We start from the raw sequence: 53,984 nt of genomic DNA on the forward strand, positions 1-53,984 counted from the left end.
CCTCGCCGAACTCCCCGGCTGAGGTCGCCGCAACGAAGGACCGCCAGGCCTCGGCGGGGAAGACCAGCACGGGCCCCTCGGGGTCCTTCGAGTCGCGGACGGGCACAAGGCCAGGAGAACCCACGGCGACCTCGACGCAGTTACCGCCTTGCTGGCTATAGGTCGACTTCACCCAGGACGCACCGGCAAACACCGCTGCCTCGACGCAGTTTCCGCCATTGCCGCTGTAGCTGCTCTTCCGCCACTGGGCATCAGTCAGGTCAAGATCAGCCATCAGACTCCACCGAACTCGCCGGCCGTAGCCGCCGCGACGAACGACTGCCAAGCGTCGGCGGGGAAGGCCAACGCAGGCCCCTCGGGGTCCTTGGAGTCGCGGACGGGCACCACGCCGGGAAGTCCGCGAACGACCTCAACGCAACTGCCGCCATTGCTGCTATAGCTCGACTTCATCCAAGCCGAGCCCCTCAGATCAAGAGCCGCCATCAAATCCCTCCGAACTCGCCGATCGAGACCGCCGCGACGAACGACCGCCAGGCCCCGACCGCAAAGACCAACGCGGGCCCCTCGGGGTCCTTCGAGTCACGGACCGGGACAACGCTGGGGAAGTCCGGCGAGACCTCCACACAGGAACCGCCGTTGCCGGAGTGCGACGACTTGAACCAGGTGGCGCGGGACAGGTCTGGGCTGGCCATGGGTCAAAGTTCCTTTCGTGCCTAGCGGATCAGATCGAGGGACGCTGCTCTGCTCAGAGCGTCCACCTGCAACCGATCGTAGGCCCTTTCCCACGCTCTGACGGTCTTGTCCTCCCTCACGACGAAGCCGTGGTCCGCAGCTTCCGTGTAACCCACAACGGACCGGTCGGCAAACGTCAACAATGTGACGAGCGAAAGAAAAGGAACGTGCTCAGCCAGACTGAACGGCGCCACCTGGAAGATCACATGGGGCTTGGATGCCATCTCGGCCAGGTGATCGAGCTGTGCCCGCATGGTGTCGGCGCCGCCGACCGGGCGCCGAAGGGCACTCTCGTCTATCACCACGTGAATGACCGGAGGCTCGGGGCGCCTGAGTAGCCGCTGCCGCGCCATCAGGTACCGCACCCGCTCCTCAGCCTGGTCCGGAGTGCTGCTGCCACGCTGAACTGCTGCCGCTTCGATCGCAGAAGCGTATGCCGTGATCTGGAGAAGTCCGGGAATCAGGTTCGGTTCGTAGATCCTGATCAACGAAGCACGCGCCTCCTGCGCTGCATGCTCGGGGAAGCCTTCCAAGAATCCCCTCCGACGCATCCCGATCCACGTCAGCTCTAACGTCTGGCCCGTCCCGAGCGCCCTGTCGGCGGCCCTGACGAACTTTCGGCTGGTGGATTTGCGGCCCGTTTCCACCGCCGAGATGTAGCTGTCCGAGTACCCCATGGCGTCGCCCAGCTCCTGCTGGGTCCAGCCCAACGCCTCGCGTGAGCTGCGAAGCAGTGCGCCGAAGGACTCGCGCGGGGACGACGTTGGATCAAGTTCCTTACGGTTCAAGGAGCTCACCCGATTCCACTTGTGATGCAGGCAAGTTGAACGACTGCCGAGCTTAGCCCACAGTGAGCGCTGCCGGTAGTCATGCAACTACTCAGAGGAGCGATCCATGAGCACCCCCACTCCCCCGAAGCCGTTCCAGGCGGTGATCTACCTCACCAAGGGGGAACTCACCTTCCCCGAGCGCGAGTTGCGCATGTGCGAGTCCTACGCCCGCACCTTCAACTGGGACATCTCCCTCATCGTCGTCGACACCGACGCCGACAGCTCCGGCCCCGACCGCCGTCCCATGCTCCAGGCCGCACTCCAGCGCGTCCTCGACCACCGCGCCGACGCCATCCTCATCCCCTCGAAGGCCACGATCTCCCCCATCGAGGGCGAGTTCAACGAGTTCTCCCACCGCGTCGAGAAGGCCTCCGGCTTCATCCAGGTGGCGACCCGCCGATGATCCACTACACCGTCGTGCCCGTCCTCCCCCTCCTCTCGCGCGGCCCCCATGAGGTCTGGAACGTCCGCAACTCCCGTACCGGGCGCCTCGTCAAGGCCGCCCCTCCCACCACCGGCCTCCGCTACTTCCCCACCCACGCGAGCGCCCGCGCCTGGATCGCCAAGAACTCCCCCTCCACGGAGGGTCCGTGACCACCCCCACCTGCCCCTTCGAGGTCCGCCTGATCGACTCCCGCAGCCCGCACTTCGTCCTCCTGGAGTGCTGGGGCATCTGGGACCTCACCCACCACGAGTACCTCCGCGCCGCCGGCTCCCCCGAGCGCATCCGGCGCTTCTACACTCGCTCCGCCGCCGAGGCCCACCTCCGCGCGCTCCCCTCCTGACACCTCGGGCGGCCTGGGATCCCAGGCCGCCCGAGGCAATCCCCGTGTCACGGGCCGGTGTTGTAGCTCCCGGTCACCGTGATGGCCACGACGGTGCTGTGCGCCGGGTAGGCGTCGGCGGCCAGGCGCTCACGGCTGTACGGCTGCCAGTCCACGTAGTATTTCGTCTTGACCGTCGGGTACTTGAGATAGACGTCGTGCAGGTACGTTCCGCCGTCGAGGCTCGGGAGGCCTGGCCCCTGCACCACCTCGACCTCTCCGTTCGGAGCCCTGTTCGGGCCTCCCGGATCCTGCGATACGAAGTCGTCCCTGATCGGCACGCCGTACTGCACGCGCACCGGCCCCGGTTTCGCACGCGCCCCGTACACATAGTCCAACGCCGCTACCAGCCCGGGCTGTTGCCCCTTGTACATCGGATTGCCCGTCCACCCGGCACTCCACCCCGCAGCGGCCAGCGCCGCATCCAGCTGACCGAGGCGCTCCCGGAAATCGCCGTCGAACGCCTCGTACACCGTGGTCGTCCTGGTGCAGGTCACCGGGAGCCACCGCTCCCGCGTGAAGGAGAAGCCCCGCCGCACCGTGTCGGTGCTGCACACGTCCGCCACCGTGGTCCCCAGGTACGTCGCCCACGGCAGCCCGACCTTCACCTTCTCAACCTGGCCGTCCAGTCGGGCGGTCAGCACCCGGTCCGCCTCCCGCGCCGCAGCCGAGTGCGCCGCCTTCTCCACGTCGGGCTGCGGCTCCGGCCGCAGCTCCACGTAGAGCCACACCCCCAGCCCGACGACTACGGCGAGAACCGCCCACAGGACCACCGCGCACCCGAATCGCACACGCTCCGCCACTCCAACCCCCCGATCAGATCAGCCAGGAATGTTCTTGGTCACGGCCTCCATCAACGGCGCGAGCCGCTGCGACAACGCGTCCAGGTCCGCCTTGCGCCCGTCCGACCACTGCGCCTGGCACACCAGCATCGCGTACCCGCCCGCCGCGAAGCGCTGCACCCGGCTGTCGTCGACCGGCAGTTCGTTCAGGCCCGAGTCCTTGGGCGGGCGGTGGACGGCGACCTGGTACGACTCGGAGTGGGAGCTCAACTCGGTCATCACGTGGACGATGTCGCCCTTGTCCTTCATGGCGAAGAGCGCCAGGTTGTACTGGTTGCCCTCGGTGTCCTTGTACAGCACCAGGTCGACGCCCACGCAGCCGTGCCCCTGGGTGATCCACCCGGCGAGGGTCGGCCCCACGGTGTCCGGGCCCGTGCAGCTCGTCCTCACCACGGAGGCGAGCATCGAGTACCCCTGCACCTTCCCCGGGAAGACGGACAGCGGGATCGGTTCGGTCGGAACACCGGCACCGGCGGTGGCGCTCAACGGCGTTGCGTCGACAGGCGATGCCGTCGATGTCGGGGCGGCGGACACCGTCGGCGCGGGCGGAGCCGCAGCGGGCCGGGACGGCTCCGGCTGCACGAGCACGTACGCCGACACCCCCGCCGCCACCAGCAGAGCCGCGACCGCCGGAACCGCTATTCGGCGCCACGAGCGCCCCCGCCCCGGCTCCGTCCCCGACTCCGGCCCCGCCTCCCCACTCGCCGAACTCGGCTCCTGAACAACGCTGTTCTTCTCAAAATCCTTGACGAACTGTTCCCACTGTTCGCCACCGGACTCACTCTTGGTCACAGCCCCAGGACCTTAGCGACCACCACCGACACCGGAGCACCCGGGGGTCGTTCGGAACCGCACCGTCCGCCCGCAACCCCGCGCCTACACTCGTACGCTGACGACCTATCGGCCCAAGGAACGGAGCGTACGAGCATGGTAACCGTCATCGACAAGGTGGCCTGGATCCACACGGAGAACGGCAAGGTCCTGAGCACCCGCTCGCGCGGCAAGGACGCCTACTACCTCCCCGGCGGCAAGCGCGAACCCGGCGAGAGCGACCTCGACACCCTCGTCCGGGAGATCCGCGAGGAGCTGACGGTCGCCATCGCGCCCGCGTCCGCGACGCCACTGGGCGTGTTCGAGGCGCAGGCCCACGGCCACCCGGACGGCGTCCTCGTCCGGATGACCTGCTACACCGCCGCGTACGAGGGCAGCCTGCAGCCCAGCAGCGAGATCGACGAGGTCGTCTGGCTCACCTACGCGGACCGGCAGCGCATCTCCCCCGTCGACCGTCTCATCTTCGACCACCTCCACACGGCCGGCCTGCTGGCCTGACGGTCCCCGCCCGGCCCACAGCTCAGGGCCCACGGCTCAGGCCGACAGGAGCTGCTGCTCGCCCTCGCCCCCGTCGGCCTCGGCGCAGGCCGCGACGAGGTCGTCCAGCGACACCCCGAGCGCGTGCGCCAGGGCGGCCACCGTGAAGAAGGCCGGGGTCGGGGCCCGGCCCGTCTCGATCTTGCGGAGCGTCTCGGCGGACACCCCGGCGGCGGCCGCGACCTCCACCATGCTGCGGTCGCCGCGGGCCTCGCGGAGCAGCGCCCCGAAGCGCTCCCCGCGTTGCCGCTCCTCCGGACTCAACGGAACTCTCACCATACCCGTGATACTAATACCGGTATAGTTATTGGGTCACGCCGACCGCCGCACGCCGCACCGCACGCGGCATGCAGCACGCGGCACACAGATCGCAGGGAGTCACAACACATGGTGGAGATCAAGACCGACACGGCCCTGGAGGCCATGCGCGAAGCCGGACGGGTCGTGGCGAACGCCCTCGCGGCAGCCCGTGGGGCGGCCGCCGTCGGCGTCAGCCTGCGCGAGCTCGACGCCGCCGCCCACGCCGTCCTGAACGAAGCCGGCGCACGCTCGCCCTTCCTCGGCTACCGGCCCTCCTTCGCCCCCACCCCGTTCCCCGCCGTGATCTGCGCCTCGGTGAACGACGCCATCGTCCACGGCATCCCCGACGACTACCGCCTGCGCGACGGCGACCTCGTCAGCATCGACTGCGGCGCCCAACTCGACGGCTGGACGGGCGACGCCGCGATCAGCTTCACCGTCGGCACACCCCGCCCGGCGGACGTGGCGCTCATCGCCGCCACCCAGCAGGCCCTGGACGCCGGCATCGCCGCCGCCACCGTCGACCACCGCATGGGCGACATCTCCCACGCCATCAGCACCGTCGCCCGCAAGGCCAACTGCGGCATGCCCGCCGACTTCGGCGGCCACGGCATCGGCCGCCAAATGCACGAGGACCCCCACGTCCCCAACCACGGTCGCCCCGGCCGGGGTTACCCGCTGCGCCACGGCCTCACCCTCGCCATCGAGCCCATGCTGATGGCCGGCGGGCACAACTCCTACCGCACCGACCCCGACGGCTGGACCCTGCGCACCACGGACGGCAGCCGGGCCGCCCACATCGAGCACACCGTCGCGATCACCGAGGACGGACCCCGCATCCTGACCTTGCCCTGAACCCGGACGGGTCGATCACGGGCCCGTCTCCCACTCACCCACGTTCCACGGGATCTCCCGCAGAACGTCCACCGGGGTCGGCACCGCATCCGGGAAGCACCGGCGGATCTCCTCGACCACCGAGGCGTCGACGGCGCCGACGTCCCAGCCCGTACTGTCGAACTCCCTCAGCACGAGCCTCAGTTCGCCGCCCTCGTACCCCGCGAACTCCGCGTCGATGAACTGCTCGCCCGGCGCGAGCAGCGCCAGCAGCTCCCGGGTGCCGATGCCCTCCCCGGAGGCGGCCTCCTCCAGCGCCGCGTACGGCTCCACCTGCCGGGCGCCGTCGATCCACACCTTCCACCGCAGCCCGGTCCCACGGCTCGCGAGACGCCCGAGGAGCTCCGCAGCCGTCACGTAGTGCCGGCCGCCGGCGGGATCGTCACGCCAGGCGGCGAACGTGACCGACCGGAACTCGTCCGGGGACCGTCCCATCGAGGTGTTCTCCGTCCTTTTCCCCACGGATCGGTTCAGTACGACAGTTTGTCCTGCAGCAACGCATGACGGAACTGATATCTCGGCCCCTCCGCCCGCAGCACCTGCCGGTGGTACGCGTCCTCCAGGAAGTTCATCCCCCGGGCGGGGAACTCCCCCTGGATGTGCAGCTGGAGGAACAGCAGCGTGCTGCGCCCGGCCTCCGAGCTGGCGCTCATCACGCAGATCGCGCACGGCACGGCGATGCCGATCGTCTGGACGATCCCGGCGACGACGTCCTTCTCCCACATCAGGCTCTCCCGCAGCCCGAACCCGAGGCCGACGCAGAGCCCGAAGAGCGTCCCGAAGACGACGTCCCAGCGCAGCTCCTGCTTCCAGATGGCGTACGGGTCGCTGTGGATGCCCGCCTGGGAGGGCAGGCGGGCGGCGCCGATGATGAGGGAGACCATGAGCATGCCCCACAGCCCGTTCAGCGGCCCGCCGAGCGGGTGCGCGTCCTGGGCGACGCCGTGCGGGAACAGGTACCGGAACCCCACCGGCAGGCCCCCGGCGGCCGCGCCGGGCAGCAGCGGGAGCCGCGAGTAGACGGCTCTCCACGTCAGCCGCCCGGCCCGTACGGGTGCGGGGTGGACGCGCATCGCCGAGACCCCGGCGATCGCCCCGGCCCCGGTGCCGACGCCGAGGAGGACGGCGAGCGAGGCCGCCGCCTGGTGGGTGACGTTGAGGACGTAGTCGGCGGACACGATGCCGATGACCAGCCCGACGATCAGCGCCACCCCGGGGTTGAAGCCCAGGCGCCGCCGCCGTCGGCTGCGCGGGAACCGCCAGCCGAGCCCCTCCGGGCGGAAGGCGCGCAGCTCCGAGGCCGTCCCGGCGGCGAGGCCGAGGACCAGGCCCGTCGCTGCCCCGACGAGGCTGCCCGCGCCCGCGCCCCGGATCTGGTGCGTGTTGAAGCCGCCCCAGCCGTAGACCAGCGCGCCGCCGAAGGCCGCCGTGACGGTGCACACGGCGCCCAGCATGCCGATCCTCGGGAACGCCCGTTCCCAGCGCGGGAGTTGGCGCCAGTCGAGGCTGTAGGTGTCGTGCTCGCGCATCTTGCCCGCGAGGTAGCTCAGCCACCGCCGGGCCTGCGCCGCGTCGTAGGCGACCGGGCCGGAGGGCTGGCGCGGCTGGTACGCGATGCTGATGAACCGGTCGAGCAGGTAGGTCATGACGTCGTCGGGGGTCGCGAAGCGGTCCTCGTCCAACAGGTCGTCCAGGGCCTCGGGTTCGGGGAACGCGTCGCGCACGAGGGTCAGGCCGAGCGGGACGTCGAGGGCGCGGGAGACGACGCTGTCGGGCCGGCGCTCCAGGTGGTCCATCAGCCGCTGCCAGGGTTCGGGCGCCGGCTCCACCTGGTAGTGCCGCAGGTACCGGGCGGCCACGGCGCCGGGGATCGGCGCCAGCTCCAGCACCGTCGCGCCGGGGAGGTGGCCGGCGCGGATCGTCTCGGCGAACTCCTCCGTGCGCGCGAACACCACGACCCGGGACACCGCGTGCTGGCCGATCTCCCTCAACGCGGCCTGGCGCAGGGCCGGTTCGAGCTCGTCGAACCCGTCGAGGAACAGGGCGACCCGGCCGCCGTACACCAGCTTCTCCGCCGCCCGGCGCCCGTACTGGCGCTGCTGGCGCAGGGTGCGGTGGTCCTCGGCGATGCGGGCGGCCGCCCAGTCGGCCAGCTCGTCCCGGCTCGCGTCCCATCCGGTGACGCTCAGCAGGACGGGCACGGGCACGGCGGCGCGCTCGGCCGGGTTCCGGATGCCGCGGCGGTGCCTGAGCGCCTCCACCAGGGTCAGCAGCGCCGTCTCGGACTTCCCGCTGCCCGGGCGGCCGAGCAGCGCGATCCGGCCCGAGGGCAGGCCGCCGTAGAGCCGGAACAGGTCCTTGATGCCGCCGCCGGCCGTGAGCGTACGGGCGTCGGCCGGGGGGACGCCGGGCAGCGGCGGGAAGGGCGCCGGGCTCTCCGCGTCCCCGAGGGCCGCCGCCATCGGGCTGGCGACGCCCCGGCGGGACCACTGCCAGCGCACCGGGATGGGCCAGGGGGCGCGCAGCTTACGGTCGTACGAGGCCTTGTTCCACTGCTGGAACACCTCCTCCATCAGCGCGTCGGCCGCGTCGTCGAGCCGCGTGCCCGCCCTGCCGTCCGGCGACGCGTGGTGGTGGACGTGCGCCGCGTGGCCGACGGCGAGGCCGCCGTGGTCGGCCGAGACGGCGGTGTGCCCGGGGCCGCTCAGGCCTGGTGCGGACCCGGGTGGGGAGGGTTTCCGAGGTTCACGTCCCCCATCTGCCAGGCGGCCGCGGACCCGTGGTCGGCGCGGATCTCCACGTTCCCGCCGACGGCCACGCCGCCACCAGCGCCGCCGGTCGCCCGGGAGGCGGCCTGCAGTTCCTTCACGGCGCGGTCCAGGGCCTCGGCGAAGCCGGCGTCCTGCTCGACGGCCTCCTCCAGCGCGTCCTGCACCCGCCGCCTGGTCCGCTCGCTCGGCTGCTCCTGCCCGGCCGCGGCCTCCTCGTCCAGCCTCCGCAGCGCCGGGTCCTCCCCGAGCTTGCGACCGACCAGCTCGTGCAACCGGTCCATCCCCGCGTCCAGCGCCCGGTCGACCTCCCCGTCAGCCCGGCCGGCCACCCGCTTCGCCTTGCGAACGGCCCACGCGAACACGTACCCGACCGCGATCTCGATCCCGACCACTGATCCCCCAGGACAGTATTGGCTCCCCATCAGACCGTACCCTGCCGCACGGCTCCGACAGAAGGCGACGCGGTCCTACGTCCCTCGTCCCAACGAGCTGCGTCCACAGGCCGATTGACGGCGGCCGGGGCCCGCGGACGATCATGGCCGGAGGAGGTGGTGCCCATGTGGGGCAAGTGGATCGGCTGCACGGTGCCGGAGGCGGCACGGGGGCGGTTCGCCGAGGCCCAGCGCGGCTGGTCGGCGATCGGCGGCCGGCCCGGCCTGGTCGGGCAGGTCGGCGGCTGGGACGGGGCCACCGGCCGGGCGCACGTCCTGGCGCTGTGGGCGGACGAGGAGGCGTACGGGCGCTTCATGCGCGAACAGCACGACGCCGTCTTCGCGGCCACCGGGCAGGGCGGCAGCTACACCGCCATCGAGGTCGCCACCGGCCCGACCGTCCTCACCATGGCGGGCGACGCGGGCGACAACCTGCCCCTCGCCCTCCGCCGCGCCACCCTCCTCCGCGTCGCCGACTGCCACCTGCTGCCCGGCCGCGACGACCACTTCCTCCAGGTCCAACGCGACCGGTGGGCCCCGGGCATGGCGGCGGCCGGCGGCATGCTGGCCGGCGCCGTCACCCGCCTCGCCCCGCACCGGCACCTCGTCACCACCCTCTGGACCAGCCCCACAGCCCACGCCCGCTACGCCGCCGACCACCTGCCCGGTCTGCTCGCGCGCGCCGAACTCGACGCCGACCTCCACGGGATCACCGGGCACGTCCTTCCCCTGGAACCGACCTGGCGCGTCTCCGCCGACACCTGAGCCGCGCAGTGAGCACTGCGAGCGGTCTCACATTGAACACGTTCAGTTTTCCTGCGACGATATCGCCCGTGAAAGGAAGCACGGGGAAGCGGGTACCGACGAGGCCGGTGCTGAGGGCCGAGGGCGCCCTGGCGTGGTTCCTCCGCGCGGCAGCCCGATACCTGGTCGCCCTCGCGTGCGGATGGGGAGCGGCGGTCGACGGGCTCGCCCTCTTCCTACGGATGGACAGAGAGCTCATCGCTGCTCTGGGAATGGGTCTGCTGTTCTACCTCGGCATCCCGTCCCTGGTCCTTCTCCTGCTGACCGCCCCGATGCGGGAGGGCGAGTACCACAGGCTCGTACTCACCTTCGTGCTGTGCGGACCGGCGATGTTCATCGGACTGTTCCTCGGCGGATGGTGGCTGATCGGCCTGATCCTGTTCCAGATCGGCTACGTCTCCTTCCTCCTGCCGTCCCCACGCCTGCGGCTCGTCGGCCGACGTGATCGCCTCCGCTCCCCGTAGCGACATCAGGCCGGCACCTACGCGGCGGCCGCGCCCCGCGAAGGCGCGCCTCCCCCGACCCCGTGCTCCCGGTTGTCGGTCGCCAGGACGTCGCCCGGGACGGTCGAGCCCGCCAGGCGGCGCTGGGCGCCGATCGCGGGGTCGGAGATCGAGGCCGTGAGGCGGTAGGGCGGGTCGCCGATGACGGTGCTGTGCGCGTCGGTCGGAGCCGACAGGCGCTGCTGGACGGCGAAGCCGTCGAAGCCCGGACAGAGGGCCCCGGCCGGGAGGGTCACCTCCACGGAGGCGCCGCCGTCCGGGCCCACGTGGACGGTGCCGCTCCCACCGGGCGGAGCCTCCTCGTCGGAGACGACCGGGAGGCCGTGGGCGCCCGCGACCAGGCCGTCCGGGCCCTCGATCTCCACCGCCACGCCCTGCGGCCCGAGCGGCGCGGACAGGTCCATCGCCCGGCCGCCGGGGCCCGGGGCGAGCCCCAGGACGATGGTGAAGTGGCCGGGGTCCGACGCCCCGGAGCGTGAGAACCCGTAGGAGCTGAGCACGAGTTGGGGCCCCGGCAGAAGCGCGTCCCCCATCGCTCCGGCGAAGGTGAAGGAGCCGGGATTCGGCGCGAAGTGGTGGAACCCCTTCGCGCCGCACCTGCTGCCGTCGGAGACCCCGCCACCCGGCAGCGCGACGTCCGCCGTCGGCCGGGGCGACGCGGGCACGGCCCTCGGGCTGAACGGCGCCGGACCGGCCGTGTTCAGCAGCCCGTCCGGGTCCGCCGCCACCAGGACGGCCAGCACCGCCGCGAAGGCCGACAGGACCACCACCGTCCGCCGCTCAAGCCGGAACCGCCAGGCCCGCCGAACCCTGCGCGCCCGGGGCGGCGCCTCGGGCGCCCACCGCCGCCCGCCCGGATCCACCGGCGGCTCCACCCGCCACCGGGCGGTGAGCATCCTCGTCCGGGCGGTCGGCTCCTTGACGGCGGCGCCCCTGACGAAGCGCTCGTCCAGGACGAGCCCCTCGAACGGATCGGGCGTCGACGGCTCCGGCTCGTGGGACGGATTCTCGCGGGGTTCCTCAGCGGTCGGCACCGCGCCAGTATGCACGCCCGTTCGGACACACCCGACCACCGGCCCGGCGGGCCCTACAGCGATTCCCGCTCCGCCAACACCCCGTCAGGCCCCAGCCGGTAGATACGCGGCGGCCCCATCGCCGCCACGGCCGCCTTGAGCGCGGCCTCCTGCCGCGCCAGGTCCGGAGCGTTCGGGTCCCGCACGAGGAAGCCGTGCAGGCCGACGGCCTCCGCGACCAGCTCGCCCGGGAGCCGGGACGGGAAGTCGATCATGAACTGCTGATCGCAGACCAACTCCACCCCGGGCCAACTCCCGGCGTAGGCCCGGCCTTTCGGAGGGTAGACCCCGTGCCGCAGGTTCGAGCCGGAAGCCTGGTCGATCGCCCCACCCGGGTACAGGCGCCGCATCAGTTCAGCCGTCCGCCGCTGGTCCGGTGCACCGACCTGCCTCAGCAGGCCCGGCACCGCCCCGTCCGCGTACACGAGCAGACCGGTCTTGGCCCCCACGATTCCTCCCTCTCCACGAACGTCCGTCACGCGGTCGCAAGGTACTCGCCGGCACCGACAGAGGCCCGTGGCCCACAGGGACGGGCCCGGAACTGCGCAGCCGCCCTCCATCAACTCCCCTGCGACTGCGCCTCCTTGGCGGAGGCCTCCAGGCGGTGCCAGTACTCCCGGTACCAGGCCTCGTCGCCGCCGTCCATGTTGCTGTTGCTCTCCCGCAGGCCGGCCGCGCCGTCGATCAGCTCGCGGACGATGTCGGCGTGGCCCGCGTGGCGGTTGGTCTCGGCGGTCATGTGGAGGATGACGAGCTGGAGCGTCACGTCCCCGTCCTCGCCCCACCACGGGACGCGGCCCATCGCCTCGAGGGGCAGCTCCTCGATCGTCGCGTCCGCGTGCGCCCAGGCACGGCGGTAGAGGCCGAGGACGGACTCGCGCGACTCGTCGGCGGGGGCCCACATGTCCGCGTTGGGCTCGGCGCCCTCCTCGTGCCAGGGCAGGGACTCGGTGTGCGGGCGGCCGAACGTCGGCCCGAAGTAACCGAGTTCGACGCTGGCGAGGTGCTTGACGAGGCCGAGGAGGTTGGTGCCGGTGGGGGTGAGGGGGCGGCGGACGTCGTACTCGGAGAGGCCGTCCAGCTTCCAGACGACGGCCTCGCGGGCCGCCTTGAGGTAGCGGTGCAGGGAATCCTTGGGGTCGTTGCGCTTCGTGGTCTCCATGCGCCCGAGTCTCGCATCCGGCTGCGGCGGACGCCGGGCCGGTCCTACGGTGTCCGCAGCGGGCCGGAGTTGTAGGGGGCGTGGGTGGAGCGGGATCGTCTTGCCGGGGTGCACGGCCCGGGCGGGCCCGGGTCGGGGTACGCGGTCGGCGGGCGCCTGGTGCTGACGTCGGCGCACGTCACCGGCGCGGCCGGCGGCAGGGTGACGGTCTTCCACCCGGGCGGCTCCGGCAGCGCGGAGGGGTCCGTGGTGTGGGCCGGCACGCCGGGCGGGCGGGACGACGCGGCGCTCGTGCTCGTCGGGGAGTCCCCGCACTGGCGGCCGCTGGCCGACCCGGTGCGTTGGGGACGGCCAGACACCACCCGCCCCGGCGCCGCCTGCGAGACCTGGGGCCTGCCCGAGGAGGCGCAGCGCCCGGGCTGCGCGGCGGAGGCCTCGCACCTGCGCGGAGAGCTGAACCCGGGCAGCGGGTTCGTCGGCAACCAGTACGTCGTGGACCTGCGCACGCCCGCCGACGGGTGGCCGGAAGGCGGCGCCTCGCCGTGGGGCGGCCTGTCGGGGGCGGCGGTGTTCTGCGACCGCTACCTGACCGGCGTCGTCGCCGCCGACCGCGCTCGGTCCGGCCACGGGCGGCTCAATGCCGTACCGGTGTACGTGCTGCTCCACGACCTGACCTTCCGTGCCAACCTCGCTGCGTACGGCGGCAGTTCGGGCGACGGGCCGGCGGCGGTCGAGTTCCAGGACCTCGCCGACCCCGCCGCCCACGGCCGACGCCTGCGGCCCCGTACCCCGGCGGCACTGCTGGAGGCCGGGCGCCAGACCGTCCCCTTCCACGGGCGGGAGCAGCTGCTCGCCGACCTGACCGCGTGGTGCCGGCGGGACGGCTTCGGGGCCTGGCTGCTGCACGGCCCGGGCGGCCAGGGCAAGACCCGGCTCGCGCACCACCTGGGGCGCGGGCTCACCGCCGACGGGTGGACGGTGCTGTGGCCGCGCTCCGGGGCGCAGCGAGGGCAGTTGCTGGAGCTGCGGCGCGCGGCGAGGCCGCTGATGGTCGTGCTCGACTACGCCGAGACACGGCCCGAACAGCTCACCGCGCTGGTCGAAGCCGCCGCCGAGCATCCGGGGCCGAGCCCGTTCAAGCTGCTGCTGCTCGCCCGTACCGCGGGCGACTGGTGGCAGCAGGCGCGCACGGCGACGCGGCAGGCCGAGGATCACCTCGGCACCGCCCGTACGCACCGCCTCACGCCGTTGGAGGACGACCCCGCGGCGCGGGCGGGGCACTACCGGGACGCCGCGACGGCGCTCGCGGGCGCGCTGCCGTCGGTGGACGGGCTGGACGGGCTGGACGGGCTGGACGGGCACGACTGGGTGAGGGCGGCGGCTGCGCTGCCGTTGCCCGCCGACCTGCACCGGGAGGAGTACGGGAACGCGCTCACCCTGCACATGACGGCGCTGGCCGACCTCCTCGACTCCGCCTCCGCCTCCGACTCCGACTCCGCCGAGGCCGCGCCCAGTGACCACGACAGCGGCGCGCGGAACGTCGAGGACCGCCTCCTCGGGCACGAGGCCCGCTACTGGCGCGACAGCGCCGCCGCCCGAGGGCTCACCCCGGCGCTGAGCACCGACACCCTGGGGACGACGATCGCGGCGGCACACCTGGCGGGCGCGGGCGACCGCGAGCACGCCGACCGGCTGTGGCTGCGCGTACCCGCGCTCGCCGACCAGCCGCGCGACCGCCGCGACCGGGTCACGCTCTGGCTCGCCGCGCTGTACCCGACCCCGGCGGTCGGCGGGGCGCTGTGGGGGAGCCTCCAGCCCGACCGGCTCGCGGAGCGCCACGTCGGCCGAGTACTGGAGGCCGACCCGCAACTCGCGGACCACCTGCTGCGGGGGGCCGACGAGGAGCAGGCGGCGCAGCTGCTGACGGTCTACAGTCGCGCGGCGGCACACGCGGTCCTCCGGCTCGGCGACCGACTCACCGAACTGTGCGTCCGCCACCACGGGCAGCTGGCGGCGCACACCATCGCCGTCGCCACCCGGGCCGACCACCCGCAGCCGCTCATCGACGCCCTCGACGCCGTCGCGGCCGACCCCGGCACCCTGCTCGATGCCCTCACCAAGCTCTACGTGCGGCTCCCGCACCCCAGCCGCCGTCTCGCCGCCACCGCCGTCCACCTCACCCGCACCATCGCCGACCGGTACCGCGCCCTGGCCGAGGCCACTCCGGGCGCCCACCTGCCCGACCTCGCAGGCGCCCTGAACAACCTGGCCGTGGCCCTGGGCAGTCTCGGTCGACGGCAGGAAGGACTGGCCGCCATCCAGGAATCCACAGCGATCTGCCGCACCCTGGCCGACACCGACCCCGGTTCCTTTCTCCCGCACCTCGCCATGGCCCTCAACAACCTCTCGAACCGGCTGGCGGACCTCGGCCGCCGCCAGGAGGGGCTCACTCCCATCCAGGAAGCCGCCGCCCACTACCGCACCCTGGCCGAGGCCGACCCCGACGCCCACCTCCCCGACCTCGCCATGGCCCTCAACAACCTCTCCAACCGGCTCAGCGACGTCGGCCGAGGGCAGGAGGGGCTGGCCCCCATCCAGGAGGCCACGGCAATCTGCCGCACCCTGGCCGAGGCCGACCCCGGCGCCTACCTCCCCGGCCTGGCCACCTCCCTCAACAGCCTCTCCATCCGGCTGGGGGACCTCGGCCGACATGGGGAAGGGTTGGCCGCCATCCAGGAGGCCGCGACGATCCGCCGCACCCTGGCCGAGGCCAACCCCGACGCCTACCTCCCCGACCTCGCCATGACGCTCAACAACCTCTCCATCGCCCTCGGGGAACTCGGCCGACGGCAGGAGGCGCTGGCCACGGTTCAGGAGGCCATCGCGATCCGCCGCACTCAGGCCGAGGCCAACCCGGACGCCTACCTCCCCGACCTCTCCAGCACCCTCAACAACCTCTCCACCCGGCTCGGCGACGTCGGCCGACGACAGGAAGGGCTCAGCGCCGTCCAGGAGGCCACGGCAATCTGCCGCACCCTGGCCGAGGCCAACCCCGACGCCTACCTCCCCGACCTCGCCGGCGCCCTCAACAACCTCTCCGTCCGGCTGGGAGACCTCCGTCAGTACGCGGAAGGACTTGCCGCCATTCAGGAGGCCACGGCAATCTGCCGCACCCTGGCCGAAGCCAACCCCGACGCCTACCTCCCCGACCTCTCCAGCGCCCTCAACAACCTCTCCGTCCTCCTCAGCCGCCTCGGCCGCCGGGAGGAGGGGCTGACCGCCCTCCGGGAGGCCATCGTGATGCGCCGCGCCCTGACGGAGGCCAACCCCCGACTGTTCGAGCCCCTCCTCCAGCAGTCGCTGAGATTCGAGGCCCAACTCCGCGCCCCGGCACCGTAGTCGGCCCGAGCCGGAGCCCCGGGTTCGCAGGCACCGCCGGTCAGGCGTCGTAGTACTCACCGTCGTCGCCCTGGAGCCGTGCCCCCAGGATCGCCGCCACCTCGCGCATCCTCGCGATCACCGCATCGCTCGGGTTCTTGGACACGATCCGCCCGGAGTTCCACCACATCGGAGCCATCGCGAGGCCGGGCTCGGCGGCGACCAGCGCGTCCCACTCCGCCTCGGTGATGTCCCGGCCGTCCCCGTCGTCGTCCCACCAGTTCTCACGCCGGGTGATGTGCACGTCGTAGCCCATGGCCGGGCACAGTAGACCAGCCAACCGACAGGCCCTATTTGAGCAACTGGAACCCGGGTCGGCGTACCCACGCCCGGAGGAAGTCCACCGTGCCCAGGGCGACCGGCCACTCCTCCGTGACGGCCAGCACGCCCGGGAGGCCGGCGACCACCGCCTCCTGGCCGTCGAGCAGTTCGGCCTTGGCGACGCCTCCGACGACGTCCATGATCGCGGCGGTCAACAGCGCCGCCAACTCGATCACCAGCGTCGGTCCGGACATGCGGAGAGCGTAGCGGCGTGCGGGAAACCCGGTTGACCCGTGGCGAAGGATGGAAGGCGTGATCTCCCGTGAACGCGCCGTGGAACTCGTCGAATCCCTGTTGGCCGAGGAGAAGTTGAAGTGGCCGAGCCTTCAGCGCTACGAACTGGCGATCATCCACGTGTCCAAGCACGAGTTCGGCTGGATCGTCACGTGGAACACCGCGGAGTTCAAGCGCACCCGGAACGTCCGCGACGCCCTCATCGGCAGCGGCCCGTTCCTGGTGGACGGGGGGGACGGGAGCATTCACCACATCCCCACCACGACCTACATGGATGAGAGCTGGGAGCGGCTCTACCTCCACCAGATCAAGGGCATCAGGCCGCCCGACCCGCTCCTCACCGCCGTCCGCGTGCTCGTCGAGTCCGCCGGGCCCGTGGCCGCCATGCACCATCTCCGCAAGCAGGCACCGAAGTTGAGCCTCGCACAGGCGCGGGCGTACGTCGACGCGCTCCGCGACGGGGCCGTGCCGCCCGAAGACCTGCTGGATCTGACCCTGGAAGAGGAACGCTGCCCGCCTCTCCCCATCGGAACGTTGGCCGGCCCCGCAGCGTGACGCCCGGCGAAAACGGTTCGCCCGCGCCGCAGTTCGGTCGCCATGATGACCCGATGAACGATGACATCAGAACCGAGCCCCCGCACCTCGCCGGCGACCGCGCGTCGCTCGTCGCCTTCCTCGACTACCAGCGCCGGACGCTCGCCTGGAAGTGCTCGGCCCTTTCCCCGGAGCAGCTCCGGGCGCGGGCCGTGCCGCCCTCGGGGCTGTCGCTTCTGGGGCTGGTCCGGCACGCGGCGGAGGTGGAGCGGAGCTGGTTCCGGAACGTGGTGAACGGGGAGGACGTTCCGGCGTTCTGGCCGCGGCGGGCGGACGGGGAGTTCGCCGAGTTCGACGTCGAAGGGGCCGACGTCGACGAGGCGTTCAGGATCTGGGAGGCGGCCTGCGCGCGGTCGCGCGAGATCGTCGACGGGATCGAGTCGCTGGACGCCCCGATCTCGTGGCGGGAGGAGACGTTCTCCCTGCGCTACATCCTGACGCACATGATCGAGGAGTACGCCCGCCACAACGGGCACGCGGACCTGCTCCGCGAGATCCTCGACGGGAGCACCGGCGAGTAACCGACGGATCGTAGGCGTCCTGTTAGTCTGCATGCCATGGTCAAACGGGGGGCAGGGCAGCGCAGTTCGGACAGGACGACCAGCGGCGGCGGCCAACGCGCGCTGATCGCCGCCAACTTCGTCAACCGGGTGGGCAACGGGCTCTTCAACACCGCCTCCATCCTCTACTTCACCCTTGTCGTCCACCTCCCCGCCGCCCAGGTCGGCGCCGGCCTGACGATCGCCGGCCTGTGCGGCCTGGCGGCCGGCATCCCGGCCGGGAACCTGGCCGACCGGTTCGGCGCGCGGCCGGTATGGGTGATCGGCCTCTGCCTCCAGGCCGCCACCATGTCGGCCTTCGTCCTCATCGACGACTGGCTCGCGTTCACCCTCGTCGCCACCCTGGACCGCCTCGCCGGTACGGCGGCCAACGCCGCCGGCGGGGCGCTGGTGGCCCGGGTCGCCGGGGAGCGTCCGGCGGCGTTCCGGGCGAGGCTGCGGACGTTCGGCAACCTCGGCGTGGTCGTGGGGACGCTGGGCGCGGCGGTCGCGGTGCAGGTCAACACCCGGCCCGCGTACACCGTGCTGATCCTGGCCGACGCCGCGAGCTTCGCCGTCGCCGCGCTGCTCGTGCTGCTCGCCGTCCCGAAGCACCCGCCGTTGCCGCGCCCCGAGGGGCACCGGCAGTGGACGGTGCTGGCCGACCGGCCGTACGTGTCGTTCGTGGCGCTCTACAGCGCGATGGGGTTGCAGTACCAGACCGTCTCGCTCCTCCTGCCGTTCTGGCTCACCGCCCACACCGACGCGCCGCGCTGGACGGTGTCGGCGGTGTACGCGGTGAACAGCGGCGTCTGCGTGCTGCTCCAGAGCAGGATCGGCTCGACGGTGGAGTCGACGCGGCAGGGCGGGCGCGCGATCCGGATCGCCGGGCTGCTGTTCATGGTCAGCTGCCCGCTGATGGCGCTGACGGCGGACGTTCCCATGTGGGTGGCGCCGGTGCTCGCCGTCCTCGCGGTGTGCGTGCACAGCGTCGGGGAGGTGTGGGAGTCCTCCGGCGGGTACGCCCTCGGGTTCGGGCTGGCGCCCGCCCACGCGCAGGGGCAGTACCAGGGCTTCCTCGGGATCGGCTTCGAGGCGGGCCAGGCACTCGCCCCCCTCGTCCTCACCGGGGCGGTCCTGGCACTGGGGCAGCCGGGCTGGCTGCTGCTCGGGCTGTTCTTCGCGGGCCTGGGCGTCGCCGGCCCCCCGATCGCCGCCTGGGCCGAACGGACCCGCCTCACCGAAGCGCTCACCGAGCCCGTCAGCCGGCCAGCGCCTCGGTGATCTGCCGGGTGGTCTGCGCCGCGACCCGGGGGTTCACGGCGGCGTAGTGGGTGTGGGCGTTCAGCCCGGTGGCCAGCGCCCAGCCGCGCCCGCGCGCCCAGGTGGCGTCGTCGACGCCCAGGGCCGTACGGAAGACCTCCCGGCTGCGCGCGGACATCAGGGTGAAGGCGATGGTGAGGTCGCGGGCCGGGTCCCCGACGCCGAGGTCGCCGAAGTCGATGACGGCGGCGAGGCGCCCGTCGACGGTCAGCAGGTTGCCGGTGTGGAGGTCGCCGTGGAACCAGACCGGCGGGCGCCCCCACTCGGGGGCGTTGAGCGCCGCTTCCCAGACCTCGGTCGCCGCGGCGGCGTCGAAGACCCCTTCCAGCGCGGCGATGGCGGCCCGGGTGTCGGCGTCCCGCTCCGCCAGCGGTGATCCGGCGAGGTCTCCGAGCTCTCCCCCGGCGTCCTCGACCGCGATCCCCTGCAACGCGGCCAGGAACCCGGCCATCGGGAGGGCCGACGACGAATCCGCCGGCCCCTCCACCGTCGCCGTCTCCCCGTCCAGCCACCGCGACACCGCCCACGACCACGGGTACCCGAGGCCGGGCCGGCCCACCTCCACCGGAACGGGCACGGCCAACGGCAGGTGCGGCGCGAGCCGGGGCAGCCATGCGGACTCCTTCCGCGCCTGCCCGATCGCCCCCGCGTGGCGGGGCATCCGGACGGACAGGTCCTCGCCCAGCCGGAAGATCACGTGGTCCGATCCCGCCTCGTCGACCGGTTCCATCGGGAGCCCGGCCCACTGCGGGAACTGCGCGTCGACCAGGCCCCGGGCGAGGCCGGCGTCGATCGCGGGGCGGACGTCCTCGACGTCATCCGCTGCTGCCACGATCCACCTCCCGATCCCCGTCCCATCGGCTCGCGGCCCCGCCGTCCAGCGGGTTTCCGGGGGATCGGCCGTTCCAGACGTTCTGTCATGTTCCCATGACCTCAGTGAAGTTCGGAAAGATGCCAACGCCACGGCCCACCTCAGGGCACCTCCGTCACGATCCAGTCCGCCGATGTGCCGTCCCCGCCCGGGCGGGCGGCGACGTGGCCGGGTTGGGCCTCGGTCAGGTAGAGGTCGTTGCTGTTGAGGCCGGACTGGGACTTGAGGCGGGTGTGGCCGCCGGGGGCGGGGGCGATGGTCCAGGCGGCCTCGCTGGTGCGGCACTGGCTGAAGCGGGCGTTCCAGAAGTCGCCGACGGTGACGCAGCCCCGGAAGGCCTCGTCCGGGTCGTACGCGGAGACGTTGGTGGCCGTGCCCTCCGGCCAGAGTTCCCAGCGCTGTCCGGCGCCGGGCACGCAGGCTTCCAGGCTGACCTGGCTGGTGCCGGCCGTGTGGTTCAGGCACGTCCCGGAGTGGACGTTGCGCAGGGTGTACGCCGATGCCGCCGCCCGGGCGGTGGCCGGGGCGGCGAGCGGCAGGAGGAGGGCGGCGACGGCGGCTGCGGTCGCCGCCCCGCCGTGAGGATGAACCGGCATGCAGCGGCTTCCAGTTGCGTGCGGAAGGGGAGGGAGGGGAGGAGAGTCGAGGAGCGGAGAGGTGCTCGTGCCTGGAGAACGCGGAACCGCCCCGATGATGGACGGTCCGCGCGAGAGTTCCCCCGAAAGAGTTCGTGCGCGATTTGCAGCGGCGCTCCCTACCGCGCGCCCACCGGCTCCGACAGGGGCGCGGCGGCGGCCGGCTCCGACAGGGGCGCGGCCGCGGCCGGAACCGGAGCCGGCCTGCGGCGCAGCAGCACCGTCGCGCCCAGCACCGCCGCCGTCCCCGCGATGACCGTCCACCCCAGCGGCTCGTCGAGCACGACCCCGCCGAGGACCACGGAGACGACGGTCATCAGGTAGACGACGGTGGCCGAGGCGGCCGGCCCGTCCTTGGTGATGATGACGGTGTTGAGCAGCACGGCGAACCCGGTGCACACCACGCCCAGGACGATCAGCGCGACCGTCGCCTTCGCGGAGGCGTGCACGGCGGGCAGGCCGAGGAACGGCGCGGCGAGCGCGCTCAGCACGGCGGCGGTGCCCAACTGCCCGCCCGCGAGCATGAACACCGGGATCCCGCGCGGCGCCAGGAACCGGCCCACGTAGGCGAAGCTGGAGCCGAAGCTGACGGCGCCGAGGACGCAGCTGACCAGGCTGGAGGCGGTGACGTGGGCGTCGTGGCTCCAGGGGGCGGAGACCAGGACGACGCCGAGCACCCCGAGGGCGATGCCGCCGAGCCGGCCGAGGCCGAGGCGCTTCTCGGAGCCGAGGAGGACGGCGGCGGTCATCGTCCACACCGGCGCGGTGCCGCTGAGGATGCCGGCGATGCTGCTGGAGCCGTCGCGCTCCCCGTAGGCGAAGAGCAGCCAGGGCAGGGTGTTGCCGAGCAGGGCGGCCACACCGAGGTGGCCCCAGGTGGCGAGGCCCTTCGGCAGCCGCTGGCGCTTGGCGAAGCCGATGGCGAGGACGACGGCGGCGCCGAGGACGAGGCGGGCGAGGACCATCTCGATCGGTGAGAAGCCGTCACCGGCGAGCTTGATCCAGAGGAAGACCGAGCCCCAGACGAGGCTGAGGACGCTGAGGCGGAGCAGAGCGGACGTGGACACGGCGGTGACGATCCTTCACGGTGAGGCGCACGCCCCGGGTACGCGGGTACGGAGGCACGGCGGATCGCGGGGCGGCAGCCGTCGGCTGCTCCCGGTGTCGTCCGTACGGGAGGGCTCCGCGGGGGCGTGGTCGCGGGCTCTGCTCACAGCCTCGCCCGCACGCCCCCGGCGCGTCCATCGCGCCCTGCTACCGATGACCTTGTAGTCGGCGCTTACGAATGAGCGGCCACCGACTGCGCCGCCCGTGCCGTCCGCGCCTCCTCCCCCACGGCGGTCTCGCGCAGCGCGTCGAGCACGGCGGCGATCTGCGGCACGCCCCGCTCCCCGGGCCGTACGGCCGCGAAGACGCGCCGGCTGGGCGCCTCGGCGGCGAACGGGCGCACCACCACGCCGTCCCTGCCCACCGGGCGGGCCAGGCGCGGCACCAGGCTGATGCCCAGGCCCGCGCGGACGGCGGCGAAGGTCGCCTCCCAGTCCCCGATGGTGTGGGTGGCCTGCGGGGTGAACCCGGCGGCGGCGCAGGCGGCGAGGGGGATCTCCCGGCACATGCCGACGGTGGCGAAGATCCAGGCCTCCTCGGCCAGGTCGGGCAGGCCGAGCGCCGGCTCGTCGACGAGGCGGTGCCCGGTGGGGAGGGCGACGTCGAAGACCTCCCGCATCAGCGGCACCTTGTCGAAGCGCGGGTCGTGCTCGGGGGCGTCGGGGGCCTCGACGGCGATGGCGACGTCCGCCTCGCCGCGCGAGAGCCGCTCGAAGCTGTCGGGCGGGTCGACCTCGGCGAGTGCGGTGCGCAGCCGGGGGTGGCTGTGCTTGAGCAGGCCGGCGGCGGGCAGGACGAGCGGCGCCAGGGTGGTGGCGAACCCGGCGACCGAGACCTGTCCGGCCTCGCCGTCGCGCTGCGCGGCGAGGTCCTCGTACAGGGCGTCGATCGCGCCGAAGACCCGCGCGGTGTGCCGCAGGACGAGCCGGGCCTCGGGGGTGAGGCGCAGCCGCCGCCCGGCCGGTTCGGTGAGCCGGACGCCCAGGTCCTTGGCGAGGGCGGCGAGTTGCTGCGAGACGGCGGACGGGGTGAGGTGCAGGGCGGCGGCGACGGCGCTGACGGTGCCGTGCCGCTCCAGCTCGGTGAGGAGCCGGAGGCGGCGGAGGTCCAGGTCGGCGGGGTGGCGTAGGCGTCCGGTGGCTGATTCCATGTCTACGCCAACCGTCCCGGGCGGGGCGGGTGTTCCGCCGGAGGCGTCACCGTCCGAGCTGGTCGGCGAGGGCCTCGACGGTGCGTCGGCGCATGGTCATCAGGGCGACGGCCGAACCGTCGGCGAAGTGGAGCCGGAAGCGCGCCATCATCTGGGTCCGGGGGCGGCGCTCCACCCGTTGGACGGCGTCGCGGGAGGCCTGCCAGACGAGTCGGCCGGGGTTGCGGATGTCGACCGGGACGACCACGACGGCCGTGCGCCGGTCGGTGACCACCAGGAGCCTGCGCGTGGGCAGGCCGTCCGAGCCGGGGAAGCCGCTCGCGATGCTGCCCTGGCCTCCCGAGACCGCCCCGATCCGCGCCAGCCGGTTGCCGATGCCCGCTCCGGCGCCGTGCCCGACGCCGCTCGATCCGGCGACCGGGGTCACCGTCGCGATGTCCAGCAGGCGCTCCCCGGGCTCCAACAGCGGCTGTACGGCCTGGTGGTAGCGGTTGATCAGGATCTCGGTCATGCGGGCCAGGGTAGCGGTCATCCGGTCGTCCGTTCGAGCGGCGGCCACGCCCTCCCCCGCCCGGGGGAGCCGGTCGGCCCCCGGGAGGACGGCCGGTCGGCTCCGCCTCCCGCATGCTGGTCGGCGTGACGGCTGTACGTGGAACGAGCAGGTGGCCCGGGTGTGCGGCGGCGGCGTGGGGGGCCGTCTTCGCGGTGCCGAGCTTCTACTGGGCCCTGGGCGGCACGGGCGGCGCCTCCAGCCAGGTCGCGCCCGCGCTGGTGAAGCTGGCGGAGGACCGGGTGACGTGGTTCCTCGTGGTGCTCTGGGTGACGGGGGCGCTCAAGCTCGTGGGCACCGTGCTGGGGATCGCCCTGCTGCGCCGCCGGGGCCGGCGGACGGACCACCTGCTGCAACTCGCGGGCTGGGGTGCGGGGGTGCTGCTGGTCTGGCACGGCGCGCTGTTCGTGCTGCAGGGGCTGCTGGTGCTGGCGGGCGTGCTGCACCTGGCGCCGGAGCTGGTGCCGGTGAGCCGCTGGTACACCTTCCTGTGGGGGCCGTGGTTCGTGCTCGGCGGGGTCTGCTTCGCCCTGGCCGCGCGGCTGCACCTGCGGCTGGTGGAGCAGCGGCGCTCCTGCGCGGTCGCGGGGGCGGTCGGCGGGGGCGGGGCGCTGCTGCTGTCGGCGGCGATGCTGCTGGGCGGCATCGGCTGACAGGGAGGCCGGGGTCAGATCTAACGCATCGTCAGTCCCATTGCGTTGCACGCTTGTTGGATGGTGTTGATCACACTCGACAGTCGCGTATACCGATGATCTTATGAACGCACTTAAGAACCCACGTCCAGCCGCCGCAGACGGGGCGGCCGGAGAGACGGAGGAACGGTGCGCCCTGTTCGCGGCTCGGTCGTCCTGCTGGCGGTGGGGGTCACGGCGACCTTCGCCCTCGCCACGGGGGACACCGGCTCGCAGGGCAGACCGGTCGCCGCCGCCACAGGAGCCACCGCCCCGGAACCCACCGCCACCGCGGCCCCGGAGCCGAGCCCCGTCCCCACCCCGACCCCCACCTGGGACGGCCAGGTCAGGATCCTCGGCGACGGCTCCACCTCCGACACCGGCCCCCAGCCCAAGCAGCCCGTGCCCGAGAAGCTCAAACCCGGCGAAAAGCCCCCGCAGTTCGTCGTCTTCTCCTGGGACGGCGCCCTGGAGGGCGACGACCACCTCTTCTCCCGCTTCCGCGAACTCGGCGTGCGGACCAACGCGCAGATGACCTTCTTCCTGACCGGCATCTACACCCTCCCCCGCTCGAAGAAGACCCTCTACCACCCCCCGCAGCACGACCCGGGCGCCGCCTCCATCGACTTCGCCACCGACGGCCACATCAAGGAGACCCTGGAGCAGCTGCGCCTCGCCTGGCTGGACGGCAACGAGATCGGCACCCACTTCAACGGCCACTTCTGCGGCGCCAAGGGCGGCAAGGACTGGAGCGTCGACGAGTGGAAGAGCGAGCTCGACCAGGCCTCCTCCTTCGTCACCCACTGGAAGACCAACACCGGCTTCACCGACCTGCCCCCGCTCCCCTTCGACTACGCCAAGGAGCTGGTCGGCGGCCGGGCGCCCTGCCTGGAGGGGCAGAAGAACCTCCTCCAGGCCGAGAAGGCCGCCCACTTCCGCTACGACGCCAGCTCCCCGGGCGAGTTCCAGGTCTGGCCGGTGAAGAAGGAGGGCGTCTGGAACTTCCCGCTCCAGATGCTCCCCTTCCCCGCCCGGTCCACCCAGGGCCTGTCCATGGACTTCAACTTCCTCGCCGGCCAGTCCGGGGACAGCACCAAGGGGGACCCGAAGCGCTACGACGCCTGGGAGAAGGAGGCCACCGCCAGCTACCTGGCCGGCTTCGAGCGCGTCTACAACGGCAGCCGCGCCCCGCTGTTCATCGGCAACCACTTCGAGACGTGGAACGGCGGCATCTACATGCAGGCGGTCGAGGACGTGATGACGAGCGTCTGCCAGCGCGAGGGCGTGCGCTGCGTCTCCTTCCGGCAGGTCGCCGACTGGCTGGACGCGCAGGACCCGAAGGTCCTCGACCAGCTGCGCCGCCTCGACCCGGGCCAGCCGGCGGACTGGGCGCGGCTCGTCAAGTAACACGGCTGGTCAAGAAACACGGCTGGTCAAGTAGCGCGCCCGGGCCACGTGGTGTCAGCGCACCGCCTTCGCGTAGTCCGTCCAGATCCGCATCGGCACCGCCGAGTCCGGCACGTCCGGCGCGGCCCCGCCGAGGCCCTCCAGGGAGAGCAGCTTCATGTCCCGCAGGTCCGCCCGGAACAGCGTCACCGCCGTCGCCGCCCGTCCGTCGTAACCGACGTACCACCCCGCCGTACGGTCCGCCGTCGTGCCGGTCTTGCCCGCCACGTCCGCCCCCGCCTCGGCCGCGGTGTGCGCGCTGCCCTCGCGCACCGCTCCCCTGAGCGCCGTGTCCACCTCGCGCGCGGCGCCCGGGTCCAGCGCCTTGACGGGGGCGGGCAGTCGCAGCGGGAGGGCGGCGCCGTTGCGGCTGACGGAGAGCACCGAGTACGGCTCCGTCCGGGTGCCGCCCGAGGCGAAGGCGGTGTACGCGCCGGCCGTCCGGATCGCGCTGGGCGTGGAGTTGCCGGTGCCGAAGGCGGGCGTCAACTCGCCCATGCTGACGGGCAGGAGGCCGAGGTCGGCGGCGGTCTGCTGCACCCGGTCGAGGCCGACGTCCATGCCGAGCTGCATCATCGGCCCGTTGACGGACTGCTCCACCGCCCCGCGCAGCGACACCGGGCCCCAGCTGCGCAGGCCCTCGTTGGCCGTCTTGACGACCTTCCCGTCCCGCCCCCAGTACGGGCCCTCGGGCGTCATGACGTTCACCCCGTTGTCGCCGTCGTACGTGGTCGTCGGCTGGACGGGCGCGCGGGGCTCGCCGCGCCTGCGCAGCACGCCCTGGGTGAGCCCGGCCGCGTACACGACCGGGGTGAAGGCCGAACCGACGGGCACCGTCGAGGTGTTGGCGTCGTTGTAGCCCTGTTTGAGGTAGTCGGCGCCGCCGTAGAGCGCCGCGATCCGCCCGTCCATCGCCACCGAGGCGGCGCCGACCTTGACCAGCTTGTCGGCCTCCCGGTGCTCCGGGTCCAGCCCCTTGGTGGCCTCGCGCACGGCGGCGGCCAGGGCCTCGACCCTCGGCTTCTCGAAGGTGGTGCGGATCTGGTGGCCGCCGAGGTCGAACTGGGCGGGGGTGATGTCGCTGTGGCTCTCCACGTACGCGCGGGCGGTGTCGACCAGGTACCCGATCTGGCCGCTCATCCCGGCCGCCTTCTGCTGCGGCTTGGGCTCGGGGAAGACGGTGTAGCGGGCGCGCTCCTCGGGCGAGAGCCGGCCGATCGTGACCATCCGGTCCAGGATCCAGGACCAGCGCTCCTCGGCCCGCTTGCGGTTCTCCGCTCCGAGCGCCGGGTCGTACTGCCCCGCGCCCTTCAACAGGGCGGCCAGGAAGGCTCCTTGGCTCGGGTCGAGCTGCGAGACGTCCTTGCCGTAGTACGCGGAGGCGGCGCGCTCGATGCCGTAGCTGCCGCGGCCGAACCAGCTGGTGTTGAGGTAGCCGGCGAGGATGTCCCCCTTGCTCATCCGGTGGTCCAGCTTGATCGCGATGACCATCTCGCTGAGCTTGCGGGAGAAGTCCTGGCGCTGGTTCAGGTAGATGTTCTTCACGTACTGCTGGGTGATGGTCGAGCCGCCCTGGGTGTCCCCGCCGGTGGCCATCTCGTAGACGGCGCGGCCCATGCCCTGGACGGATATCCCCGGGTCGGAGTAGAAGGACTCGTTCTCGGCGGCCAGCACCGCCCAGCGCACCGGCTCGGGCACCTGGTCCAGCGGCACCTCCTGGCGGTTGGTCTCGCCGACCCGGGCCATCTCGGTGCCGTCGGCCCAGAAGTAGACGTTGTTCTGCTGGGTGGCGAAGGCGTTGAGGTCGGCCGGGACGGCCGTCGTCGCGTAGAACCAGGCCAGCCAGCCGGCGAGCACCCCCGCTGCGCCGGCGGCAGCCAGGAGCAACTGGCGCCAGGACGGCAGCCAGCGGCGCAGGCCCCGCCGCCCGGCGCGCGGGTAGTCGATCCGCAGCCGCCGCCTCTTCCGCTCCCCGTCCTTCTCCTTCCCCTTCTCGTTCCCCTTCTCCTTCTCGTTCCCCTTCTCCTTCTCGTTCCCCTTCTCCTCCGCCGTGCCCTTGCTCTCCCCGCGCGCACGCACCGTCCCCGGTCTCCGATCCGTTCGTGGCCCTCGGCCGACAGTCCCCCTCGACTGATAGACGTACGAACGAGCCCCACGCGTCGCAAGCGATCCGATGTGATCATGGCCATACCGGCCCGCGAACCCTGGCACTCCGGCCGTGCCCCGGACCGCACCACCCGTGCCCGACCGCCACAATGGCCGCATGAGGATGATCCACACCCTGCTCGGCGTGCTGCTGCTCCTGCTGGTCGTCGGCAGCATCCTGCGCACCCTGGTCGTCCCGCGCGGGCTCTACTCGGCGCTGGTCTACCGCCTCTGGTCGGCGCTGCGCACGCTGCTGCGGCTGTGGGCGACGCCCTTCGGCACCTACCGGGCGCAGGACCGCGCGCTGACCTGGCTGGCGCCGCTCGTCCTCACGGGCATGCTCGCGGTGTGGCTCAGCGGCATGCTGCTCGCGTACACCCTGCTGCTGCACGGCACCTCGGAGCTGACCTGGTCGGTGGCGATCCGCGAGGCGGGCTCCAGCCTGTTCACCCTCGGGTACGCCAGCGGCGAGCGGCTGCAGCTGTCCGCGATCGACTTCATGGCCGCCGCCAGCGGCCCGCTGGTGATCGCCCTGCAGATCGCCTACCTACCGACCATCTACGCGGCCTACCAGCGCCGCGAGACCGAGGTGACCCTCCTGCAGTCCCGGGCCGGCGAGCCCGCCTGGGGCCCCGAGCTGCTGGCCCGCCAGTCCCTCGTCGACACCGAGACGGCCCTGCCCCAGCTCTACCGCGACTGGGAGCGCCTGGCCGCCGACATCGGCGAGAGCCACTCCAACTACCCGGTGCTGCTCGCCTTCCGCTCCCCGCAGGCGAACCGCAGCTGGGTGGTCGGCCTGATCGCCGTGATGGACGCCGCCGCCCTGCACCTGGCCCTGTGCCCGCGCTCGGCCCCGCCGGAGGCCCGGCTGGTGATCCGCGCGGGCTTCACCGCGATGCGCGACATCGCCCGCGCGCTGCGCATCGACTTCGACGCCGACCCGGACCCGGAGGCCCCGATCCGCCTCACCTACGCCGAGTACCTGGGCGCCGTCGCGATGGTCACCGCGGCCGGGTTCCCCCGGGAGCGGCCGGTCGAGGACGGCTGGCGGCACTTCAACGGCTGGCGCGTCAACTACGAGAGCCTCGCGTACGAGCTGGCGCGGCGCAGCGACTCCGTCCCCGCACTGTGGTCGGGCCCGCGCGACTTCCGCGCGCCGGTCATCCCGCCGGCGCGGCCGACCGACCGCCGTCCGAACGCGGAGGACCACCCTTCACGATGATCTGATCGTCCGTCAATTTTCCTCGGTCAAGCGGGCCTTGCCCGTCCTCCGGTCGTCGTTCTTCCACGAAGAATCTGGCATCATGGGACGCCACACCAGGCCCGGCCGCGCCCGACCTCCCGTCCGGCGGAAGGTGAGGAACCCGTGACACCCGCCGACGCCCCCGCGTTCCCGATCCCCCGCGGCTGCCCGTACCGGATGCCCGAGGGGTACGAACTCCTGCGCGACGCAGGCCCGTTGTCCCGCGTCACCCTGCACGACGGCCGCACCGCCTGGCTGGTCTCCGGCAGCGAGGAGGGCCGGGCCCTGCTGCTCGACGCCCGCCTCTCCGTCGACGTGTGCCACCCCGGCTTCCCCACCCTCTCCCCCCAGCTCGCCACCCAGTCCGAGAACGGTTTCAGCCCGCCGCTGAGCGGCGTCGACGACCCCGAACACGCCCGCCAGCGACGCCTGGTGATCCCCGGCTACGGCGTCCGCCGGATCGCCGCGATGCGCGCGGAGATCGAGCGCACCGCCGAGCGCCTCCTCGACGCCGTGCTCGCCGCCCCCGACCGCCGCGCCGACCTCGTCACCGACTACACCCTCCCCCTCGCCTGCGCCGCCGGCTTCGCCCTGCTCGGTGTCACCCCGGAGGACGGCCGTTACATCGCCGAGCGCACCCGCCGGGTGCTCTGCCCGGCCGACGAGGCCGAGTCCGCCGCCGCCCCGCAGAACTTCGCCGAGGTGCTGGAGCGCCTGCGCGAGGTCCTCGGCCGGGCCGACCACCCGCCCGGCCTGATCGCCGAACTCCTCGACGCCGACACGGAGATGGACGTCCACCAGCTCGCCGTGCTGTGCGCCGTCCTGCTCACCGGCGGCGACGACACCACCTCCAGCACCGTCGCCGCCGCCGTCCTCGCCCTCCTGCGCCACCCCGAGCAGCTCGCCCTCCTGCACGAGCGCCCGGACCTCCTCCCGGGCGCCGTCGACGAGCTGACCCGCTACACCTCCGTCGCCGACGTCCTCCCCCGGGTCGCCCTCGCGGACGTGGAGGTCGCCGGGCGCACCGTCCACGCGGGCGAGGGCGTGCTGATCTCCACCATGCTGATGAACCGCGACCCGTCCGCCTGGGCCGACCCGGACACGCTCGACCTGACCCGCCGCGCCGGGCGCCACGTCGCCTTCGGCTACGGCGTCCACCAGTGCGTGGGCCAGAACCTCGCCCGCGCCGTCGTCGAGACCGCCCTCGCCGCCCTCCTGCCCCGCGCCCCCGGCCTGCGCCTGGCCGTCCCCGCCGACCAGGTCCGCGCCAACCCCCCGTACGTCCTCCAGGGCAGCGTCTCCTCCCTGCCCGTCACCTGGTAGGGGCCGCCCGCATGCCCGTCGAACTCTCCCCCGACCTCTGCATCGGCGCCGCCCAGTGCACCCGCAACGCCCCCGAGGTCTTCACCCAGGACGAGGACGGCCTCGTCCGCCTCCTCCCCGGCACCACCCCCGACCCGCACGACCCCGCCGTCCGGGAGGCCGCCCTCGCCTGCCCGGTCCAGGCGATCAGACTTCCGGGTTAGGGCCTGACGGAGGGACCCCCGGGTCGAAGGGGGCGTTGCCCGGCGACAGCGGGGGCCTCGGCGGGGCCTGGACGGTCCGCGGGCGCGGCGGGTACTGACCGCCGACGGGGCGCCGGGACGGCTTGGAGAGCCCCTCGGCGCCTCCGACCATCAGCGCCACGGCGCCCGGGATCATCACCAGCGCCACGGCATTCCTCCGGTGCTCGCGCGCCGGGCCGCACCCCTCGGGCCTGTCGAGGTAGTGCACACCGCTGTCGTCCGTCAACTCCTCGATGCGGACCGGCTCGTGGGACCACACCGACCCACAGGCCCCGCCCCTCGCCTCCACCTCCGTGGAGCCCCACCAATAGCCCGACAGGAGCAGGACAGCCCCCGCCACCCCCAGCCGCAGTGCGACCATGGCTTCCCCCCATGCCTCCGGCGCGTCCCCGTAGCGCGCGCTCCTACGGGGATACCGCACGGGCCGGGGGCGTGTCACCGCCGCCGCCGAAATTCGACGGCTCAGACCTCCACGGCCGTACCCGAGGCGATCGACTTCTCCGCCGCGGCCAGGATCTCGACCACCCGAAGCCCGAACTCCGCGTCGCAGGCGTGGGGTTGGCCGCTCGCCGCCGAGGCGGTGAGGGCGTCCAGTGCCCGGTGCAGGGCGGCGACCGGGCCCTCGCCGCGTGCCGGGAGGGTGGCCACGCCGTGCTCGCCCCGCAGCTCCGTGCCGGTACCGCCGCCCGCCACCGGCGCCGTCAGGCTCAGCGCCAGCGTGCTGGACGCGCCGCCCGCGTGCCGCAGCACCAGGTGGACGGTGTCCAGCGGTCCCGGCACCGCCGTCACCCGCGTCGCGTCGCCGAGCACCGGCAGCAGCATCGACAGCGCGTGCGGCCCGACGTCCCACAGCGCGCCCTTCTCCACCCGCCACGGCGAGTCCGCGTACGGGCTGCCGCTGCCGGGGGCGAACACCGAGCCCAGCCAGTCCGAGCGCCCGGTGAACCAGCCGCCCAGCTCCGCCTGCCGCTCGATCCACGGGATCTGGTCGCCGCCGAAGCGGACGGTGAAGAACACGACGGAGGCGACGCCGTAGCGCCGTACGGCCTCCGCGACGGCCCGGGCGTCCGGCACCGTCAGCGCCACCGGCTTGTCCAGCAGCAGGTGGCAGCCGGCCTCGGCGGCCCTCACCGCGAGGCCGGGCTGCACGGACGGCGGCAGGGCGACGGAGACGGCGTCCACCTCGGCGAGCAGCGCGTCGAGGTCCGCGAAGCCGGGCACGCCGTGCGCCGCCCCCAGGGCCTCGGCGGCCTCCGGGCGGCGGCCCCAGACCCCGGCGAACTCCAGCCCCTCGTGCCCGGCCAGCACGGGTGCGTGCACCCGCTGCGCCCAGGGGCCGGTTCCCAGCAGTCCGATGCGCACGTCGTCTCCTCCTGATGGTGCGGGTTGTCAGCTCACGACTCGGGCGAGTGTGAACCCGTCGTAGCCCTTGCTGCCGACCGTCTGCACCGAGGTCGCGCTGACCCTCGGCTCGGCCGCGATGAGCGCGTGCAGCGCGCGGGTGCCGACCACCGCGGGGTCGGTGCTCCCCGCATCGGCCACCCGGCCGCCGCGCACCACGTTGTCGACGATGATCAGCGAGCCCGGCCGGGTCAGCTCCAGCGCCCGGCGGAAGTACTCGGGGTTGCTCGGCTTGTCCGCGTCGATGAACACCAGGTCGAAGGGCTCCACGCCCTCCTCCACCAGCGCGGCCAGCGAGTCGGCGGCGCGGCCGACCCGGACCTCCACCACCTTCTCCAGCCCGGCGCGCACCAGGTTGCCCCGGGCGACCTCGGCGTGCTTCGGGTCCAGTTCCAGGGTGAGCAGTTCCCCGTCATCGGGCAGCGCCCGGGCCAGCCAGATCGCGCTGTACCCGGCGAGCGTGCCGACCTCCAGGACGCGCCGCGCCCCCTGCGTCAGCGCCAGCAGGTGCAGCAGCTTGCCCTGGTTGGGCGCGACCGCGATCGGCGGTAGCCCGGCCGCGTCGGCGTCGGCGGTCGCCGCGTCCAACACCGGGTCGTGGCCGACCAGTTGCTCGGAGAAGTACGCGTCCACCGCGTTCCAGACGGTCTGCGGGGACTTCTCCGGCGGGTGCGTCATCGGGCCCTCCAGTGGTCAAGATCGGCGAGCGTACCCGCCGATGCTACCCGGGCCCGATGACCACGTTCCGTCACCGCCGTACGGTCGCTTCCGTACGGTCACGTCCGTGACGTCAGCTCCGTACGGTCACTCGGCGGCGGCGGTCGCCTTCGCCGCGGCTTCCTCGGCCTCGATCTTCGCGTGCGTCTTCGCCGCCCGGCGCTTCATGATCCACGCCGAGGCGACGCCGATCACGACGGCCGCGGCCAGGCCAGCCCAGGAGAAGCGCGACAGCCACGGCTCGATGCTCTTGCCCACCTTGTAGACCAGCAGCGTCGTGCCGCCGGCCCAGACGATGCCGCCCAGCACGTTGGCGATCAGGAACTTCCAGTACGGCATCTTCAGCGCACCGGCGAGCGGCCCCGCGAAGATGCGCAGCAGCGCGATGAACCGGCCGAAGAAGACCGCCCACATGCCCCACTTCTGGAACGACCGCTCGGCCGTGGCCAGGTGCGAGGGCCCGAAGTGCTTGGGGAACTTCCTCCCCAGCTTCTCGAACAGCGGCTTCCCGCCCTTGCGGCCGATCGAGTAGCCGATCGAGTCGCCGATGATGGCACCCGCGATCGCGACGCCCGCGACGCCCCACGGGCTCACCACGCCCTTGACCGCCATCAGCGACGCCGTGACCAGCGCGATCTCGCCGGGCAGCGGGATGCCCAACGACTCGATCCCGATGATCAGCCCGACCAGGGCGTACACCGCAGTTGGTGGAACGCTCTCGATCCAGGTGTCGATGTGCAAGGCAGGTCCCTCCGTGGCAGGACGGGACCGTCGAACGGCGCGCAGCGGCGCCGTCGCGGTCCCGACGGTTGTTCTCCGATGACGGCACCCAGGCCGCTCCCCCGACAGGCAGCCTAACGCGCCGGGCAGGCCCGTCCCCCTGGCCGATCACCCGTGGTTTTCGACGTGCGGTGCGAGGCCATGGTTCCAGGCGGGGGCGGGTTTCTTCAAGATTCGGCAAAACGCAGTGCGACCACGGACGGCCTCTGCTTGACCCGGCGCGCCAGCGGCAGCAGGGCGCGCACCGCGCCGCGCCCGCCCTCCGGGTACACCTCGCGCACCCCGGTGACGGCCGGGTCCGCGGTGGCGAGCTTGCCGCGCTCGTCCGCGTCCATGCCGAAGGGCATCGGCGGCGCCTCGTAGTACCGGTCCCGCAGCTTGCCCTCGCTCGCCCGCGCGCTGAACCAGCGCGGCACGGCGTCCAGCACCATCGCCCCGCCCGGGAAGCGCCGCGCGCAGGCGGCGATCAGCTCGCGCACCTCGGTCGGCCGCAGGTACATCAGCAGGCCCTGCGCGCTGATCAGCACACCCCGGCCGGGGTCGACCTCGTCCATCCACCGGTGGTCGGTCGCCGAGCAGGCGAGCACCCGGTGGCGCCCGTCCGGCGGCAGCAGCCGCTCCCGCAGCTCAGCCGTCTCCGGCAGGTCCACCGAGAGCCAGCGCGCCCGGCCGTTGTCCACCCGCCACGCCTGCGTCTCCAGCCCGTCGCCGAGGCCGACCACCGTCCCGCCCGGGTGGCGGCGCAGGAAGTCCGCGACCTCGCGGTCGAAGCAGGCGGCGCGCAGGGCCTGGAGCTGGCTCACCCAGGCGGTGCTCCCGAACCGCTCCTCGAAGGGGAAGTCGATCCGCCCGACCAGTTCCACGGCCTTCGGGTCACGCAGCACCCCGTCCCCGCGCCGCGCCTCCACCACCCGGTGCCACAGCGTCCACAACGCCGTCTCCTCGACCCGCCCCAACGCCTCGCCGCCACCCATCACCCTCACTCCTCCCGTCACCAGCGCCCCGACCCCGCCGATTCTCACACCCGCTGCTCCGCCCCTCCGCCTCCCGCGCCGACATCGCGCACGCCCGGGACGTCGGCCCGGCCGACTTCCCGCGTCGGGCGCGGCGATGAGTTCGGGCGGCGGTTCGAGTCTGCCCTTGTATGACCTACGACATTTCTGCGGTGATCCGATGAGCACCGTCACCCTGAGCACCGTCAACCTCGACGGGATCGCGCTCGGCGTCGAGTCCTTCGGCGACGCCCGCGCCCCGCTCGTGCTGCTCGTGGGCGGGACGACGATGCTCTCCTGGCCCGACGCGCTCTGCGAACGCCTCGCCGCCGGCGGGCGCCGCGTGGTGCGGTACGACCTGCGGGACAGCGGGGCGTCGACCACCGTGGACCCGGAGGCGCCCGGCTACACCCTGCGCGACCTCGCCGCCGACGCTGCGGCGCTCGTCGGGGCGCTCGGTGGGGGCCCCGCGCACCTGGCGGGGATCGGGGTCGGCGGGATGGTCGCCCAGGTGGCCGCGCTCGACCACCCGGGCTCGTTCTCCGCGCTCACCCTGGTCGGCACCCGGCCGGTCGCCCCGGGCCCGCCCGACGACGACCTCCCGGGGCACGACCAGGCCACGATGGGCCGCCTGTTCGCCCGCCCGATGCCCGACTGGGCCGACCTGGAGGCCGTCGCGGAGTTCGCCGCCGCCGGTGCGCAGGCCCTCGGCGACGACCCCGCCGCCGCGCGCGCCCTGGCGGCGCGCATCTGGGACCGTACGCCCGGGACCGCGCCGTCCGTGCAGTCGGCCAACCAGCTGCGGACGGTGTTCTCCCGCCTCGACTGCACGCCCCGCTGGCGCGAGCGCCTGCCGGAGATCGCGCTCCCCACCCTCGTCGTCCACGGCCGGCACGACCGGTTCTTCCCCCTCGGCAACGGCGAGGCCATCGCGCGCGAGATCCCCGGCGCCCGGCTGCTCGTGCTCGAGGAGGGGGCCACCGCGATCCCCGGGGCGGCGGTCGGCGAGGTCGCGGAGGCGATGCTCGCGCTCGGCTAGGGCGTTCGTACGGTTCGGCTGTTCACGGCCGAGGGGTGCTGTCCCACCTCCACTCCGTGCGGCGCTCCCGGCCGGGCAGGTCGCCCCGGCCCGTCGCCCACAGGAGGGTGTCCCAGGGGGCGGTGTCGGTCGGGGCGTCGGGGAAGAGCCGGGCGAGGACCCGGGCGCTCAGGGAGGCGGGGGCCGTCCAGTCGAGACCGAGGCCGCACGCCAGGTCCTCGGCGTGGACGAGGAGTTCCACCAGGCCCATCGCCGCGGAGCCCGCGGCGTCCGTCGTGCCGAAGCCGTGGAACGCGCGGGCGGCGGGGGACGCCGTGCGCACCATCGCCACGTGCAGCGCGCCGCAGGCCTCGAGTACCTGGACCAGGCCCTCCGGGCCGGCCTGCGGGTCGGCGAAGATCACACTGGCGGGGCTGCCGGGGGCGGTCCGGCGGAGGAGGAACGGGAGGTCGGCGGTGGCGGGGGGCGTTTGTGGGCCCAGCTGGGCCGCGTAGGCGAAGAGGTCGTCGGCCAGGTGCTCGGCCGTCTCCCAGCAGGTCCAGTGGAGGGCGCCGGCGGGGCGGCTCCAGTCGGCGGCCAGGGCTGCCGGCAGGCGCAGCAGCGAGGCGACCAGGTGGACGCCCTCCGCGAGGTCGTCGGCGGTGAGCGCCGTAGTGGTGGAGGGGGCGGTGGGATGTTCGTGATCGGGCATGCGGAGAGAGTAGAAGCCGCTCGTCCGGGCAACCACCGGTTTCCGGCCCGCCGCAGGCCGCCGGGGGTCAGCCGATCGAGAAGGCGCCCGACGGCGGGGGCGGCGAGTCGGTGGCCGTGGCGTCCGTGACGGGCGGGGTGGCGCCGATGAGCGCGGCGAGGGCCGGGCCGTCCGTCAGGCGGGCCGGGAAGACGTCGGCGGCGAGGAGGCGGGCCAGGTCCGCCGCGGGCAGGGGCGCGGTGGAGCCCGCGAGGAGGATGTTGCCGTAGCGGCGGCCACGCAGGACGGGTGCCTCGGCGACGAGCAGGAGGTGGGGGAAGACCGCCGCCACCGTCGCCGCCTGCGCCTTGGCGAAGGCGAGCGGCGGCCCGTCCGCGAGGTTGGCCGCGTAACAGCCGCCCTCGCGCAGGGCGGCGGCCGCCAGCCGTACGAACTCCACCGAGGTGAGGTGCGCCGGGGTACGGGAGCCGTGGAAGACGTCGGCGACGATCAGGTCCTGCGAGCCGGCCGGCGCCTCGGCGAGCAGGGCCCGCGCGTCGCCGACGGCCGTGGTGACGGAGGCGGGCCAGGGCAGGTGTTCGGCGACGAGGGCGAGCAGCGGCCCGTCCACCTCGACGACGTGCTGGCTCGAGCCGGGCCGGGTGGCGGCGAGGTAGCGGGGCAGGGTGAGGGCGCCGCCGCCGAGGTGGAGGGCGTCGAGGGGCCGGCCGGCGGGGGCGAGGACGTCGGCGAGGTGGCCCAGGCGCCGGGTGTACTCGAACTCGAGGTGCGTCGGCTCGGCGAGGTCGACGTACGACTGGGGCGTGCCGTCGAGCGTCAGCAGCCAGGCGCTCTCGCGGTCGACGTCGGGCATGAGCTTGGCGTACCCGAGGTCGGTCTGCCGCCCCACCGGTACGGCCTCGCTCACGCCTCCACCGGCCGCACGTCCAGGTACGCGGCGAGCCAGTGGTCGAGCTCGGCGAACACCGCGGTGCGCGCGGCCTCCGGGGAGAGGACCAGGTCGTGCATGCCGCCTTCGATCCGCACGATGGTGACGTGCCGGCCCAGCCGCGGGCCCTCCGCCGCGATGTCGTCGGCGCGCAGCACGGCGTCCGCGTGGTGCAGGGCGTTGGTCCACCTGGTGGTGGAGATGGAGCGGGTGGAGGCCATGAGCAGCACGGGCACGTCGATGCCGAGGCCGCGCCGCAGCCGCCGGTGGCCCTGGTGGATGGCGGAGAGCCAGCCCGCGTAGAGGGGGAAGCTCTCGGGCCGCTTGAGGGTGAGGTCGAAGTCCCACTCGCCCTGGTGGTCCTTGTGCAGGCTGTGGGTGTAGTGCGGGTTGAGCGCGGAGGGCAGCACCCGGGTGGGGGCGAGGCGGCCGAGGGCGGTGACGACGGGGCCGCCGGCGGTGCGGACGGCGGGCCCGGCGGGCATGGAGAGGAAGGGGCTGTTGAGGAACAGCCCGTCGATCAGCCCGCGCCCGGCGCGGCGCCCGGCCCACAGGGCGCCGATGAGGCCGCCGGTGGAGTGGCCGTTGAGGAGGAGCTGGCGGTGGCCGTCGACCTCGCGGATGATCCGCACGGCCTCGTCGATCTCCTCGTCGTACTCGGCGAGGTCGCGCACGAAGTTGGGCGACTGGTGCGTGCGCAGCGAGCGGCCGTACTTGCGCAGGTCGAGGGCGTAGAAGGAGAACCCGAGCGCGGTGTAGTGGTCGGCCAGGTTGGTCTGGAAGAAGTAGTCGTTGTAGCCGTGGACGTACAGCACGGCCCGCTCGGAGCCGGGGACGGTCCGGCGCACGAGGGTGGCGCAGACCGGGCCCTCCTCGTCGGGCCGCAGGGTCAGTTCGGCCGCCTCGTAGGGGGCACCGAGGATGTCTTCCCGAAACTCCATCTGCTCCGCCGCACCCGTTCTGTCTCTCGCCCGCCCCGTAGGCGGGCCGCCGCCGTTCCGCCCCCGACCATACCGGCCGGTAGGGGTGGTCCGCGCGGCGGCTCCGCCCGCCCGTACGGCGCACCCGGCGCGCCTCCGGCTCACCCCCTGTGCGCCTGCTGTGCGCCCGCCGTGGTGTGGAACGCTGCCTGGAAGGTCCAATTCCGTAGATCTTCAAGCACGTTGAGGAGAGCCCATGCCCGAGGCCGGTCACACCGATCCGTCGCTGTACCGTTCGGCCGCGGAGGCGATCGCCGCACCGCCGGAGAAGCTGGCGTACGTCGCCGGGTTCGACCGGGCGGCGGAGCGGCCGGACGCGCTGCTGACGGTCGACACCGATCCGGCCTCGCCGACCTACGGGACGGTCCTGAACTTCGCCGAACTGCCGACCCTCGGCGACGAGTTGCACCACTTCGGCTGGAACGCCTGCTCCAGCGCGCTGGCCCACGCCTGCCACGAGAACCCGGAGCGCCGCTACCTGCTGCTGCCGGGGCTGCGCTCCTCCCGGCTGCACGTGATGGACACCCGGCCGGACCCGGTGCGCCCGCGCCTGGTGAAGACGGTCGAGGCGGAGGAGCTGGCCGCGAAGGCGGGCTACTCCCGCCCGCACACCCTGCACTGCGGGCCGGACGGCGTGTTCCTGTCCTGCCTGGGCGACGCGACCGGCGGGGACGGCCCGGGCGGGGTGGCGCTGCTGGACCACACCACCTTCGACGTGCTGCGCCCCTGGGAGACGGAGCGCGGCCCGCAGCACTTCGCGTACGACGTGTGGTGGCACCTGGGCACGGGCGTGGGCGTGACCAGCGAGTGGGGCACCCCGGGGATGGTGGAGAACGGGGTCGTGCCGGAGCTGCTGCTGGGCCGCAAGTACGGGCACGCGCTGCACTTCTGGGAGCTGGAGTCCGGGCGCCACCTCCAGCGGGTGGACCTCGGCGACCAGTACCAGATGGTGCTGGAGCTGCGCCCCTCGCACGACCCGCAGGCGGAGTGGGGCTTCGTCGGGGTGGTGACCAACGTCGAGGACCTGTCCGCCTCGGTGTGGCTCTGGTACCGCGACGGCGAGGCGTTCACCGCCCGCAAGGTGATCGAGATCCCGGCCGAGCCGGCGAAGACGGAGGACCTGCCGCCCGCGCTGCAGCCCTTCGGCGCGGTGCCGCCGCTGATCACGGACATCAACCTGTCGGTGGACGACCGCTGGCTGTACGTGTCGGCCTGGGGCACGGGCGAGCTGCTGCAGTACGACGTGTCGGACCCGTTCCACCCCCGTAAAACGGCCTCGGTGCGCCTGGGCGGGATCGTCGGCCGCACCCCGCACCCGGCCGAGCCGGACCGCCCGCTGAGCGGGGCGCCGCAGATGGTGGAGATCAGCCGGGACGGCCGCCGGCTCTACCTCACCAACTCCCTCTACGGTGCCTGGGACGACCAGTTCTACCCGGCGGGCATCGACCCGTGGCTGATCAAGCTGGACGCCGACCCGGAGGCCGGCGGGCTGAGCGTCGACGAGCGCTTCTTCCCGCACGGCGAGGACTTCCGGGGCCTGCGGGTGCACCAGACCCACCTGGCGGGAGGGGACGCCTCCTCGGACTCGTACTGCTACCGGTAGGGCGGCCTACCGCAGCGCCCGGTCGTGGCGCACCTGCGCCAACGGCAGCCCGGCGGCCGGCAGTTCGGACCGTACGGCGGCGCCGCCGTCGGGCAGCGGGGCGCCGCGCGGCGGGCCGAGCCGCAGCCGGTCGCCGACGGCGGTGTGCTCGACCAGGGCGGCGCTGACCCCGGCGGGGCCGGTGCGGCGCACGTGGAACTCCACCTCGTTGTCCCCGCGCGGGGCGCAGCCCATCGCGTACGGCCGCCAGGTGTGCGGCAGCATCGGGTGCTCCACGGTGCCGTACTGCCCGGCGCGGTACGGGTACGGCTCGCTGGTGCGCACCCGCAGGACGGCGAGGTCGGCGCGGCGGCGCTCGTGGCCGGTCACCACGGCGTGCCAGTACGGGGGTTCGGTGAGCGCGGAGTCGGCTCCGGCGACCATCGCGGCGACGGCGAAGCGGATCATCCGCACCCAGGCGGCCTCCAGCTCCTCGCTCCGGTGCCGGCCCGCCCGCTCGCGCAGGGCGGCGCACAGGGCCTCCTCGAAGGCCTCGTAGTGCACGGGGCGGACGCCGAGCTTGCGGTGGTCGCGGCCGAGGCGGCGCAGTCGCCGTTCGAGGTCCTCGGGCCGGTGCAGGTGCTCGATGAGGTACTCGAAGATCCGTTCCAGGTGGGCCTGTTGGAACTCCATCGAGGCGGGGAACAGCGGCCGCAGGTACGGGCGCCGGGCAAACATCTCCGCGTAGAGGAGGTCGATCAGCGCGGAGAGCGGGGCGACGGCGGGCAGGCCGCGCCGGATCGACTCCTGGTCGGCGGCGCCGTGGTAGTCGGTGGCGCCGTGGTAGTCGCCGGCGCCCGCCGGTGTGCCGAACGGTGCTTCGGGGGCGAGGAGTTGGCGCCGCAGTCTCATCGCGTGGTGGCGGGCGATCAGGCGGTCGTACTCGGTGGTGGTACTGGTGTCCATGTCCCGGCCAGTCAACCGCGCACCGTGCGGGCGGCGTAAGGGCCGATGGCCCCGCCCCGACCAGGGACCATCGCCCCTGATCGCCCCGATCGCCCCTGGTGCCCCTACCGCTCGACGACCTCCACGACCTCGACGGCCTCCGCCGCCCCGGCGACCCCGGTATCCTCAGGGGCCCCGCTCGCCGCCCAACTGGCCAGCAGCCGCAGGGATTCGGCGGAGGCGCTGCCCGGTTCGGCGTGGTAGGTGACGAGCTCCTGACCGGCGTCGGCGGGGCGCAGCGTCTCGTAGCACAGGCTCAGCGGGCCGACGACGGGGTGGTGCAGGCGCTTGGCGCCGTGGCCCTTGTCCTGGATGCCGTGGTCGGCCCACAGCCGCCGGAAGTCGGCGCTCCCGAGGGATAGTTCACCGATCAGCGAGGCCAGCCGGGGGTCGTCCGGGTCACGGCCGGCGTCCAGGCGCAGGCTGCCGACGGTGTCGGTGGCCTTGCCCTCCCAGTCGGTGTACAGCTCCCGGCTCGCGGGGTCGAGGAAGACCAGCCGGGCCATGTTGCGCCGCTCGGGCGCCAGCGCGCCGAAGTCGCCGAGCAGGGCGGCGGCGAGCCGGTTCCAGGCGATGACGTCCATCCGCCGGCCGAGCACGTACGCGGGCACGCCGTCCATGGCGTCCAGCAGGTGCTGGAAGGCGGGCCGCACCCGCTGCGGGCGGGTCGGGGCGCCGCGCCGCGACGGCCGGACGAGCCGCAGCAGGTGCTCGCGCTCGGCGGGGCCCAGCCGCAGCGCCCGGGCGACGGCCTCCAGGACGGAGGCGGAGACGTTCTCGCCGTGGCCCTGTTCGAGCCGGATGTAGTAGGCGGTGCTGACGCCCGCGAGCTGGGCCAGCTCCTCGCGGCGCAGGCCGGGCACCCGGCGCCGGGTGGTGCCGGGCAACCCGACGTCCTCCGGGCGCAGCCGGGCGCGGCGGGATCGGAGGAACTCGCTGAGTTCGGTGCGCTGGTCCATGGCATGCAGTATGCGCACGGCGCACGGCACACGCCCGCGAGGGTACTACTGCCATGCGTACGACGAGCCCGGGTCTGGCTGCCCCCGCCGCCCGGGCGCAGGCTGATGCCCATGACCGCCGAGACCACCGAGACCACCGGGAATACCCGGACCACCACCGGCTTCCGCACCGTCACCGCCTACGCCGCCGAGCGCCCGAACGGCCCGCTGGTGCGCACCACCGTCCGCCGCCGGGCCCTCGGCACGCGGGACGTCGCGATCGACGTCCACTTCACCGGCATCTGCCACACCGACCTCCACCAGGTCGCCGAGGACTGGGGCGCCGGGACGTTCCCGATGGTCCCGGGCCACGAGATCGCGGGCGTGGTGAGCGAGGTCGGCCCGGACGTGACCCGCTGGAAGGTCGGCGACCGGGTCGGCGTCGGCTGCTTCGTCGACTCCTGCCGCGACTGCGCCAACTGCCGTGCGGGCCTTGAGCAGTACTGCACCGGCGAGGGCGGCACCGTCTGGACGTACAACAGCACCGGCCACGACGGGCTCACCACCTACGGCGGCTACTCCACCGGGCTGGTGGTCGACGAGGCGTACGTGCTGCGCATCCCCGACGCCCTGCCGCTGGACGCCGCCGCGCCGCTGCTGTGCGCCGGCGTCACCGTCTACTCCCCCCTCGCCCACTGGGGCGCGGGCCCGGGCAGGCGCGTCGCGGTGATCGGCCTGGGCGGCCTCGGCCACCTCGGCGTCAAGCTGGCGCACGCGCTGGGCGCGGAGGTCACCGTGCTGAGCCGGTCGACGCGCAAGCGCGAGGACGCGCTGCGCCTGGGCGCCGACGACCACCGGGCGACCACGGACCCGGCGACGTTCACCGAGCTGGCGGGCCGCTTCGACCTGATCCTCAACACCGTCTCCGCCGACCTCGACCTGACGGCCTACCTGGGCCTGCTGCGCGTGGACGGCACGCTGGTGCAGCTCGGCGCGCCGGAGAAGCCCGTCCGGGTGTCGGCGGGCGCGCTGCTGGACGGGCGCCGCTCGCTCGCCGGTTCGCAGGTCGGCGGGCTGCCCGAGACGCAGGAGATGCTGGACTTCTGCGCCGCGCAGGGCGTCACGGCGGAGATCGAGCTGGTCGGCGCGGACCGGATCGACGAGGCGTTCCGGCGCCTCGCCGAGGGCGACGTCCGGTACCGCTTCGTCATCGACGCCTCCACCATCTGACCGACGCCTGACGGGGCCGACGGCCGTGCCCCGCGCCGAGGTGCTCTCCCACCACCGGGCGCGGGGCACGGCCTCCACCGTCAGACCCCGGCGGCCTTGGCCTCCCGGCGGCGCGCCCGCCGGTCCTCCCGCCGCTGCCTCCCACGTCGCAGCGGCTGGTCGGGCAGCCATCCGAAGGTCAGGCAGGCGCCGACCACCCCGAGCGTCATCCCGAGCAGGAAGCCGCCGAAGTTGGACGTCACCCAGGTGCCCAGCGCGGCGAGCACGCCGATGACGGAGTAGAACAGCCGCTGAGCCGGATTGAACAGGATCAGCAGGCCGCACAGCACCATCAGCGCTGGCACGATCTGCCCCGCCAGCCCCTCCATGCCGACGTGCAGCATGAGGGGCAGCGGCATCTTCACGGTGAACAGCACCTCGGCACCGCCGAGCGTCAGCAGCAGCCCGCCCCAGAACGGTCGCCGACCCCGCCAGTCGCCCTTGGCGGGGCGGGCGGCGGGTGCGGGAGGCTCGGTGGTGGCGGGTGCGTCGGCCGTCCCCTCGGCCGGCGCCTGCGCGCGTTCCGCCGTGCCGTCCCCACCGGTGGCGGCCGGCCCCGGCGAGGGGTCCGGCACGGGTTCCGGTGCGGGCTCCAGTGCGGGCTCCGCCACGGTCAGCAGCCCTTGGAGCTGAAGCTCAGCCGCAGGTTGGGCAGCGAGAACTTCAGCGCGGTGCTGGCGTAGTTGTGCTGGTAGACCTTGGTCAGCTTGACCTTGTCGGCCTGCTGGCCGAACACGCCCGGGTTGCCGTGGCCGTAGCGCCCCGAGTTCTTGTACGTGCTGGCGTCGCCGCCGATCTCGATGTTGTCGAAGTCGGCCGTGTTGCCGGTGAGCATGTCGGAGTCGGTGGTGAGGTCGGTGGCGGTGACCGGGTTGTTCGGGTCGTCGCCCGCGTGGATCACCAGGTTGACGCCGCCGAGGTCGACGCTCTGGCACAGGTTGGTGATCTTCGCCGTCTTCATCGCGGAGACGGCGACGAGCACCTGACCGCCGGTGTTCCCCTGGTTGGGGCTGTTCGGGATCATCTCGTCCAGGCTGCCGTACTGGGCGAAGTGCTCGCCCTCCAGGCTGTCGGCCTTGATCGTGAACGGCATGCCGGAGATGGAGAACTGGTTCGCGAGCACGCCCTGGGCGGTGAGCGTCATCAGCATCCCGCCGAGCGCGACGGCCGGAACGGCCATCAGGGCGGTGCGCTTGAACCGTACCCGGCCTCTCGTGGCGCGTGGCGTCTGCGGTTCCTCCGCCGTCGTGGCGGCGTCCTCGGACATGGCCATGTGTGCTCCCTGAGGGTGGATGTGGGATGTGCAGTCACTGGCACGTTGACCTGGCGCGGACAGCGTTCCACGGCCCGCGCGGACGGGCCGCCCCTCGGCAGCGGGGCAGGTCCGGGCAGGGCGCGTTCTGGGTACCGAGAAGCTACTGCCGGGTATCGACCGGGTCAATACGCGTGCACGAAGGATCTTCACCACTCGTCGACGCCAGCCGCACGGCCGCCTCCGAGGGCCCGAGGAAGGGCGCCAGGCAGAACATGCTCAACACCGGGAGCAGCTCCGGCAGTTGCTCGGTGCGGCCGGAGGCGATCCGGCGGTGGATCGCGCTGTAGACGCCGCCCACCACGGCATCCACCACCGCCTGCACCGGTACGCCGCCCGGCAGTTGGGGAACCTCGGCGAAGAACGCCCGGAACCGGGTGAGGAGTTGCTCGCGCTCGCGGCGGCCGGCCGGGCCGACGGCCTCGATCTCGATCACTGCCATGGCCGCGAAGGCCGGTGTCCCTGCGAGGAGTTGGAGCATCGCACCGAGGGCCTGCCCGATCCCGGCACACCAGTCGGATTCGGCCGCGAAGGCCGCCGCCATCCGGCGGACGACCACGCCGGTGCCGTGCCGGTGCGCGGCGAGGAAGGCGTCCTCCTTGCCGCTGAACTGCTCGTAGAAGACGGGCCTGGTGACGCCCGCCGCGCGGCAGATGTCGCTCACCGTCGCGTGCTGGTAGCCCCGTTCGGCGACGGTGCGCACCAGGGCGTCCAGCAGCCGTTCACGCTGGGTGGCGGCGACGACTCCGGCGGGCTGGCGGCGGGGGCCGGGCTTGATGGACCTGGCCGGATCACGGCCGGTCCTGGCGCCCGGGAGCAGGATCACGTCGACTCTGGGGAGGGGATTTGTGTCCATCACCAACTCCTGTGTCCTGTATTGACATTGACGTAACGTCGGGTTTACAACACTGGCAGGTTTCCAACCGGCGGACGAGCCGTCGCGCCGGAGGAACCTCCGGGGCTCCGACGCCCCCAGGGCGCGAGCCCGGGGCCGGGGAGCACGGCGGGCGCGGTGCCCGCGGCGACGGCAGCCGCCGAGGCGCACCGCCCGCACCGCGCGTCCGCACACCGGCACGGCAGGCCCCGCACCAGCGGCGCCGCCGTGCCCGCACCTCCGCACCGCACGTACGGGCCCGTGGCGCCGGGCCCGCCGTGGCGGACGCGCCGCCGCAGCGGCGCCCCACCCGCAGCTCCCGGTGCGCCATGCCACCGCACTTCCCCCGCCGCGCACGCCACCACACCCGCCGGCGGGGACTTCCCCCACCCGTCCCCCTTGGACGGAGAGAGGCACCCTCATGCGCATCCGTCGCACTCTCGCCACCGCCACCCTCGCCGCCATCGCCCTCACCGGCGCGGCCGTCGCGCCCGCCCAGGCCGACGCCACCGCCGTCCTCACCACCGACAGCCCGACCGGGGCGAACGTCTCCGTGGGCGACGTCCTGACCGCCAACCTCGTCTCCGGCACCGCCGCGACCTTCTACAGCGACGCCACCGGGTCGAGCGGCATCTCCTGCGCGTCCTCCTCCTTCTCCGCCACCGTGACGGCCAACCCGGCCGCCCCCGGCGCGGCCGTGGAGCAGCTCAACACCCAGACCTTCGACTCCTGCACCTCCAACGTCTTCGGCGTCACGGGCGTCAAGAGCGTCACCGTCACCAACCTGCCCTTCACCAACACCGTCAGCGACGCCCCGGGCAACCCGGTCTCGCTCACCCCCGGCAGCGCGGGCGCCATGGGCACCACCGTCGTCCTGCGCACCATCCTGGGCACCGTCACCTGCAACTACACCAACAGCACCGGGATCTCGGGCACCACCAGCAACACCGGCAACACCATCGGCTTCTCGGCCCAGCCCTTCGCCCTCGCCTCCGGCCCGGGCCTGTGCTTCTCCACCGGGTACTTCAGCGCCACCTACGGCCCGGTCTCCGACAGCTCCGTCGCCGGGAACCCGCTCCTGTACGTCAACTAACCCGCCGCATCCAGGCGTACGGCGGCCGCGCGCCGCCGTACGCCGCCCCCGCGACACCGATGTGACCGGCCGGTAGGGTGGCGCTCCACGGACCCATCGGAGCGGAGCGGGGCACCAGCATGAGCGACACCGGCGAGGGCACGGGCTTCTTCACCTCGGTGACGGACGCCGCCGAACGGCTGGCCGCCACCGGCTACCTGGCCTCCACCGCCGTGGCCACCACCGTCTACCTCGCCGACCGCCTCGGCAAGCCCCTGCTCGTCGAGGGCCCCGCCGGCGTCGGCAAGACCGAACTCGCCAAGGCCCTCGCCGCCCTCGGCCGCGCCCGGCTGGTCCGTCTCCAGTGCTACGAGGGCATCGACGAGGCCCGCGCCCTCTACGAGTGGAACCACGCCAAGCAGCTGCTGCGCATCACCGCCGGCCGCGACGAGGGCTGGGACGCGGCCCGCACCGACGTCTTCGGCGAGGAGTTCCTCCTCCCCCGCCCGCTGCTCACCGCCATCCGCGGCGAGGAGCCCACGGTGCTGCTCGTCGACGAGATGGACAAGGCCGACGTCGAGGTCGAGGCCCTGCTGCTGGAGGTGCTCAGCGACTTCCAGATCACCGTGCCGGAGCTGGGCACCATCACCGCGAGCCGCCGCCCCTTCGTCCTGCTCACCTCCAACGCCACCCGCGAGCTCTCCGAGGCCCTGCGCCGCCGCTGCCTCTTCCTCCACCTCGACTACCCGGACGCCGAGTTGGAGCGCCGCATCGTCCGCTCCAGGGTGCCCGGGCTCGACGAGGCCCTGACCGACTCCCTCGTACGGATCGTCGGCGCGCTGCGGGCGATGGAGCTGCGCAAGGCCCCGTCCGTCGCCGAGACCATCGACTGGGCCCGCACCCTGCTCGCCCTCGGCGCCGACACCCTGGACGACGCGCTGGTGCGCGACACCCTCGGCGTGATCCTCAAGCACCAGGAGGACGTCCACAAGGCCACCCGGAAGCTCAGCCTCGCATGAGCGCCCCCACGGATACGGCCGCGCGGCTCACCGGCCTCGTCCGGGCGCTGCGCGGGCACGGCCTGCGGATCGGCCCCTCCGAGACGGTGGACGCGGCGGCCGTCCTCACCGTCCTCGGCCTCGACGACCGCGAGCAGGTCCGGGCCGGCCTGGCCGCCGCCCTGCTGCGCTCGGAAGCCCAACAGCCGGTCTACGACGCCGTGTTCGACCTCTTCTTCCCCCTCGGTATCGGCACCCCCGAGGCCGTGCGCGCCGACCCGCCGCCGGTGCCGGACGACCCGGAGCCGCCCCGGAACGGCCGCCCCGACCCGCTGCGCGACGACCTGCGCGAGCGCCTCGCCGCCGCCCTCGCCGCCGACGACCGCGCCGCCCAGGCCCGCCTCGCCGGGGAGGTCGTCGAGGCCCTCGGCCGCTACGGCTCCGGCGACAGCCCCGGTACGGACGGCTGGTCCGCCCACCAGGCGCTCGGCCGGCTCGCCCCCGAGACGCTGCTCGCCCGCGTCCTCGCCGCCCTGCGCCCGGGCGGCGCCGACCCCGCCGACCCGGCGGACCGGGTGCTCGCCGACGAGGTCCGCCGCCGCATCCAGGGCTTCCGCGCGCTGGTCGCCGGCGAGGCCCGCCGCCGGGCCGCCGAGCTGCGCGGCACCGAGCGGATCGCCGAGCGGGCCGTCGCCCCCACCGTCGACCGCATCGACTTCCTCGCCGCCGGCCGCGACCAGCTGGCCGAACTGCGGCGCACCGTCCACCCGTTGGCCCGCAAGCTCGCCACCCGCCTGGCCGCCCGGCGCCGCCGCGCCGCCCGCGGGCAGATCGACCTGCGCCGGACCCTGCGCCGCTCGCTCAGCACCGGCGGGGTGCCGATGCGCCCGGCGTACCGGGTGCGCCGCCCGGCCCGGCCGGAGCTGGTGCTGCTGTGCGACGTCTCCGGCTCGGTGGCGGGCTTCGCCGACTTCACCATGCTGCTGGTGCGCGCGATGAGCGAACAGTTCAGCAAGGTCCGGGTGTTCGCCTTCGTCAACCGCACCGCCGAGGTCACCGACCTGCTGCGGACGGGCGGCCCGAGCGACCCGGCGCACCTGGCCGCACGCATCCTCACCGGCGCCAGGGTCATGGGCCACCACGGCAACAGCGACTACGGCGCCGCCCTCCGCGACTTCGCCGAGCAGCACCTGGACGCCGTCGGCCCGCGCACCACCGTGCTCGTCCTCGGCGACGCCCGCACCAACCACCGCGACCCCGACCTGGCGGCCCTGCGCCGCATCGACGCCCGCGCCCGCCGCGTGCTGTGGCTCAACCCCGAGCAGCCCGCCCTCTGGCCCACCGGCGACTCCGCCGCGGCGGCCTACGCGGAGGTCGTCGAGATGCACTCCTGCCGCAACGCCCGCCGCCTGGCCGACCTGATCGCCCGCCTCCTGCCGGTCTGACGCACGCCCGGGCCACGCCCCCCGCAGGTCTACTACACCCCCGCCCGCAGCCCGTCGCAGATCACCCGCGCCAGCCGTCCGTCCCGGGCCTCCGGCGGGCGGCGGCGCTCGGCGGCGACGGCCCCGGCGATCAGCGCGTACAGGTCGCCGCCGTCCACGTCGGTGCGCACGGCCCCGGTGGCCTGCGCGCGGGCGAGCAACTCGACCAGCACGTCGCGGAGTTCGGCCGCCACCGCCGAGGTGCCCGGCTGGAGCTGGACGCCCGAGCCGATCAGCGCGTCGGCGAGGTCCATCTTGACCATCGCCCCGGCCACCAGCTCCGCGAGGAAGGTGAACAGCCCCTCCCCCGGGTCCCCCTCGGCCAGGACGGAGCGGCCGCGCGCCGTCTGGTGCTCCAGGGTGTCCGAGACGACGGCCTCGAACAGCGCCTCCTTGGTCGGGAAGTGCCGGTACACCGTGCCCGCGCCGACCCCGGCCCGGCGGGCGATCTCGTCCAGCGGCACGGCCAGACCCTCGGCGGTGAACGCCTCGCGGGCGGCGGCCAGCACCTTGGCGCGGTTGCGGCGCGCGTCGGCCCGCAGGGGCCGCTCGGCGGCCGGGCGGCCGTGGTCGGGGGTGGCGGACATGGGTCTCCTCAGAAGCGGGGCTGACGGGTCGACAAACGGGGCGGGCGTTCCGTATTCTCGAAACGGGGCCAGCGTTCCGATTCTACGGCCCCACCGCCGATCCAGGGAGACCGCCGTGTCCACTGCCACCCGCACGCCCCGCGCGACCGTCGAGGAGTTCCTGCGCATCACCGTCGAGGGCCCCCGCGAGGCCCTCGCCGACTGCTTCGCCCCGGACGCCGTCATCCGGATCCCGTTCGCCCCGGAGGGCGTCCCGCAGGAGACCGTCGGCCGGGAGGTCATGCGCGAGCGGATGAAGGTCACCGCCGGCCTGTGGACCTTCCACGCCGTCGACGGGGTGAGCGTCCACGAGACCGCCGACCCGGAGGTGGTGATCGTCGAGTTCCGCGTCCACGGCCGAACCGCCGCCTCCGGCGAGGAGTTCAGCCTCGGCTACATCAGCGTGATGCGGATCGTCGACGGCCTGATCGCCTCCACCCGGGACTACGGGAACCCGCTGGAGTCCGCCGCCCTGCGCGCCGGCCTGAGCTTCCTCTCGGAGTAACCCCGGGCGTCGGCGGCCCCCTTGGCGAAGGGGGCCGCCAACGCACCTATCCTTCCAGGTGCTTGAGGAAGTCCAGCAGCGCCGCCGTGACCTCGGCCGGCCGCTCCTGCTGCGTCCAGTGCCCGGTGTCCGGCAGCCGGACGTGCCCGTGCAGCTTCGGCGTGAGCTCGCTCAGCAGGTACGCGATCACCGGCGCCGGGACCATCGCGTTGACGAGGTCCCGCTCGCCCACCACGTACAGGGCGGGCACCTCGATCCTCAGGCCGGTGAACGCCTGCATCAGCTCGTTGTTGCGGTCGATGTTGCGGTACCAGTTGAGCCCGCCGGTGAAGGCCCGCTCGCCGTGCCGGGAGTAGTCGGCGGCCATGACGTCGAGGTCGGCGTCGGTGAGCCAGTCGGGCAGGCGCTCCGGCTCGGGGACGGTGTCCAGCAGCGTCCCGCCCTCGGGCACCACCCAGGGCCGGGGCTCGCCGTCCGGCTGGATGCCGCACATGACGCGCCGAAGGCTGGCCTTGACGTCGGCCGCGAGTTCGGCGTCCGCCTTGCCGGGCTCCTGGAAGTAGATCTGGTAGAAGCCGTCGCCGAAGCTCTCCCGCGCCGCCGACAGCGGGGACGGCCCGGCCGGCAGCGGCGGCACGCTCAGGCCCACGACGCCGCGCACGAGGTCGGGCCGCAGCGCGGCGGCGGACCAGGCGACGGGCGCGCCCCAGTCGTGGCCGACGACCACGGCCTGCTCGGCGCCGAGCGCCTTGATCAGCCCCGTCAGGTCGCCCAGCATGTGCAGCACGGTGTACGCGTCGATGCGCTCGGGCTGCTCGCTGCGGGCGAACCCGCGCTGGTCGGGGGCGACGACCCGGTAGCCCGCCTCGGCGAGCGGCGCGAACTGGTGCCGCCAGGAGTACCAGCTCTCGGGGAAGCCGTGCAGCAGCAGGACCAGCGGCCCCTCCCCCTGCTCGGCGAGGTGGAGCCGCACCCCGTTGACCTCGACCTCGCTGTGCTTGATGTCCTCGTACAAAACCGCACCCCCGTTTGGGCCGACATGTCCTATATCCGGGACCCTGCCCACCCCCGGCCGGAGGAAACGCCTCCACAAAGCGGCCGAGGCCGCCCCGGAACTCCGGGACGGCCTCGGCTACTTGCTGTTACTGATGCCGCGTCAGCTCACGGTGTAGCTGTACGGGATCGCCGCGAGCACCGAACCGGTGGTGCTGAGGCTGTTGTTGGCCGTCGCGACCGAGGTCGGCGAGGAGACCAGGTAGAGAACACCGCTGACCGTGCTGCCCTTCGGGCCGGTCGGGGTGACGGTCACCTGCAGCGAGCCGCTGGCGCCGGGCTGGACGACCACCGGGGTGGAGGCCGGGGCCGAGGCGTTGACGGCGACGGCGAACGGGTCACCGGTGCTGGAGGTCAGCGCCGGGTCGAACGCCTGGGTGTGCGCGGTGGCCGTGATCGTGGTGGTGCCCGCCGGGGCGGGACCGGCGAAGGGGCCGATCTGCTGCACGAAGGAGCCCCAGAAGCCCGGGACGACCTGCTGCGAGGTGCTGCCCTTGGCGGTCACCACGGAGATGGTGGAGCCGTCCTGGGCCTTCTTGAGGTCGCCGAAGAGGTCCGGCGAGCCGGTGGTGGCGCTCAGCTCCAGCTGGGCCGGGGTCGAGGAGGCCGCGACGCCCTTGAGCTGGTCGGTGCCCGGGGGCACCAGGAAGGACGGCACCGAGGAGGTGAGGCTCAGCGGCAGCGCCACGGTGGCCGAGGCGCCCTGCGGCACCAGCGGCACGTCCACCCGCTTGTCGAGGCGGCCGTCGGCCGCGACGCGCTGCGGGGCGACGGTGTTGTTGGTGTAGTTGACCGTCACGTTGACCGGCTTGCCGGCCGCGAGCTTGGTCTTGCCGTCGGTCGGCAGGCCGGCCGCGGTGGCCTGGTTCTGGTTGAGCGCGATGGTGCCGGTGAAGTCCTGCGCGAGCTCCTGGCCGGAGACCGGGCCGAGCACGTTCAGGACGAAGCGCCAGTGACCCTCGGCCGGGTTGACCGTGGTGGCCGAGACGCCGTTGGCGCCGCCCGTCACGTTGCCCTGGGCGTCGATGACGGCGTTGCCCTCGATGTCGACCGGGGTGCCGTTGGGGCTGATCAGCGCGCCCTGCATGAACAGCTGCGGGTCCTTGACGGTCAGGCCGACCCGCAGGTCCTTCTGGCCCTTCGGGACGTCGAAGCCGTACGAGAAGGACTGGGTCGGGGAGGCGTTGCGGGCGTTGCCACCGGTGATGGTGCCGGTGAAGGTGCCCTTGCCGTCCTTGACCGGGACGAGGCTGCGCAGCACGACCGGCACGCTGGTGGTGTTGCCGTTCGAGCTGGAGACCACGATGGCCTCGCTGGAGTCGCCGCTGGTGGCCGGGGTGGTGAGCTGCACCTTGAGGTGCTTGGTCTCACCGGGCTGCAGCTCGGCGGTGGTCGGGCTCACGCCGCCGGCCGGGACGGCCCGCTGGGTGGCGGTGCCGAACTGGACGGCGCCGTTGTAGCCGGCCTTGCCCGCGGGGGTGTAGAAGACGGCCGTCCACTCGCCGGCGACCGGGCGCGGGACGTCGACCAGGCCGAAGTTGGCCGGGGTCGCGCCGCCCTGCGGGCGGGTGTTGGTCTCGAACCGGCCGGACGGGTCGAGCAGCGTCAGGCGCACGACCGGGCCGTTGGTGACCTGGTTCGGGGCGCCCTGCCAGGCGATGGAGGCCGCGAGGCGGTCGGCGCCCGCCGGGACGGTGAACTTGACCTGCTTCTGGACCCAGTCCGCGCCGTTGGTCGCGTACTTGAAGGTGTCCTTCGAGGAGGTGTCCAGCGTCACGGTCTGCGTGTTGTTCGACTGCGCCGTGAAGGAGCGGGTCGAGGCGCTGACGGTCTGCGGGCTGTCGCTGGTGTTGCTGACGGAGACGTCGGCGGTGTGGGTCGAGCCCGGGGTGCCGGCGATGTCCTGCTGGCCCGTGTTGACGACCACGGTGTTGGCGCCGTCGGTGCCGTCACCGTCGTCGTAGCCGCGGGCGGCCTCGACGGCGGCGCGGACGTTCAGCAGACCCGCGCCCTGCTCCTCGGCCGGAACGCCGAGGTCCTGGGCGGTGCCGGTGAGGAACTTCTTCACCAGGGCCGGGGTCGGGGAGTCGCCGCCGTGGGTGTCGCGGTAGGCCTGGATGACCAGGGCCGCGGCGCCGGTGACGAACGGGGCCGCCTGGCTGGTGCCGCCGAAGGACTGGATCGGCGAGCCCTTGCCGCTGAAGCCGGCGCAGTCCGTGTACTTGGTGAGGTCGGGCGAGCACAGGGCCCAGTCCGACTCGCCCGGGGCGACCAGGTCGACCGTGCGGCCGGCCTGGGTGAAGCCGCCGGAGGACAGCGCGGAGATGCGGTTGTTGCTCCAGGTCTTGTTGGAGAACTGGGAGGCCGCGTAACCGGTCTGCTGGTAGTTCTGGTTGTCGGTGGAGGCACCGACCGCGATGACGTACGGGTCCGTCGCCGGGGTCCCGATCGTGCCGCTGATGCCCGCGTCACCGGTGGAGACGGCGACGGTGACACCGGCCTTGACGGCCTGCTCGTTGAAGAGCGAGATGGTGTCGTGCGCGCCGCTGTCCGGGGTGACGTTGCCGCCGAAGGACTCGTTGAGCACGTCGACGTGGGAGACGCGCACCGCGTAGTCGATGGACTGCAGGATCGACGAGTTGGACATCATCTCGCCGCCGGCCCGCAGCGCGACCAGGTCGGCGTCGGGCGCCAGGCCGCGGATGCGGATGTTGCAGCCGGCCTTCAGCGCGTGCGAGGCGTTGACGAAGTTCGCCACGTCGTAGACCTGACGGCCCTGGGCGATGACCGCCGAGGCGTCGCCGAAGGCCTCCGCGCCACCGGTGGGCGCGTTGACGCCGTCACCCGCGAAGTCCTGGTAGTCCACGACGGCGTGCGAGCCGTCGGCCCGGATGAAGTCCGGGTTGTTCGGGTCGAGGCCGTCCGCGATGTAGGCGACCTTGACGCCCTTGCCCGTGGCCAGGTTCTCGACGCCGGGCTTGCCGTTGCCGGTGTAGGCGCGGGTCGAGTAGAGGCCCTCGGGCTCCAGCAGCGGCTTGGACGGGTCGGAGGGGCAGACCGTGTTGGTCGAGTTCTCCTCGGGGCCCTGGCCGTTGCTGCCCGAAGCGGCCGCGTTCGCACCGTCGGAGCCGGCCGCCTTGGCCTCCTCCTTGTCCTTCTTCGCCGCACCCGCGGCCGCCGGGGCGACCGCGACCTGGGCGTCCGTCACCACGGAGGCGACGGCCGGGTCGGCCTGGAGGCTGGCGCGCAGCGCCGGGCTCACGGTGGCCGAGAAGGCGTTGCCGACCACGAAGCTCTTGATGTTGGTGCCGCCGCCGGCCTTGACCTTGTCCAGCAGCGGAGCCTGCGCGTGCGCGGTCTTCTGCTGGCGGG

Annotated in this window: 61 protein-coding genes (2 of these 61 cut by a window edge); 24 read left to right on the plus strand and 37 right to left on the minus strand. The window is 73.3% G+C overall.

All coding sequences use genetic code 11. The features are described from left to right. The 4 genes in view from ACIRRS_RS25880 to ACIRRS_RS25895 are tightly spaced (at most 21 nt apart) and all read right to left on the minus strand, a layout consistent with a single transcriptional unit that may run on beyond the window. Positions 1–274 carry the 5' portion of a DUF397 domain-containing protein gene (locus ACIRRS_RS25880; protein ID WP_402975237.1) on the minus strand. Its footprint begins 5 nt before the window's first position, so only the first 274 of its 279 coding nucleotides appear in the window; the start codon lies at positions 272–274; its stop codon lies off the left edge, out of view. Beyond that, positions 274–483: a DUF397 domain-containing protein gene (locus tag ACIRRS_RS25885; RefSeq protein ID WP_402975240.1), complete on the minus strand. Its 210-nt coding sequence runs from the start codon at positions 481–483 to the stop codon at positions 274–276. The genes ACIRRS_RS25880 and ACIRRS_RS25885 overlap by 1 nt, the downstream gene beginning before the upstream one ends. After that, a complete protein-coding gene (locus ACIRRS_RS25890) occupies positions 483–692 on the minus strand; it encodes a DUF397 domain-containing protein (protein WP_402975243.1) in 210 nt (69 codons plus the stop codon). Before ACIRRS_RS25890 ends, ACIRRS_RS25885 begins: the two co-directional genes overlap by 1 nt. Positions 693–713: 21 nt before the next feature. Then, positions 714–1,529, minus strand: coding sequence for a Scr1 family TA system antitoxin-like transcriptional regulator (locus tag ACIRRS_RS25895; RefSeq protein ID WP_402975246.1), 816 nt, complete (start codon positions 1,527–1,529; stop codon positions 714–716). A gap of 97 nt (positions 1,530–1,626) precedes the next feature. On the opposite strand from ACIRRS_RS25895, the gene ACIRRS_RS25900 reads away from it, so the two are divergent. From ACIRRS_RS25900 to ACIRRS_RS25910, 3 genes are read left to right on the plus strand one after another with little or no spacing between them, the layout of a single operon-like run. Further along, complete coding sequence (locus ACIRRS_RS25900; RefSeq protein ID WP_402975249.1) at positions 1,627–1,965, plus strand: hypothetical protein; 339 nt, start codon at positions 1,627–1,629, stop codon at positions 1,963–1,965. After that, entirely contained in the window at positions 1,962–2,156 is a 195-nt protein-coding gene (locus ACIRRS_RS25905) for a hypothetical protein (RefSeq protein ID WP_402975252.1), read from the plus strand. The genes ACIRRS_RS25900 and ACIRRS_RS25905 overlap by 4 nt, the downstream gene beginning before the upstream one ends. Beyond that, positions 2,153–2,347, plus strand: coding sequence for a hypothetical protein (locus ACIRRS_RS25910; protein ID WP_402975255.1), 195 nt, complete (start codon positions 2,153–2,155; stop codon positions 2,345–2,347). The genes ACIRRS_RS25905 and ACIRRS_RS25910 overlap by 4 nt, the downstream gene beginning before the upstream one ends. A 47-nt stretch (positions 2,348–2,394) precedes the next feature. Here ACIRRS_RS25910 and ACIRRS_RS25915 read toward each other — a convergent pair whose 3' ends face one another. Next, entirely contained in the window at positions 2,395–3,159 is a 765-nt protein-coding gene (locus tag ACIRRS_RS25915; RefSeq protein WP_402975258.1) for a hypothetical protein, read from the minus strand. Positions 3,160–3,207: 48 nt separating this feature from the next. Continuing rightward, positions 3,208–3,621, minus strand: a complete 414-nt coding sequence (locus ACIRRS_RS25920) for a hypothetical protein (RefSeq protein ID WP_402975261.1) — start codon at positions 3,619–3,621, stop codon at positions 3,208–3,210. Between ACIRRS_RS25920 and ACIRRS_RS25925 the strand changes: the two genes are divergently transcribed. Together ACIRRS_RS25925 and ACIRRS_RS25930 are read left to right on the plus strand one after the other, a co-directional pair. Then, complete coding sequence (locus ACIRRS_RS25925; protein WP_402975264.1) at positions 3,602–3,949, plus strand: hypothetical protein; 348 nt, start codon at positions 3,602–3,604, stop codon at positions 3,947–3,949. The two genes, ACIRRS_RS25920 and ACIRRS_RS25925, sit on opposite strands and share 20 nt — an antisense overlap. 206 nt (positions 3,950–4,155) lie before the next feature. Next, positions 4,156–4,557 carry an NUDIX domain-containing protein gene (locus tag ACIRRS_RS25930; RefSeq protein WP_402975268.1) on the plus strand — a complete coding sequence of 134 codons (402 nt, stop codon included), beginning with the start codon at positions 4,156–4,158 and terminating at the stop codon, positions 4,555–4,557. Positions 4,558–4,593: 36 nt separating this feature from the next. Here ACIRRS_RS25930 and ACIRRS_RS25935 read toward each other — a convergent pair whose 3' ends face one another. Then, positions 4,594–4,875 carry a helix-turn-helix domain-containing protein gene (locus ACIRRS_RS25935; protein WP_402975271.1) on the minus strand — a complete coding sequence of 94 codons (282 nt, stop codon included), beginning with the start codon at positions 4,873–4,875 and terminating at the stop codon, positions 4,594–4,596. Positions 4,876–4,983: 108 nt separating this feature from the next. Here ACIRRS_RS25935 and map point away from each other — a divergent pair, with 108 nt between their 5' ends. Then, positions 4,984–5,751 (plus strand): type I methionyl aminopeptidase, encoded by a 768-nt coding sequence (gene map / locus ACIRRS_RS25940; RefSeq protein WP_402975274.1) that lies wholly within the window; start codon positions 4,984–4,986, stop codon positions 5,749–5,751. A 15-nt stretch (positions 5,752–5,766) separates the two neighbouring features. Here the strand turns inward: map and ACIRRS_RS25945 are convergent, their stop codons facing one another. From ACIRRS_RS25945 to ACIRRS_RS25955, 3 genes are all read right to left on the minus strand, one after another. Further along, on the minus strand, positions 5,767–6,225 hold the full coding sequence (locus tag ACIRRS_RS25945; RefSeq protein ID WP_402975277.1) for a hypothetical protein: 459 nt from the start codon (positions 6,223–6,225) through the stop codon (positions 5,767–5,769). Positions 6,226–6,260: 35 nt separating this feature from the next. After that, a complete protein-coding gene (locus ACIRRS_RS25950) occupies positions 6,261–8,363 on the minus strand; it encodes an NACHT domain-containing protein (protein ID WP_402975279.1) in 2,103 nt (700 codons plus the stop codon). Between the two features lie 131 nt (positions 8,364–8,494). Further along, complete coding sequence (locus ACIRRS_RS25955) at positions 8,495–8,953, minus strand: hypothetical protein (RefSeq protein ID WP_402975282.1); 459 nt, start codon at positions 8,951–8,953, stop codon at positions 8,495–8,497. 165 nt (positions 8,954–9,118) lie between these two features. Here ACIRRS_RS25955 and ACIRRS_RS25960 point away from each other — a divergent pair, with 165 nt between their 5' ends. Together ACIRRS_RS25960 and ACIRRS_RS25965 are read left to right on the plus strand one after the other, a co-directional pair. Further along, entirely contained in the window at positions 9,119–9,757 is a 639-nt protein-coding gene (locus tag ACIRRS_RS25960) for a DUF4937 domain-containing protein (protein WP_402975284.1), read from the plus strand. A gap of 221 nt (positions 9,758–9,978) precedes the next feature. After that, positions 9,979–10,260 carry a hypothetical protein gene (locus ACIRRS_RS25965; protein WP_402975287.1) on the plus strand — a complete coding sequence of 94 codons (282 nt, stop codon included), beginning with the start codon at positions 9,979–9,981 and terminating at the stop codon, positions 10,258–10,260. Between the two features lie 17 nt (positions 10,261–10,277). Here ACIRRS_RS25965 and ACIRRS_RS25970 read toward each other — a convergent pair whose 3' ends face one another. From ACIRRS_RS25970 to ACIRRS_RS25980, 3 genes are all read right to left on the minus strand, one after another. After that, a complete protein-coding gene (locus ACIRRS_RS25970; RefSeq protein WP_402975290.1) occupies positions 10,278–11,333 on the minus strand; it encodes a hypothetical protein in 1,056 nt (351 codons plus the stop codon). Positions 11,334–11,386: 53 nt separating this feature from the next. After that, on the minus strand, positions 11,387–11,821 hold the full coding sequence (locus tag ACIRRS_RS25975; protein WP_402975293.1) for a DUF6928 family protein: 435 nt from the start codon (positions 11,819–11,821) through the stop codon (positions 11,387–11,389). Positions 11,822–11,931: 110 nt separating this feature from the next. Then, entirely contained in the window at positions 11,932–12,534 is a 603-nt protein-coding gene (locus ACIRRS_RS25980; RefSeq protein WP_402975296.1) for a DinB family protein, read from the minus strand. 84 nt (positions 12,535–12,618) lie between these two features. On the opposite strand from ACIRRS_RS25980, the gene ACIRRS_RS25985 reads away from it, so the two are divergent. After that, positions 12,619–15,933, plus strand: coding sequence for a tetratricopeptide repeat protein (locus ACIRRS_RS25985; RefSeq protein WP_402975299.1), 3,315 nt, complete (start codon positions 12,619–12,621; stop codon positions 15,931–15,933). Positions 15,934–15,973: 40 nt separating this feature from the next. Here ACIRRS_RS25985 and ACIRRS_RS25990 read toward each other — a convergent pair whose 3' ends face one another. Both ACIRRS_RS25990 and ACIRRS_RS25995 read right to left on the minus strand, forming a co-directional pair. After that, positions 15,974–16,228 (minus strand): hypothetical protein, encoded by a 255-nt coding sequence (locus ACIRRS_RS25990; protein ID WP_402975301.1) that lies wholly within the window; start codon positions 16,226–16,228, stop codon positions 15,974–15,976. Between the two features lie 34 nt (positions 16,229–16,262). Then, positions 16,263–16,487 (minus strand): DUF6368 family protein, encoded by a 225-nt coding sequence (locus tag ACIRRS_RS25995; RefSeq protein ID WP_402975304.1) that lies wholly within the window; start codon positions 16,485–16,487, stop codon positions 16,263–16,265. Between the two features lie 58 nt (positions 16,488–16,545). Here ACIRRS_RS25995 and ACIRRS_RS26000 point away from each other — a divergent pair, with 58 nt between their 5' ends. From ACIRRS_RS26000 to ACIRRS_RS26010, 3 genes are read left to right on the plus strand one after another with little or no spacing between them, the layout of a single operon-like run. Then, the gene (locus ACIRRS_RS26000) at positions 16,546–17,082 is read left to right on the plus strand and encodes a YrhB domain-containing protein (RefSeq protein ID WP_402975307.1); all 537 of its coding nucleotides are present in this window, start codon (positions 16,546–16,548) and stop codon (positions 17,080–17,082) included. Between the two features lie 53 nt (positions 17,083–17,135). After that, positions 17,136–17,642, plus strand: a complete 507-nt coding sequence (locus tag ACIRRS_RS26005; RefSeq protein ID WP_402975310.1) for a DinB family protein — start codon at positions 17,136–17,138, stop codon at positions 17,640–17,642. Between the two features lie 36 nt (positions 17,643–17,678). Continuing rightward, positions 17,679–18,944, plus strand: coding sequence for an MFS transporter (locus ACIRRS_RS26010; RefSeq protein ID WP_402975312.1), 1,266 nt, complete (start codon positions 17,679–17,681; stop codon positions 18,942–18,944). Here the strand turns inward: ACIRRS_RS26010 and ACIRRS_RS26015 are convergent. From ACIRRS_RS26015 to ACIRRS_RS26035, 5 genes are all read right to left on the minus strand, one after another. Beyond that, complete coding sequence (locus ACIRRS_RS26015; protein WP_402975541.1) at positions 18,922–19,818, minus strand: aminoglycoside phosphotransferase family protein; 897 nt, start codon at positions 19,816–19,818, stop codon at positions 18,922–18,924. The genes ACIRRS_RS26010 and ACIRRS_RS26015 overlap by 23 nt on opposite strands. 137 nt (positions 19,819–19,955) lie before the next feature. Continuing rightward, positions 19,956–20,450, minus strand: coding sequence for a hypothetical protein (locus ACIRRS_RS26020; RefSeq protein WP_402975315.1), 495 nt, complete (start codon positions 20,448–20,450; stop codon positions 19,956–19,958). Between the two features lie 158 nt (positions 20,451–20,608). After that, the gene (locus ACIRRS_RS26025; RefSeq protein WP_402975317.1) at positions 20,609–21,556 is read right to left on the minus strand and encodes a DMT family transporter; all 948 of its coding nucleotides are present in this window, start codon (positions 21,554–21,556) and stop codon (positions 20,609–20,611) included. Between the two features lie 212 nt (positions 21,557–21,768). Then, positions 21,769–22,746: a LysR family transcriptional regulator gene (locus ACIRRS_RS26030; protein WP_402975320.1), complete on the minus strand. Its 978-nt coding sequence runs from the start codon at positions 22,744–22,746 to the stop codon at positions 21,769–21,771. Positions 22,747–22,792: 46 nt separating this feature from the next. Beyond that, entirely contained in the window at positions 22,793–23,257 is a 465-nt protein-coding gene (locus ACIRRS_RS26035) for a hypothetical protein (RefSeq protein WP_402975323.1), read from the minus strand. A gap of 125 nt (positions 23,258–23,382) precedes the next feature. On the opposite strand from ACIRRS_RS26035, the gene ACIRRS_RS26040 reads away from it, so the two are divergent. Together ACIRRS_RS26040 and ACIRRS_RS26045 are read left to right on the plus strand one after the other, a co-directional pair. Then, positions 23,383–23,949 carry a DUF3995 domain-containing protein gene (locus ACIRRS_RS26040; RefSeq protein WP_402975326.1) on the plus strand — a complete coding sequence of 189 codons (567 nt, stop codon included), beginning with the start codon at positions 23,383–23,385 and terminating at the stop codon, positions 23,947–23,949. 168 nt (positions 23,950–24,117) lie between these two features. After that, positions 24,118–25,374, plus strand: a complete 1,257-nt coding sequence (locus ACIRRS_RS26045; protein ID WP_402975329.1) for a hypothetical protein — start codon at positions 24,118–24,120, stop codon at positions 25,372–25,374. A gap of 54 nt (positions 25,375–25,428) precedes the next feature. Here the strand turns inward: ACIRRS_RS26045 and ACIRRS_RS26050 are convergent, their stop codons facing one another. Next, a complete protein-coding gene (locus ACIRRS_RS26050; RefSeq protein ID WP_402975332.1) occupies positions 25,429–27,492 on the minus strand; it encodes a transglycosylase domain-containing protein in 2,064 nt (687 codons plus the stop codon). A 184-nt stretch (positions 27,493–27,676) separates the two neighbouring features. On the opposite strand from ACIRRS_RS26050, the gene ACIRRS_RS26055 reads away from it, so the two are divergent. The 3 genes from ACIRRS_RS26055 (at position 27,677) to ACIRRS_RS26065 (ending at position 30,327) form a co-directional block, all read left to right on the plus strand. After that, positions 27,677–28,780: a hypothetical protein gene (locus ACIRRS_RS26055; RefSeq protein WP_402975335.1), complete on the plus strand. Its 1,104-nt coding sequence runs from the start codon at positions 27,677–27,679 to the stop codon at positions 28,778–28,780. A 144-nt stretch (positions 28,781–28,924) separates the two neighbouring features. Continuing rightward, a complete protein-coding gene (locus ACIRRS_RS26060) occupies positions 28,925–30,124 on the plus strand; it encodes a cytochrome P450 (protein WP_402975338.1) in 1,200 nt (399 codons plus the stop codon). An 11-nt stretch (positions 30,125–30,135) separates the two neighbouring features. Next, positions 30,136–30,327: a ferredoxin gene (locus tag ACIRRS_RS26065; protein ID WP_402975341.1), complete on the plus strand. Its 192-nt coding sequence runs from the start codon at positions 30,136–30,138 to the stop codon at positions 30,325–30,327. On the opposite strand, the gene ACIRRS_RS26070 is transcribed toward ACIRRS_RS26065, so the two are convergent. The 5 genes from ACIRRS_RS26070 to ACIRRS_RS26090 all read right to left on the minus strand — a co-directional run bounded on the left by ACIRRS_RS26070 (position 30,311) and on the right by ACIRRS_RS26090 (position 34,238). After that, complete coding sequence (locus ACIRRS_RS26070; protein WP_402975344.1) at positions 30,311–30,727, minus strand: hypothetical protein; 417 nt, start codon at positions 30,725–30,727, stop codon at positions 30,311–30,313. The two genes, ACIRRS_RS26065 and ACIRRS_RS26070, sit on opposite strands and share 17 nt — an antisense overlap. Before the next feature lie 101 nt (positions 30,728–30,828). Continuing rightward, on the minus strand, positions 30,829–31,728 hold the full coding sequence (locus ACIRRS_RS26075) for a Gfo/Idh/MocA family protein (protein ID WP_402975347.1): 900 nt from the start codon (positions 31,726–31,728) through the stop codon (positions 30,829–30,831). Between the two features lie 27 nt (positions 31,729–31,755). Next, positions 31,756–32,445 (minus strand): O-methyltransferase, encoded by a 690-nt coding sequence (locus ACIRRS_RS26080; protein WP_402975350.1) that lies wholly within the window; start codon positions 32,443–32,445, stop codon positions 31,756–31,758. 126 nt (positions 32,446–32,571) lie between these two features. Further along, positions 32,572–33,225, minus strand: a complete 654-nt coding sequence (locus ACIRRS_RS26085; RefSeq protein ID WP_402975353.1) for a DedA family protein — start codon at positions 33,223–33,225, stop codon at positions 32,572–32,574. 206 nt (positions 33,226–33,431) lie between these two features. Next, complete coding sequence (locus ACIRRS_RS26090; protein ID WP_402975355.1) at positions 33,432–34,238, minus strand: class I SAM-dependent methyltransferase; 807 nt, start codon at positions 34,236–34,238, stop codon at positions 33,432–33,434. 199 nt (positions 34,239–34,437) lie between these two features. On the opposite strand from ACIRRS_RS26090, the gene ACIRRS_RS26095 reads away from it, so the two are divergent. Beyond that, the gene (locus ACIRRS_RS26095) at positions 34,438–35,295 is read left to right on the plus strand and encodes an alpha/beta fold hydrolase (protein ID WP_402975358.1); all 858 of its coding nucleotides are present in this window, start codon (positions 34,438–34,440) and stop codon (positions 35,293–35,295) included. Between the two features lie 22 nt (positions 35,296–35,317). On the opposite strand, the gene ACIRRS_RS26100 is transcribed toward ACIRRS_RS26095, so the two are convergent. The 3 genes from ACIRRS_RS26100 to ACIRRS_RS26110 form a co-directional block, all read right to left on the minus strand. Beyond that, positions 35,318–35,986 carry a hypothetical protein gene (locus ACIRRS_RS26100; RefSeq protein WP_402975361.1) on the minus strand — a complete coding sequence of 223 codons (669 nt, stop codon included), beginning with the start codon at positions 35,984–35,986 and terminating at the stop codon, positions 35,318–35,320. Positions 35,987–36,053: 67 nt separating this feature from the next. Beyond that, on the minus strand, positions 36,054–36,893 hold the full coding sequence (locus tag ACIRRS_RS26105; protein ID WP_402975364.1) for a spermidine synthase: 840 nt from the start codon (positions 36,891–36,893) through the stop codon (positions 36,054–36,056). Beyond that, on the minus strand, positions 36,890–37,855 hold the full coding sequence (locus tag ACIRRS_RS26110) for an alpha/beta hydrolase (RefSeq protein WP_402975367.1): 966 nt from the start codon (positions 37,853–37,855) through the stop codon (positions 36,890–36,892). The genes ACIRRS_RS26105 and ACIRRS_RS26110 overlap by 4 nt, the downstream gene beginning before the upstream one ends. Positions 37,856–38,090: 235 nt before the next feature. Here ACIRRS_RS26110 and ACIRRS_RS26115 point away from each other — a divergent pair, with 235 nt between their 5' ends. Then, positions 38,091–39,497, plus strand: coding sequence for a selenium-binding protein SBP56-related protein (locus ACIRRS_RS26115; RefSeq protein ID WP_402975370.1), 1,407 nt, complete (start codon positions 38,091–38,093; stop codon positions 39,495–39,497). A gap of 6 nt (positions 39,498–39,503) precedes the next feature. Here ACIRRS_RS26115 and ACIRRS_RS26120 read toward each other — a convergent pair whose 3' ends face one another. Both ACIRRS_RS26120 and ACIRRS_RS26125 read right to left on the minus strand, forming a co-directional pair. Beyond that, on the minus strand, positions 39,504–40,442 hold the full coding sequence (locus ACIRRS_RS26120) for a globin domain-containing protein (protein WP_402975373.1): 939 nt from the start codon (positions 40,440–40,442) through the stop codon (positions 39,504–39,506). Between the two features lie 104 nt (positions 40,443–40,546). Beyond that, entirely contained in the window at positions 40,547–41,440 is an 894-nt protein-coding gene (locus ACIRRS_RS26125; RefSeq protein WP_402975376.1) for a helix-turn-helix domain-containing protein, read from the minus strand. 111 nt (positions 41,441–41,551) lie between these two features. Between ACIRRS_RS26125 and ACIRRS_RS26130 the strand changes: the two genes are divergently transcribed. Continuing rightward, positions 41,552–42,649 (plus strand): NAD(P)-dependent alcohol dehydrogenase, encoded by a 1,098-nt coding sequence (locus ACIRRS_RS26130; protein WP_402975379.1) that lies wholly within the window; start codon positions 41,552–41,554, stop codon positions 42,647–42,649. Between the two features lie 80 nt (positions 42,650–42,729). On the opposite strand, the gene ACIRRS_RS26135 is transcribed toward ACIRRS_RS26130, so the two are convergent. From ACIRRS_RS26135 to ACIRRS_RS26145, 3 genes are all read right to left on the minus strand, one after another. Then, positions 42,730–43,263 carry a DUF6114 domain-containing protein gene (locus ACIRRS_RS26135; RefSeq protein ID WP_402975543.1) on the minus strand — a complete coding sequence of 178 codons (534 nt, stop codon included), beginning with the start codon at positions 43,261–43,263 and terminating at the stop codon, positions 42,730–42,732. A gap of 38 nt (positions 43,264–43,301) precedes the next feature. Next, positions 43,302–43,961 carry a DUF6230 family protein gene (locus ACIRRS_RS26140; protein WP_402975382.1) on the minus strand — a complete coding sequence of 220 codons (660 nt, stop codon included), beginning with the start codon at positions 43,959–43,961 and terminating at the stop codon, positions 43,302–43,304. Between the two features lie 142 nt (positions 43,962–44,103). Then, entirely contained in the window at positions 44,104–44,856 is a 753-nt protein-coding gene (locus ACIRRS_RS26145) for a TetR/AcrR family transcriptional regulator (RefSeq protein ID WP_402975385.1), read from the minus strand. Between the two features lie 439 nt (positions 44,857–45,295). On the opposite strand from ACIRRS_RS26145, the gene ACIRRS_RS26150 reads away from it, so the two are divergent. The 3 genes from ACIRRS_RS26150 to ACIRRS_RS26160 all read left to right on the plus strand — a co-directional run bounded on the left by ACIRRS_RS26150 (position 45,296) and on the right by ACIRRS_RS26160 (position 48,389). Continuing rightward, on the plus strand, positions 45,296–45,967 hold the full coding sequence (locus tag ACIRRS_RS26150; protein ID WP_402975388.1) for a Tat pathway signal sequence domain protein: 672 nt from the start codon (positions 45,296–45,298) through the stop codon (positions 45,965–45,967). A gap of 119 nt (positions 45,968–46,086) precedes the next feature. Then, positions 46,087–46,965, plus strand: coding sequence for an AAA family ATPase (locus ACIRRS_RS26155; protein ID WP_402975391.1), 879 nt, complete (start codon positions 46,087–46,089; stop codon positions 46,963–46,965). Continuing rightward, a complete protein-coding gene (locus ACIRRS_RS26160) occupies positions 46,962–48,389 on the plus strand; it encodes a VWA domain-containing protein (RefSeq protein ID WP_402975394.1) in 1,428 nt (475 codons plus the stop codon). The genes ACIRRS_RS26155 and ACIRRS_RS26160 overlap by 4 nt, the downstream gene beginning before the upstream one ends. Before the next feature lie 32 nt (positions 48,390–48,421). Here ACIRRS_RS26160 and ACIRRS_RS26165 read toward each other — a convergent pair whose 3' ends face one another. Then, on the minus strand, positions 48,422–49,015 hold the full coding sequence (locus ACIRRS_RS26165; RefSeq protein WP_402975397.1) for a TetR/AcrR family transcriptional regulator: 594 nt from the start codon (positions 49,013–49,015) through the stop codon (positions 48,422–48,424). A 115-nt stretch (positions 49,016–49,130) separates the two neighbouring features. On the opposite strand from ACIRRS_RS26165, the gene ACIRRS_RS26170 reads away from it, so the two are divergent. Then, the gene (locus tag ACIRRS_RS26170) at positions 49,131–49,559 is read left to right on the plus strand and encodes a nuclear transport factor 2 family protein (RefSeq protein ID WP_402975400.1); all 429 of its coding nucleotides are present in this window, start codon (positions 49,131–49,133) and stop codon (positions 49,557–49,559) included. Between the two features lie 46 nt (positions 49,560–49,605). On the opposite strand, the gene ACIRRS_RS26175 is transcribed toward ACIRRS_RS26170, so the two are convergent. Together ACIRRS_RS26175 and ACIRRS_RS26180 are read right to left on the minus strand one after the other, a co-directional pair. Further along, positions 49,606–50,574: an alpha/beta fold hydrolase gene (locus ACIRRS_RS26175; protein WP_402975402.1), complete on the minus strand. Its 969-nt coding sequence runs from the start codon at positions 50,572–50,574 to the stop codon at positions 49,606–49,608. A gap of 141 nt (positions 50,575–50,715) precedes the next feature. Further along, positions 50,716–53,984 carry the 3' portion of a S8 family serine peptidase gene (locus ACIRRS_RS26180; protein ID WP_402975405.1) on the minus strand. It continues 211 nt past the right edge of the window, so the window shows 3,269 of its 3,480 coding nt (coding positions 212–3,480); its start codon lies off the right edge, out of view — the gene reads right to left on this strand; the stop codon is at positions 50,716–50,718.

Origin of the sequence: Kitasatospora sp. NPDC101183, assembly GCF_044767945.1 — a bacterium.
Lineage (GTDB): Bacteria > Actinomycetota > Actinomycetes > Streptomycetales > Streptomycetaceae > Kitasatospora.

Coding starts and splice junctions, on each gene's coding strand:
- ACIRRS_RS26155 (WP_402975391.1), top strand. CDS start 46,087: ATGAGCGACACCGGCGAGGGCACGGGCTTCTTCACCTCGGTGACGGAC.
- ACIRRS_RS26125 (WP_402975376.1), bottom strand. CDS start 41,440: ATGGACCAGCGCACCGAACTCAGCGAGTTCCTCCGATCCCGCCGCGCC.
- ACIRRS_RS25995 (WP_402975304.1), bottom strand. CDS start 16,487: ATGTCCGGACCGACGCTGGTGATCGAGTTGGCGGCGCTGTTGACCGCC.
- ACIRRS_RS26100 (WP_402975361.1), bottom strand. CDS start 35,986: ATGCCCGATCACGAACATCCCACCGCCCCCTCCACCACTACGGCGCTC.
- ACIRRS_RS25935 (WP_402975271.1), bottom strand. CDS start 4,875: ATGGTGAGAGTTCCGTTGAGTCCGGAGGAGCGGCAACGCGGGGAGCGC.
- ACIRRS_RS26115 (WP_402975370.1), top strand. CDS start 38,091: ATGCCCGAGGCCGGTCACACCGATCCGTCGCTGTACCGTTCGGCCGCG.
- ACIRRS_RS26165 (WP_402975397.1), bottom strand. CDS start 49,015: ATGTCCGCCACCCCCGACCACGGCCGCCCGGCCGCCGAGCGGCCCCTG.
- ACIRRS_RS25890 (WP_402975243.1), bottom strand. CDS start 692: ATGGCCAGCCCAGACCTGTCCCGCGCCACCTGGTTCAAGTCGTCGCAC.
- ACIRRS_RS26110 (WP_402975367.1), bottom strand. CDS start 37,855: ATGGAGTTTCGGGAAGACATCCTCGGTGCCCCCTACGAGGCGGCCGAA.
- ACIRRS_RS26065 (WP_402975341.1), top strand. CDS start 30,136: ATGCCCGTCGAACTCTCCCCCGACCTCTGCATCGGCGCCGCCCAGTGC.
- ACIRRS_RS26010 (WP_402975312.1), top strand. CDS start 17,679: ATGGTCAAACGGGGGGCAGGGCAGCGCAGTTCGGACAGGACGACCAGC.
- ACIRRS_RS26120 (WP_402975373.1), bottom strand. CDS start 40,442: ATGGACACCAGTACCACCACCGAGTACGACCGCCTGATCGCCCGCCAC.
- ACIRRS_RS26005 (WP_402975310.1), top strand. CDS start 17,136: ATGAACGATGACATCAGAACCGAGCCCCCGCACCTCGCCGGCGACCGC.
- ACIRRS_RS26150 (WP_402975388.1), top strand. CDS start 45,296: ATGCGCATCCGTCGCACTCTCGCCACCGCCACCCTCGCCGCCATCGCC.
- ACIRRS_RS26145 (WP_402975385.1), bottom strand. CDS start 44,856: ATGGACACAAATCCCCTCCCCAGAGTCGACGTGATCCTGCTCCCGGGC.
- map (WP_402975274.1), top strand. CDS start 4,984: ATGGTGGAGATCAAGACCGACACGGCCCTGGAGGCCATGCGCGAAGCC.
- ACIRRS_RS25885 (WP_402975240.1), bottom strand. CDS start 483: ATGGCGGCTCTTGATCTGAGGGGCTCGGCTTGGATGAAGTCGAGCTAT.
- ACIRRS_RS25950 (WP_402975279.1), bottom strand. CDS start 8,363: ATGGAGGAGGTGTTCCAGCAGTGGAACAAGGCCTCGTACGACCGTAAG.
- ACIRRS_RS26130 (WP_402975379.1), top strand. CDS start 41,552: ATGACCGCCGAGACCACCGAGACCACCGGGAATACCCGGACCACCACC.
- ACIRRS_RS25905 (WP_402975252.1), top strand. CDS start 1,962: ATGATCCACTACACCGTCGTGCCCGTCCTCCCCCTCCTCTCGCGCGGC.
- ACIRRS_RS26020 (WP_402975315.1), bottom strand. CDS start 20,450: ATGCCGGTTCATCCTCACGGCGGGGCGGCGACCGCAGCCGCCGTCGCC.
- ACIRRS_RS26055 (WP_402975335.1), top strand. CDS start 27,677: ATGAGGATGATCCACACCCTGCTCGGCGTGCTGCTGCTCCTGCTGGTC.
- ACIRRS_RS26095 (WP_402975358.1), top strand. CDS start 34,438: ATGAGCACCGTCACCCTGAGCACCGTCAACCTCGACGGGATCGCGCTC.
- ACIRRS_RS25945 (WP_402975277.1), bottom strand. CDS start 6,225: ATGGGACGGTCCCCGGACGAGTTCCGGTCGGTCACGTTCGCCGCCTGG.
- ACIRRS_RS26140 (WP_402975382.1), bottom strand. CDS start 43,961: ATGGCCATGTCCGAGGACGCCGCCACGACGGCGGAGGAACCGCAGACG.
- ACIRRS_RS25980 (WP_402975296.1), bottom strand. CDS start 12,534: ATGGAGACCACGAAGCGCAACGACCCCAAGGATTCCCTGCACCGCTAC.
- ACIRRS_RS26030 (WP_402975320.1), bottom strand. CDS start 22,746: ATGGAATCAGCCACCGGACGCCTACGCCACCCCGCCGACCTGGACCTC.
- ACIRRS_RS25990 (WP_402975301.1), bottom strand. CDS start 16,228: ATGGGCTACGACGTGCACATCACCCGGCGTGAGAACTGGTGGGACGAC.
- ACIRRS_RS25930 (WP_402975268.1), top strand. CDS start 4,156: ATGGTAACCGTCATCGACAAGGTGGCCTGGATCCACACGGAGAACGGC.
- ACIRRS_RS26090 (WP_402975355.1), bottom strand. CDS start 34,238: ATGGGTGGCGGCGAGGCGTTGGGGCGGGTCGAGGAGACGGCGTTGTGG.
- ACIRRS_RS26070 (WP_402975344.1), bottom strand. CDS start 30,727: ATGGTCGCACTGCGGCTGGGGGTGGCGGGGGCTGTCCTGCTCCTGTCG.
- ACIRRS_RS26080 (WP_402975350.1), bottom strand. CDS start 32,445: ATGACGCACCCGCCGGAGAAGTCCCCGCAGACCGTCTGGAACGCGGTG.
- ACIRRS_RS26160 (WP_402975394.1), top strand. CDS start 46,962: ATGAGCGCCCCCACGGATACGGCCGCGCGGCTCACCGGCCTCGTCCGG.
- ACIRRS_RS25900 (WP_402975249.1), top strand. CDS start 1,627: ATGAGCACCCCCACTCCCCCGAAGCCGTTCCAGGCGGTGATCTACCTC.
- ACIRRS_RS25960 (WP_402975284.1), top strand. CDS start 9,119: ATGTGGGGCAAGTGGATCGGCTGCACGGTGCCGGAGGCGGCACGGGGG.
- ACIRRS_RS25965 (WP_402975287.1), top strand. CDS start 9,979: ATGGACAGAGAGCTCATCGCTGCTCTGGGAATGGGTCTGCTGTTCTAC.
- ACIRRS_RS26035 (WP_402975323.1), bottom strand. CDS start 23,257: ATGACCGAGATCCTGATCAACCGCTACCACCAGGCCGTACAGCCGCTG.